Origin of the sequence: Pseudomonas sp. CIP-10 (assembly GCF_020911845.1) — a bacterium.
GTDB lineage: Bacteria > Pseudomonadota > Gammaproteobacteria > Pseudomonadales > Pseudomonadaceae > Aquipseudomonas > Aquipseudomonas alloputida.
Genome location: NZ_CP087161.1, coordinates 284,734 through 340,247 on the forward strand (window position 1 = coordinate 284,734; position 55,514 = coordinate 340,247).

At 58.7% G+C, this 55,514-nt stretch carries 51 protein-coding genes and 12 pseudogenes (2 of these 63 only partly in view); 25 read left to right on the forward strand and 38 right to left on the reverse strand.

The features are described 5' to 3' along the window. Positions 1 to 286: pseudogene (locus LMH93_RS30035) on the reverse strand (PAS domain-containing protein) (its annotated part extends 368 nt beyond the left edge of the window); the annotation flags it as partial. 264 nt (positions 287 to 550) lie between these two features. On the opposite strand from LMH93_RS30035, the gene LMH93_RS28510 reads away from it, so the two are divergent. From LMH93_RS28510 to LMH93_RS28520, 3 genes are all read left to right on the forward strand, one after another. Beyond that, positions 551 to 1,111, forward strand: a complete 561-nt coding sequence (locus LMH93_RS28510; protein ID WP_003124096.1) for a recombinase family protein — start codon at positions 551 to 553, stop codon at positions 1,109 to 1,111. A gap of 2 nt (positions 1,112 to 1,113) precedes the next feature. Next, positions 1,114 to 4,080: a Tn3 family transposase gene (locus tag LMH93_RS28515; RefSeq protein ID WP_001138070.1), complete on the forward strand. Its 2,967-nt coding sequence runs from the start codon at positions 1,114 to 1,116 to the stop codon at positions 4,078 to 4,080. A 187-nt stretch (positions 4,081 to 4,267) separates the two neighbouring features. Then, the gene (locus LMH93_RS28520; protein ID WP_003464991.1) at positions 4,268 to 4,786 is read left to right on the forward strand and encodes a YkgB family protein; all 519 of its coding nucleotides are present in this window, start codon (positions 4,268 to 4,270) and stop codon (positions 4,784 to 4,786) included. 29 nt (positions 4,787 to 4,815) lie between these two features. Here LMH93_RS28520 and LMH93_RS28525 read toward each other — a convergent pair whose 3' ends face one another. After that, positions 4,816 to 5,661: an AraC family transcriptional regulator gene (locus LMH93_RS28525; RefSeq protein WP_003464995.1), complete on the reverse strand. Its 846-nt coding sequence runs from the start codon at positions 5,659 to 5,661 to the stop codon at positions 4,816 to 4,818. A 156-nt stretch (positions 5,662 to 5,817) separates the two neighbouring features. On the opposite strand from LMH93_RS28525, the gene istA (LMH93_RS28530) reads away from it, so the two are divergent. Both istA (LMH93_RS28530) and istB (LMH93_RS28535) read left to right on the forward strand, forming a co-directional pair. Beyond that, the gene (istA, locus tag LMH93_RS28530; RefSeq protein ID WP_024012635.1) at positions 5,818 to 7,317 is read left to right on the forward strand and encodes an IS21-like element ISPst3 family transposase; all 1,500 of its coding nucleotides are present in this window, start codon (positions 5,818 to 5,820) and stop codon (positions 7,315 to 7,317) included. Further along, entirely contained in the window at positions 7,310 to 8,113 is an 804-nt protein-coding gene (gene istB, locus LMH93_RS28535; RefSeq protein ID WP_010454871.1) for an IS21-like element ISPst3 family helper ATPase IstB, read from the forward strand. The genes istA (LMH93_RS28530) and istB (LMH93_RS28535) overlap by 8 nt, the downstream gene beginning before the upstream one ends. A 194-nt stretch (positions 8,114 to 8,307) precedes the next feature. Here istB (LMH93_RS28535) and LMH93_RS28540 read toward each other — a convergent pair. Both LMH93_RS28540 and LMH93_RS28545 read right to left on the reverse strand, forming a co-directional pair. Continuing rightward, a pseudogene (locus LMH93_RS28540) lies at positions 8,308 to 8,844 on the reverse strand (DMT family transporter); the annotation flags it as partial. Positions 8,845 to 9,661: 817 nt separating this feature from the next. Then, the gene (locus LMH93_RS28545) at positions 9,662 to 10,645 is read right to left on the reverse strand and encodes a GlxA family transcriptional regulator (RefSeq protein ID WP_054895170.1); all 984 of its coding nucleotides are present in this window, start codon (positions 10,643 to 10,645) and stop codon (positions 9,662 to 9,664) included. A 253-nt stretch (positions 10,646 to 10,898) separates the two neighbouring features. On the opposite strand from LMH93_RS28545, the gene LMH93_RS28550 reads away from it, so the two are divergent. From LMH93_RS28550 to LMH93_RS28565, 4 genes and pseudogenes are all read left to right on the forward strand, one after another. Then, a complete protein-coding gene (locus tag LMH93_RS28550) occupies positions 10,899 to 11,690 on the forward strand; it encodes a cysteine hydrolase (protein ID WP_082412262.1) in 792 nt (263 codons plus the stop codon). 79 nt (positions 11,691 to 11,769) lie between these two features. Further along, positions 11,770 to 12,219, forward strand: a pseudogene (locus LMH93_RS28555) (alpha/beta fold hydrolase); the annotation flags it as partial. Beyond that, a pseudogene (locus LMH93_RS28560) lies at positions 12,170 to 12,478 on the forward strand (TniQ family protein); the annotation flags it as partial. The pseudogenes LMH93_RS28555 and LMH93_RS28560, both read left to right, overlap by 50 nt. A gap of 61 nt (positions 12,479 to 12,539) precedes the next feature. Further along, positions 12,540 to 13,163 carry a recombinase family protein gene (locus LMH93_RS28565; RefSeq protein ID WP_003155741.1) on the forward strand — a complete coding sequence of 208 codons (624 nt, stop codon included), beginning with the start codon at positions 12,540 to 12,542 and terminating at the stop codon, positions 13,161 to 13,163. 166 nt (positions 13,164 to 13,329) lie between these two features. Here LMH93_RS28565 and LMH93_RS28570 read toward each other — a convergent pair whose 3' ends face one another. Beyond that, positions 13,330 to 13,881, reverse strand: a complete 552-nt coding sequence (locus LMH93_RS28570; protein ID WP_082412261.1) for a chlorite dismutase family protein — start codon at positions 13,879 to 13,881, stop codon at positions 13,330 to 13,332. Positions 13,882 to 14,041: 160 nt separating this feature from the next. On the opposite strand from LMH93_RS28570, the gene intI1 reads away from it, so the two are divergent. The 3 genes from intI1 to sdhC all read left to right on the forward strand — a co-directional run bounded on the left by intI1 (position 14,042) and on the right by sdhC (position 16,767). Continuing rightward, a complete protein-coding gene (gene intI1 / locus LMH93_RS28575; RefSeq protein ID WP_000845048.1) occupies positions 14,042 to 15,055 on the forward strand; it encodes a class 1 integron integrase IntI1 in 1,014 nt (337 codons plus the stop codon). 300 nt (positions 15,056 to 15,355) lie between these two features. Beyond that, complete coding sequence (locus tag LMH93_RS28580) at positions 15,356 to 16,282, forward strand: recombinase family protein (RefSeq protein ID WP_004574516.1); 927 nt, start codon at positions 15,356 to 15,358, stop codon at positions 16,280 to 16,282. A gap of 110 nt (positions 16,283 to 16,392) precedes the next feature. Then, positions 16,393 to 16,767: a succinate dehydrogenase, cytochrome b556 subunit gene (gene sdhC, locus LMH93_RS28585; RefSeq protein WP_005005993.1), complete on the forward strand. Its 375-nt coding sequence runs from the start codon at positions 16,393 to 16,395 to the stop codon at positions 16,765 to 16,767. Positions 16,768 to 17,627: 860 nt separating this feature from the next. Here the strand turns inward: sdhC and LMH93_RS28590 are convergent. The 5 genes from LMH93_RS28590 to LMH93_RS28610 form a co-directional block, all read right to left on the reverse strand. Beyond that, complete coding sequence (locus tag LMH93_RS28590) at positions 17,628 to 17,894, reverse strand: hypothetical protein (RefSeq protein ID WP_003464988.1); 267 nt, start codon at positions 17,892 to 17,894, stop codon at positions 17,628 to 17,630. Between the two features lie 169 nt (positions 17,895 to 18,063). Then, the gene (locus LMH93_RS28595) at positions 18,064 to 18,345 is read right to left on the reverse strand and encodes a DUF427 domain-containing protein (RefSeq protein WP_003464986.1); all 282 of its coding nucleotides are present in this window, start codon (positions 18,343 to 18,345) and stop codon (positions 18,064 to 18,066) included. Between the two features lie 67 nt (positions 18,346 to 18,412). Next, positions 18,413 to 18,685, reverse strand: a complete 273-nt coding sequence (grxC, locus tag LMH93_RS28600) for a glutaredoxin 3 (protein WP_005005995.1) — start codon at positions 18,683 to 18,685, stop codon at positions 18,413 to 18,415. Positions 18,686 to 19,138: 453 nt separating this feature from the next. Beyond that, the gene (locus LMH93_RS28605; RefSeq protein ID WP_002118292.1) at positions 19,139 to 19,885 is read right to left on the reverse strand and encodes a ferredoxin reductase; all 747 of its coding nucleotides are present in this window, start codon (positions 19,883 to 19,885) and stop codon (positions 19,139 to 19,141) included. Continuing rightward, positions 19,878 to 20,480, reverse strand: coding sequence for a sulfite oxidase-like oxidoreductase (locus tag LMH93_RS28610; RefSeq protein WP_003464980.1), 603 nt, complete (start codon positions 20,478 to 20,480; stop codon positions 19,878 to 19,880). The genes LMH93_RS28605 and LMH93_RS28610 overlap by 8 nt, the downstream gene beginning before the upstream one ends. A 467-nt stretch (positions 20,481 to 20,947) precedes the next feature. Between LMH93_RS28610 and LMH93_RS28615 the strand changes: the two genes are divergently transcribed. Next, complete coding sequence (locus tag LMH93_RS28615) at positions 20,948 to 21,418, forward strand: TlpA family protein disulfide reductase (RefSeq protein WP_003464979.1); 471 nt, start codon at positions 20,948 to 20,950, stop codon at positions 21,416 to 21,418. Between the two features lie 325 nt (positions 21,419 to 21,743). Here LMH93_RS28615 and LMH93_RS28620 read toward each other — a convergent pair whose 3' ends face one another. The 3 genes from LMH93_RS28620 to LMH93_RS28630 form a co-directional block, all read right to left on the reverse strand. After that, the gene (locus tag LMH93_RS28620; protein ID WP_010591688.1) at positions 21,744 to 22,037 is read right to left on the reverse strand and encodes a DUF1330 domain-containing protein; all 294 of its coding nucleotides are present in this window, start codon (positions 22,035 to 22,037) and stop codon (positions 21,744 to 21,746) included. Between the two features lie 58 nt (positions 22,038 to 22,095). Further along, positions 22,096 to 22,527 carry a GlcG/HbpS family heme-binding protein gene (locus tag LMH93_RS28625; RefSeq protein WP_005006001.1) on the reverse strand — a complete coding sequence of 144 codons (432 nt, stop codon included), beginning with the start codon at positions 22,525 to 22,527 and terminating at the stop codon, positions 22,096 to 22,098. 72 nt (positions 22,528 to 22,599) lie between these two features. After that, positions 22,600 to 23,613, reverse strand: coding sequence for a zinc-binding alcohol dehydrogenase family protein (locus LMH93_RS28630; RefSeq protein ID WP_060495436.1), 1,014 nt, complete (start codon positions 23,611 to 23,613; stop codon positions 22,600 to 22,602). 263 nt (positions 23,614 to 23,876) lie between these two features. Here LMH93_RS28630 and LMH93_RS28635 point away from each other — a divergent pair. Further along, positions 23,877 to 25,033 (forward strand): IS3 family transposase gene (locus LMH93_RS28635; protein WP_096010363.1). Its coding sequence is split into 2 segments (ribosomal slippage): positions 23,877 to 24,135 and positions 24,135 to 25,033, totalling 1,158 coding nucleotides; the frame shifts between segments, so codons are not numbered across the junction. 276 nt (positions 25,034 to 25,309) lie between these two features. Here the strand turns inward: LMH93_RS28635 and LMH93_RS28640 are convergent. From LMH93_RS28640 to istA (LMH93_RS28670), 7 genes are all read right to left on the reverse strand, one after another. Beyond that, the gene (locus tag LMH93_RS28640) at positions 25,310 to 26,278 is read right to left on the reverse strand and encodes a magnesium and cobalt transport protein CorA (RefSeq protein ID WP_003464971.1); all 969 of its coding nucleotides are present in this window, start codon (positions 26,276 to 26,278) and stop codon (positions 25,310 to 25,312) included. Further along, positions 26,275 to 26,979, reverse strand: coding sequence for a glutathione S-transferase N-terminal domain-containing protein (locus LMH93_RS28645; RefSeq protein ID WP_003464969.1), 705 nt, complete (start codon positions 26,977 to 26,979; stop codon positions 26,275 to 26,277). The genes LMH93_RS28640 and LMH93_RS28645 overlap by 4 nt, the downstream gene beginning before the upstream one ends. Positions 26,980 to 27,119: 140 nt before the next feature. After that, entirely contained in the window at positions 27,120 to 27,659 is a 540-nt protein-coding gene (gene msrA, locus LMH93_RS28650) for a peptide-methionine (S)-S-oxide reductase MsrA (RefSeq protein ID WP_003464967.1), read from the reverse strand. A gap of 1 nt (position 27,660) precedes the next feature. Next, a complete protein-coding gene (gene msrB / locus LMH93_RS28655; protein ID WP_003464965.1) occupies positions 27,661 to 28,104 on the reverse strand; it encodes a peptide-methionine (R)-S-oxide reductase MsrB in 444 nt (147 codons plus the stop codon). Between the two features lie 282 nt (positions 28,105 to 28,386). Next, positions 28,387 to 29,508: an ISAs1-like element ISPa60 family transposase gene (locus LMH93_RS28660; protein ID WP_076611919.1), complete on the reverse strand. Its 1,122-nt coding sequence runs from the start codon at positions 29,506 to 29,508 to the stop codon at positions 28,387 to 28,389. A 330-nt stretch (positions 29,509 to 29,838) separates the two neighbouring features. Next, positions 29,839 to 30,642, reverse strand: a complete 804-nt coding sequence (gene istB / locus LMH93_RS28665) for an IS21-like element ISPst3 family helper ATPase IstB (protein ID WP_071890699.1) — start codon at positions 30,640 to 30,642, stop codon at positions 29,839 to 29,841. Then, positions 30,635 to 32,134, reverse strand: coding sequence for an IS21-like element ISPst3 family transposase (istA, locus tag LMH93_RS28670; protein WP_110992713.1), 1,500 nt, complete (start codon positions 32,132 to 32,134; stop codon positions 30,635 to 30,637). The genes istB (LMH93_RS28665) and istA (LMH93_RS28670) overlap by 8 nt, the downstream gene beginning before the upstream one ends. Positions 32,135 to 32,251: 117 nt before the next feature. On the opposite strand from istA (LMH93_RS28670), the pseudogene LMH93_RS28675 reads away from it, so the two are divergent. Beyond that, positions 32,252 to 33,148, forward strand: a pseudogene (locus tag LMH93_RS28675) (DEAD/DEAH box helicase); the annotation flags it as partial. Positions 33,149 to 33,511: 363 nt separating this feature from the next. On the opposite strand, the gene LMH93_RS28680 reads toward LMH93_RS28675, so the two are convergent. Further along, the gene (locus tag LMH93_RS28680; protein WP_003464945.1) at positions 33,512 to 34,441 is read right to left on the reverse strand and encodes a carbon-nitrogen hydrolase family protein; all 930 of its coding nucleotides are present in this window, start codon (positions 34,439 to 34,441) and stop codon (positions 33,512 to 33,514) included. Between the two features lie 26 nt (positions 34,442 to 34,467). Further along, on the reverse strand, positions 34,468 to 35,790 hold the full coding sequence (locus tag LMH93_RS28685) for an MFS transporter (protein ID WP_049273832.1): 1,323 nt from the start codon (positions 35,788 to 35,790) through the stop codon (positions 34,468 to 34,470). Positions 35,791 to 35,870: 80 nt separating this feature from the next. Between LMH93_RS28685 and LMH93_RS28690 the strand changes: the two genes are divergently transcribed. After that, entirely contained in the window at positions 35,871 to 36,797 is a 927-nt protein-coding gene (locus LMH93_RS28690) for a LysR family transcriptional regulator (protein ID WP_003464940.1), read from the forward strand. Positions 36,798 to 37,087: 290 nt separating this feature from the next. Further along, a complete protein-coding gene (locus tag LMH93_RS28695) occupies positions 37,088 to 38,290 on the forward strand; it encodes an ISL3 family transposase (RefSeq protein WP_003464938.1) in 1,203 nt (400 codons plus the stop codon). A 5-nt stretch (positions 38,291 to 38,295) separates the two neighbouring features. Here the strand turns inward: LMH93_RS28695 and LMH93_RS28700 are convergent. The 8 genes and pseudogenes from LMH93_RS28700 to LMH93_RS28735 all read right to left on the reverse strand — a co-directional run. Beyond that, a pseudogene (locus LMH93_RS28700) lies at positions 38,296 to 38,766 on the reverse strand (extracellular solute-binding protein); the annotation flags it as partial. A 280-nt stretch (positions 38,767 to 39,046) separates the two neighbouring features. Further along, a complete protein-coding gene (locus LMH93_RS28705) occupies positions 39,047 to 39,271 on the reverse strand; it encodes a DUF2798 domain-containing protein (protein WP_003465037.1) in 225 nt (74 codons plus the stop codon). A gap of 54 nt (positions 39,272 to 39,325) precedes the next feature. Further along, the gene (locus tag LMH93_RS28710; protein ID WP_003465039.1) at positions 39,326 to 40,027 is read right to left on the reverse strand and encodes a cysteine hydrolase family protein; all 702 of its coding nucleotides are present in this window, start codon (positions 40,025 to 40,027) and stop codon (positions 39,326 to 39,328) included. A 90-nt stretch (positions 40,028 to 40,117) separates the two neighbouring features. Then, positions 40,118 to 40,708, reverse strand: coding sequence for a TetR/AcrR family transcriptional regulator (locus LMH93_RS28715; protein WP_003465041.1), 591 nt, complete (start codon positions 40,706 to 40,708; stop codon positions 40,118 to 40,120). Positions 40,709 to 40,789: 81 nt separating this feature from the next. Continuing rightward, the gene (locus LMH93_RS28720; RefSeq protein ID WP_016487046.1) at positions 40,790 to 41,467 is read right to left on the reverse strand and encodes a GntR family transcriptional regulator; all 678 of its coding nucleotides are present in this window, start codon (positions 41,465 to 41,467) and stop codon (positions 40,790 to 40,792) included. A gap of 69 nt (positions 41,468 to 41,536) precedes the next feature. Beyond that, positions 41,537 to 41,734, reverse strand: a pseudogene (locus tag LMH93_RS28725) (SDR family oxidoreductase); the annotation flags it as partial. 91 nt (positions 41,735 to 41,825) lie between these two features. Then, a pseudogene (locus tag LMH93_RS28730) lies at positions 41,826 to 41,984 on the reverse strand (MerR family transcriptional regulator); the annotation flags it as partial. A gap of 369 nt (positions 41,985 to 42,353) precedes the next feature. Then, positions 42,354 to 43,556 (reverse strand): ISL3 family transposase, encoded by a 1,203-nt coding sequence (locus tag LMH93_RS28735; RefSeq protein ID WP_003464938.1) that lies wholly within the window; start codon positions 43,554 to 43,556, stop codon positions 42,354 to 42,356. A 99-nt stretch (positions 43,557 to 43,655) separates the two neighbouring features. Here LMH93_RS28735 and LMH93_RS28740 point away from each other — a divergent pair. The 3 genes and pseudogenes from LMH93_RS28740 to LMH93_RS28750 form a co-directional block, all read left to right on the forward strand. Beyond that, positions 43,656 to 43,892: pseudogene (locus LMH93_RS28740) on the forward strand (IS3 family transposase); the annotation flags it as partial. A gap of 154 nt (positions 43,893 to 44,046) precedes the next feature. After that, a complete protein-coding gene (locus LMH93_RS28745; protein WP_011711661.1) occupies positions 44,047 to 44,523 on the forward strand; it encodes a DM13 domain-containing protein in 477 nt (158 codons plus the stop codon). A gap of 813 nt (positions 44,524 to 45,336) precedes the next feature. Next, the gene (locus LMH93_RS28750; protein WP_047296649.1) at positions 45,337 to 45,597 is read left to right on the forward strand and encodes a hypothetical protein; all 261 of its coding nucleotides are present in this window, start codon (positions 45,337 to 45,339) and stop codon (positions 45,595 to 45,597) included. Here the strand turns inward: LMH93_RS28750 and LMH93_RS28755 are convergent. The 5 genes and pseudogenes from LMH93_RS28755 to argC form a co-directional block, all read right to left on the reverse strand. After that, positions 45,586 to 46,614 (reverse strand): IS30 family transposase, encoded by a 1,029-nt coding sequence (locus LMH93_RS28755; RefSeq protein WP_003465026.1) that lies wholly within the window; start codon positions 46,612 to 46,614, stop codon positions 45,586 to 45,588. The two genes, LMH93_RS28750 and LMH93_RS28755, sit on opposite strands and share 12 nt — an antisense overlap. Before the next feature lie 24 nt (positions 46,615 to 46,638). Next, entirely contained in the window at positions 46,639 to 47,265 is a 627-nt protein-coding gene (locus tag LMH93_RS28760) for a DNA methyltransferase (protein ID WP_003465024.1), read from the reverse strand. Positions 47,266 to 47,679: 414 nt separating this feature from the next. Beyond that, positions 47,680 to 47,838, reverse strand: a pseudogene (locus tag LMH93_RS28765) (OmpA family protein); the annotation flags it as partial. A 537-nt stretch (positions 47,839 to 48,375) separates the two neighbouring features. Further along, positions 48,376 to 49,356, reverse strand: a complete 981-nt coding sequence (locus LMH93_RS28770; RefSeq protein ID WP_038410028.1) for an IS5-like element ISPa16 family transposase — start codon at positions 49,354 to 49,356, stop codon at positions 48,376 to 48,378. 88 nt (positions 49,357 to 49,444) lie between these two features. Further along, positions 49,445 to 50,374, reverse strand: coding sequence for an N-acetyl-gamma-glutamyl-phosphate reductase (gene argC / locus LMH93_RS28775; protein WP_049275860.1), 930 nt, complete (start codon positions 50,372 to 50,374; stop codon positions 49,445 to 49,447). Between the two features lie 114 nt (positions 50,375 to 50,488). Between argC and LMH93_RS28780 the strand changes: the two genes are divergently transcribed. Then, positions 50,489 to 51,373: a LysR family transcriptional regulator gene (locus LMH93_RS28780; protein ID WP_003465017.1), complete on the forward strand. Its 885-nt coding sequence runs from the start codon at positions 50,489 to 50,491 to the stop codon at positions 51,371 to 51,373. A gap of 183 nt (positions 51,374 to 51,556) precedes the next feature. On the opposite strand, the pseudogene LMH93_RS28785 reads toward LMH93_RS28780, so the two are convergent. From LMH93_RS28785 to LMH93_RS28795, 3 genes and pseudogenes are all read right to left on the reverse strand, one after another. Continuing rightward, a pseudogene (locus tag LMH93_RS28785) lies at positions 51,557 to 52,157 on the reverse strand (uracil-DNA glycosylase family protein). A 73-nt stretch (positions 52,158 to 52,230) separates the two neighbouring features. Next, positions 52,231 to 52,779: pseudogene (locus LMH93_RS28790) on the reverse strand (cytochrome P460 family protein). A 27-nt stretch (positions 52,780 to 52,806) separates the two neighbouring features. Further along, positions 52,807 to 53,340 (reverse strand): carboxymuconolactone decarboxylase family protein, encoded by a 534-nt coding sequence (locus LMH93_RS28795; protein WP_020309197.1) that lies wholly within the window; start codon positions 53,338 to 53,340, stop codon positions 52,807 to 52,809. Between the two features lie 117 nt (positions 53,341 to 53,457). On the opposite strand from LMH93_RS28795, the gene LMH93_RS28800 reads away from it, so the two are divergent. The 4 genes from LMH93_RS28800 to LMH93_RS28815 all read left to right on the forward strand — a co-directional run. Then, positions 53,458 to 54,300 (forward strand): helix-turn-helix transcriptional regulator, encoded by an 843-nt coding sequence (locus LMH93_RS28800; protein ID WP_049275859.1) that lies wholly within the window; start codon positions 53,458 to 53,460, stop codon positions 54,298 to 54,300. A gap of 398 nt (positions 54,301 to 54,698) precedes the next feature. Beyond that, positions 54,699 to 55,076: a type II toxin-antitoxin system RelE/ParE family toxin gene (locus LMH93_RS28805; RefSeq protein WP_003151133.1), complete on the forward strand. Its 378-nt coding sequence runs from the start codon at positions 54,699 to 54,701 to the stop codon at positions 55,074 to 55,076. Beyond that, the gene (locus tag LMH93_RS28810) at positions 55,057 to 55,392 is read left to right on the forward strand and encodes a helix-turn-helix domain-containing protein (RefSeq protein WP_001172026.1); all 336 of its coding nucleotides are present in this window, start codon (positions 55,057 to 55,059) and stop codon (positions 55,390 to 55,392) included. Before LMH93_RS28805 ends, LMH93_RS28810 begins: the two co-directional genes overlap by 20 nt. A gap of 14 nt (positions 55,393 to 55,406) precedes the next feature. Then, on the forward strand, positions 55,407 to 55,514 hold the start of the coding sequence (locus tag LMH93_RS28815) for a hypothetical protein (protein WP_000741275.1). The gene runs 228 nt beyond the window's last position; the window shows 108 of its 336 coding nt (coding positions 1–108); it begins with the start codon at positions 55,407 to 55,409; its stop codon lies off the right edge, out of view.

The window sequence follows — 55,514 nt, forward strand, 5'->3', positions numbered from 1 at the left end:
TTACCCAATAGTGGTCGCCATTTTTACAGCGATTTTTTATTAGCCCCATCCATGAGCGGCCAGATTTTAATGTACTCCACATATGCTCAAATGCAGCAGGCGGCATATCTGGGTGTCTTACGATGTTGTGAGGCTGGCCTAATAGTTCTTCCTCAGTGAAACCACTGATTTTAATGAAGTCAGGATTAATGTACGTGATATGGCTTTGAGGGGAGGTAGTCGAAAGAATATTGGTATCTTTTGGGAGTTCTAAGTTTCGACCCGTCACTGGTAAATTCTGGCGCATAAGAGCCTCAAGGGTTGGCTGTTTTATTTTATTGTATTCGGCATTAAGCCCAATTTCTTTAGCGTTACGATAAAGCTAGCATGGAAACGATAGGTGCAAGCAAGTTAAGGGTTGCATCGCGCATGTCAATCTAGGCTATACCCTAACTTGGCGTCAGACCATCCGGCGCTAAATCGTCAGAATAGAGTTGCCTTCCGAATTGATTGACATACGCCGTCAAGGGTCATAGATTTCTTCCTGACACATTTCCCTCAGGAGGATACCTTGCACGGTCAGCGCATCGGTTACGTCCGCGTCAGCAGCTTCGACCAGAACCCAGAACGGCAGCTCGAACAGATCCAGGTGGATAAAGTGTTCACCGACAAGGCGTCGGGCAAGGACACACGGCGGCCCGAACTGGAACGGCTGCTCGCCTTCGTGCGCGAAGGCGACACGGTCGTGGTGCACAGCATGGATCGTCTGGCGCGCAACCTCGACGACCTGCGCCGCCTGGTGCAGGGCCTCACCCAGCGCGGCGTACGCATCGAGTTCCTTAAGGAGCATTTGACCTTCACCGGCGAGGACTCGCCGATGGCGAACCTGATGCTGTCGGTAATGGGCGCGTTCGCCGAGTTCGAACGCGCCTTGATCCGCGAGCGGCAGCGCGAGGGCATCGCGCTCGCCAAGCAGCGCGGGGCCTACCGTGGCAGGAAGAAATCCCTGTCGTCTGAGCGTATTGCCGAACTGCGCCAACGTGTCGAGGCTGGCGAGCAAAAGACCAAGCTGGCTCGTGAATTCGGAATCAGTCGCGAAACCCTGTATCAATACTTGAGAACGGATCAGTAAATATGCCACGTCGTTCAATCCTGTCCGCCGCCGAGCGCGAAAGCCTGCTGGCGTTGCCGGACACCAAGGATGAGTTGATCCGTCACTACACGTTCAGCGAAACCGACCTCTCCATCATCCGGCAGCGGCGCGGCCCGGCCAACCGGCTGGGCTTCGCCGTGCAGCTCTGTTACCTGCGCTTTCCTGGTGTCATCCTGGGCGTCGATGAGCCGCCGTTTCCGCCCTTGTTGAAACTGGTCGCCGACCAGCTCAAGGTCAGCGTCGAAAGCTGGGACGAATACGGGCAGCGGGAGCAGACCCGGCGCGAGCACCTGGTCGAACTGCAAACGGTGTTCGGCTTCCAGCCCTTTACCATGGGCCACTACCGGCAGGCCGTCCAGTTGCTGACCGAGATGGCCTTGCAGACCGACAAGGGCATCGTGCTGGCCAGCACCTTGATCGAGCACCTGCGGCAGCAGTCGGTCATTCTGCCTGCCCTCAACGCCGTCGAGCGGGCGAGCGCCGAAGCAATCACCCGCGCCAACCGGCGCATCTACGATGCCTTGGCCGAACCGCTGTCGGACGCGCATCGCCGCCGCCTCGACGATCTGCTCAAGCGTCGGGACAACGGCAAAACGACCTGGCTGGCCTGGCTGCGCCAATCGCCCGTCAAACCGAATTCGCGGCACATGCTGGAACACATCGAACGCCTCAAAGCGTGGCAGGCGCTCGACCTGCCTTCTGGCATCGAGCGGTCGGTGCACCAGAACCGCCTGCTCAAGATCGCCCGTGAGGGTGGCCAGATGACGCCCGCCGACCTGGCCAAGTTCGAGGCGCAGCGACGCTATGCCACCCTGGTGGCGCTTGCCATCGAGGGCATGGCCACCGTCACCGACGAAATCATCGACCTGCACGACCGCATCCTGGGCAAGCTGTTCAACGCCGCCAAGAACAAGCATCAGCAGCAATTCCAGGCGTCCGGCAAGGCGATCAACGCCAAGGTGCGGTTGTTCGGCCGCATCGGCCAGGCGCTGATCGAGGCCAAGCAGGCGGGCCGCGATCCGTTCGCCGCCATCGAGGCCGTCATGTCCTGGGATGCCTTCGCCGAGAGCGTCACCGAAGCGCAGAAGCTTGCGCAGCCCGAGGACTTCGATTTCCTGCACCGCATCGGCGAAAGCTACGCCACGCTGCGCCGCTACGCGCCGGAATTCCTTGCCGTGCTCAAGCTGCGGGCCGCTCCCGCCGCGAAGGACGTGCTCGACGCCATCGAGGTGCTGCGCGGCATGAACAGCGACAACGCCCGCAAGGTGCCCGCCGACGCGCCGACCGAGTTCATCAAGCCGCGCTGGCAGAAGCTGGTCATGACCGACACCGGCATCGACCGGCGCTACTACGAACTATGCGCGCTGTCGGAGATGAAGAACGCGTTGCGTTCCGGCGACATCTGGGTGCAGGGGTCGCGCCAGTTCAAGGACTTCGAGGACTACCTGGTGCCGCCCGCGAAATTCGCCAGCCTCAAGCAGGCCAGCGAATTGCCGCTGGCCGTGGCCACCGACTGCAACCGGTACCTGAACGACCGGCTGACGCTGCTGGAAACACAGCTTGCCACCGTCAACCGTATGGCGACGGCCAACGAGCTGCCGGACGCCATCATCACCGAGTCAGGCTTGAAGATCACGCCGCTCGACGCGGCGGTACCCGACACCGCCCAAGCGCTGATCGACCAGACGGCAATGATCCTGCCGCACGTCAAGATCACCGAACTGCTGCTGGAGGTGGACGAATGGACGGGCTTCACTCGGCATTTCGCGCATCTGAAATCGGGCGACCCGGCCAAAGACAAGAACCTGTTGCTGACCACGATCCTCGCCGACGCGATCAACCTGGGCCTGACCAAGATGGCGGAGTCTTGCCCCGGCACGACCTACGCCAAGCTGGCTTGGCTGCAAGCCTGGCACATCCGCGACGAAACCTACGGGGCGGCGCTGGCCGATCTGGTCAACGCACAGTTCCGCCATCCCTTCGCCGAGCACTGGGGCGACGGCACCACCTCATCGTCGGACGGCCAGAACTTCCGCACCGGCAGCAAGGCCGAGAGCACCGGCCACATCAACCCGAAATACGGGAGCAGCCCAGGGCGGACGTTCTACACCCACATTTCTGACCAGTACGCGCCATTTCACACCAAGGTCGTGAACGTCGGCGTGCGCGATTCGACCTACGTGCTCGACGGCCTGCTGTACCACGAGTCCGACTTGCGGATCGAGGAGCATTACACCGACACGGCGGGCTTCACCGATCACGTCTTCGCCCTGATGCACCTCCTGGGCTTCCGCTTCGCGCCGCGCATCCGCGACCTGGGCGACACCAAGCTCTACATCCCGAAGGGCGACGCCGCCTATGACGCGCTGAAACCCATGATCGGCGGCACGCTCAACATCAAGCACGTCCGCGCCCATTGGGACGAAATCCTGCGGCTGGCCACCTCGATCAAGCAGGGCACGGTGACGGCCTCCCTGATGCTCCGAAAGCTCGGCAGCTACCCACGCCAGAACGGCCTGGCCGTGGCGCTCCGCGAGCTGGGCCGCATCGAGCGCACGCTGTTCATCCTGGACTGGCTGCAAAGCGTGGAACTGCGCCGCCGCGTGCATGCCGGCCTGAACAAGGGCGAGGCGCGCAATGCGCTGGCCAGGGCAGTGTTTTTCAACCGCCTGGGTGAAATCCGCGACCGCAGTTTCGAGCAGCAGCGCTACCGGGCTAGCGGCCTCAATCTGGTAACGGCTGCCGTGGTGTTGTGGAACACGGTCTATCTGGAACGGGCTGCGCACGCGCTGCGTGGCAACGGCCATGCCGTTGATGACGCGCTGTTGCAGTACCTGTCGCCGCTCGGTTGGGAGCACATCAACCTCACCGGCGATTACCTCTGGCGCAGCAGCGCCAAGATCGGCGCGGGCAAGTTCAGGCCGCTACGACCGCTGCAACCGGCTTAGCGTGCTTTATTTTCCGTTTTCTGAGGCGACCCCCTTCATCGCGAATTGCACCGCCCAAGACGATCTGCACTGAAATCAATACTTTCTGATGCCTCTTGATTAGAGATGCCAGCCATAATAATCTCATCGCCAACGCATACGGCGTTCGGCAGCCAACACACTCTCACTCACTACTGGAAGCTCAGACATGAAAACCATAGGCATTGAAAACTCGAAGTCCAGCGTACAGGCCCACTTAACGCTTGGAACCAAAACTATGGGGCTAGGTATCTATGGCGCGTACTTGGCTCTCGCTATTATTTACTTCTGGTTCGGCGGCATGAAATTTACCCACTACGAGGCCGAGGGCCTGGTTCCACTGGTGAGCAACAGCCCGCTTTTGGGATGGGTGTATAGCATTTTTTCGGTCGACATGTTCTCCAGCCTGCTCGGCATACTAGAGATTTCGATCGGCACTCTGATCGCAGGCCGCATGCTGTCGCCCAAACTATCCGTGGTAGGAGGCGCTCTGTCTGCAGGCCTGTTCTTCACAACCCTTAGCTTTATGTTTTCCACTCCGGGCGTCATTGAGCCTAGTTTAGGGTTTCCGGCGATTTCCGTTGCGCCAGGTCAGTTTCTGCTTAAAGACTTAGGGTTGCTTGCTGTTTCGATATTTGTGGCAGGCCATTCGCTGGTTGAACTGGAAAAACGTAAAATTAATGCATAATTTTTTCAATGGCTTAAGGCAGTAATGCCTTAGGCCTTTTTGCCATCATTTTCCCCCGCCAGATCTTTCAACCAGTCACGAGGGCTCAACCCCGTCTTGCGTCTAAATGCGCGAGACAGCGCCGAAGGACTTTCGTAGCCGACTTGAGCTGCAATCAGCGTAATCGAGCGCCCTTCTCGCATCAGCTTCTGAGCCAGGCTAACTCGCCAACTCAACAAATAATCAGCAGGCGTCTGTCCGATGACACTCTTGAAATGCACGGCATACGCAGCGCGTGACATATTTGACTCACTGGCCAGCTCTGCTATTGACCAGGCATGTTCCGGGGAGTTGTGCATCTGTAAAAGCGATCGGGCAAGCCGCATGTCGGCCAGTCCAGCCATCATTCCGGTGCGCAACTGGTGATGATCGAGCAGGTAACGGAGCAACAGAATGATTAGGAGCTCAAATAAGCGCTCAAGCGCGGCTTCCCTTCCACAATGCACATTTGCCGCCTCGGCAAACATCCACTCCAACGTGTCTGCCAGCATGGGCAGATCATCGAGTGCGAGCACCAAACAGTCCGGTAATGAAGCCGACAAAGGATTATCAATTCCGCCCTCAAACTCCATGGAAGCACACAACAACTTTGCGCCATCGGACTCACCCGCAAACAATTGATGCTTGGCGGGGCGTGGCATAAAAATCAAGCTAGGGCGAGTGAGCTGCAAATCCTTGCGATCGGGACCAAGCAACGTCACGCTGCCGGCCTGAAGCAGATGGATATAACCTCGCCGCTCGGCGCCATCGTAAGATGCAGAGCCGCATAGGTCGCCGTCATAGAACAGATTGGCCCGCACGCCGAACCGCGAGAGCAAATTAGACAAACGATCCATTGGCCGATCCTTGACGAGTCAGAACGCACAGACCATACCATTGTTGCCGCTGACCGAAAACTGACCCAGTAGAGGCTGTTCTGCCGACTGAAAACTGACCCAGGTGTTCAACTGCTTCTGCTCAATTTTTGAGCAGGAGAACACAGGGTGATCAGTATGGAAATGATGGGCAAAATTCGCCGGATGTATTTCCGCGACAAGCTGTCGCTGCATGAGATAGCCAAGCGCACCGGGTTGGCGCGCAACACGATTCGCAAGTGGGTCAGAGCACCTGAGGCCAAGCCGCCGGTCTACCAACGCCGCGCGATCTTCAACAAACTCAGCCCTTTTCACGCCACGCTGGAGCAGGCGCTAAAAGCCGATTCGCTGCGGCCCAAGCAACAGCGGCGCAGTGCCAAGGCGCTGTTGGCGCAAATCAAAGCCGAAGGTTATGACGGTGGCTACAGCCAGCTCACCGCGTTTATCCGTGCCTGGCGAGGGGGACAGGGCAAGGCGTCGCAGGCCTTTGTGCCGCTGACCTTTGCTCTTGGCGAGGCGTTTCAGTTTGACTGGAGCGAGGAAGGCTTGCTGGTCGGCGGCATTTACCGGCGTATGCAGGTGGCACATCTGAAGCTGTGTGCCAGCCGTGCGTTCTGGCTTGTGGCGTATCCGAGCCAGGGCCATGAGATGTTATTTGACGCCCATACACGCTCGTTCGGCTCCTTGGGCGGCGTGCCGCGCCGGGGCATCTACGACAACATGAAGACCGCCGTCGACAAGGTCAATAAGGGCAAAGGCCGGGCGGTGAATGCGCGCTTTGCGGTGATGTGCGCGCATTACCTGTTCGATCCGGACTTCTGCAACGTCGCCGCTGGTTGGGAAAAGGGCATCGTTGAAAAGAACGTGCAAGACAGCCGCAGGCGTATCTGGCTAGACGCCCAGGACTGTCAGTTTCACTCCTTCGAGGAACTCAATGCCTGGCTGGGCCAGCGCTGCCGCGCGCTTTGGAACGAGCTGACGCACCCTCAATACAGCGGGCTGAGTGTGGCCGAAGTGCTGGAGTTGGAGCGCGCTGAACTGATGCCTGTGCCAGCGCCATTCGACGGTTACGTCGAGCGGCCTGCGCGGGTCTCCAGCACCTGCCTGGTCAGCGTCGGGCGCAACCGCTACTCGGTGCCGTGTGAGTATGCGGGTAAGTGGGTCAGCAGCCGTTTGTATCCGACGCGAATCGAGGTGGTGGCTGACGACGCGCTGATCGCCAGCCATGTCCGCTTGCTGGATCGCGACCAGGTCAGCTATGACTGGCAGCACTACCTCCCGCTGATCGAACGCAAGCCCGGTGCGCTGCGCAACGGCGCGCCCTTTGCTGATCTGCCGGCGCCGCTGCGTCAGCTTAAGCACGGTCTGGGGCGTCATGCCGGCGGTGACCGGATCATGGCGCAAGTTCTGGCTGCCGTACCGGTCGCCGGGCTCGATGCGGTGCTGGTGGCTGTTGAGCTGGTACTGGAAAGCGGCAGCCTGAGCGCCGAACACATCCTCAATGTCGTGGCGCGCCTGGCCGCGACCGAACCACCACCCAGCGTCGAAACCCACTTGTCGCTCAAGGAAGCCCCCGTCGCTAACACGGCGCGCTACGACCGCCTGCGTGGCCAGACCGAGGAGATCGGTCATGCGTGATTTGATGGCGGAACTCAAGGAGCTGCGCCTGCACGGCATGGCCACGGCCTGGGCGGAGTTGACTGCGCAGGGTGAGTCGAACACAGCCTCGTCCAAGTGGCTGCTCGAACACCTGCTGGAACAAGAGCACACAGATCGCGCCATGCGCTCGGTGAGCCACCAGATGAACATGGCCAAGCTGCCGATGCACCGCGACCTGGCCGGCTTCGACTTCAGCGCCTCCAGCGCAGACGCTCGTTTGATCAGCGAACTGGCCAGTCTGGCCTTTACCGACACCGCGCAGAACGTGGTGCTGATCGGTGGGCCTGGCACCGGTAAAACCCACCTGGCCACTGCGCTGGCCGTGTCCGGCATCACCCGGCACGGCAAGCGCGTGCGCTTCTACTCCACGGTCGATCTGGTCAATCTGCTGGAGCGCGAAAAGCACGACGGCAAAGCCGGGCGGATCGCCCAAGCTCTGCTGCGCATGGATCTGGTCATCCTCGACGAACTGGGTTATCTGCCCTTCAGCCAGGCTGGCGGTGCGTTGCTGTTTCACCTGCTGTCCAAGCTGTACGAACACACCAGCGTGGTGATCACCACCAACCTGAGCTTCGCCGAATGGTCGAGCGTGTTCGGCGACGCCAAGATGACCACCGCCCTGCTGGATCGGCTGACCCACCACTGCCACATCGTCGAAACCGGTAACGAGTCCTATCGACTGCAACACAGTAGCTTGGCGGCCCAGGCCAAGATCAAATCACGGGAGCGAAAGCGTAAGGGCGGCCAAGAACCGGAGGACGATGAGCCGTTCTGATTTCATGGCGACGACGGCCTGCTACATGGCTGCATGTGGCAGGTCTTAAACAACTGAACTGGGCTAACGAAGGAGTGGGGGCAACAGCAGCTGCGCTGGTAGACTTATCCACAGTTGCTGGTAACAAAATCAGCAATCCGCCCTGGGTCAAATTTCAATCGGCAGGGTGGGTCAATTTTCCATCAGCGCCAACACCATACCGGCCGCGGCACCACCAGCAGCTGGGCCATGTCGGTCGAGGCGCCGTAGTGAACCAGCACCATCAGCGCCGACGCACTGCCCGCCAGACCGGCCAGCCGCATCGAACCGAGGCGCTTCAGCATGACGCCGGTGCCCAGATAGTACAGCGCATAGGTAACGGCACTCGCGAAGACCCAGGCCGCCCCCAGGATGACCTGCCCACCCATGCCCGCGGTGCTGATGTCGTGCAGGAGCGCCACCCCAAGCCCCATGTAGCAGACGCCCATGGCCAGCAGCGTGCGTCGGCTCGGCCGCTCGCGAAAAATCACGACCTGGAAGAGCAGGATCAGCGTCGGATAGGTGAACAGGATCAGGCGCTCCAGTCCGGCGCTGATGTATTCCAGCCCGTAGAAATCGAAGAGGCTGGACAGGTAATAGCCGAACATCCCCAGCAGCAGGATGCGCGCCCCATCCGCCAGCGAGAGCCGCCCTTCCCCCGCCCCGCGGCTCAGCCACAGCAACCAGAGGAACAGCGGCAACGCGAAGCCAAGCGTTCTCAACTAAGCATTCAGGCACCCCCGGGCCCTCGTACGAGGAAGCAGAGGAAGCAGCACAGTCGTTCATTGGGTTCAAAAGCCATAGGTTTCCTGGTTGCTTTGTGTGCGGGCCAGAGCGCACGCAAAACGACGGCCTATGTATCTTTCCTGGCCCGCTGAACAACACCTCCACGATTGCTGCGCCGTGGACGCCCGACGCGTCGCTCGCCGACAAATCGGGAAACCTGCGGCCAGAATTCTTGTGGGCGGCGCTCGACTGCACGGGAGCTTTCACTTCTTTCCCGCTACCCGATGGCGTCGCGATTGTTCTCGGCGAACTGGCCGCCTCCATCTTGGGCGTCGTCAAGCCTGGGGATCGTTGTATTGTCCTCGGCTGGCCTTTGGGGGTGGAGGGCCGCAAGCGTCTAGCTGGTACGGCCATCTACGCACCGAACGACCGCCTCGTTGCCTTGGCCCGGGCTGTTTGGATCGAAGTTCCCTCAAGCACCTGGAGCTGAGGACAAGAGGCATCTGCGTGGAGACGCCCACCCCTTCCATCGAGCGGACATCTTCCGGCAAGCCTCCTTTCGCGGAAGGGTCAATCGCGAAGCCAGGCTTCAACGGTGATTCTGCAGAAGGTTGATCCGCGCCTTCACGCAGCCTGGCAATGGTAAAGGGGACAGATTAATTTTAGCTTCTCTAATTTCACCCCACATGCATGCAAGCCAAACGCGCGCATTGTGATGGGGCCTTTAGTCAGTGAGGTTCCCGGGATCGACCACGGCGTGCGTATAGCCGCATCATCAGGCCCTCGAACCTTCGCAAGCGCGGACTATTGGTCTGCCTTGCTCCCGGATCCGCCATCTCCGTTGGCCTGACGAACGCTCCGGCGCAGTTCTTGTGGCGTCCGCCCAATGACTCGCACGAAGCAGCGCAGCATGTGATCGGCATCGCCGAATCCGGCGCTCCTGGCGATCTCCTCGAAAGTCTGATGCCCGCCCTCAACCAGCGGCCTTGCCGCCTCGATGCGAAGGCGCTCGATCGCTTTGGCCGGCGTCACCCCGATGGATGCCGCGAATACACGGCCAAACTGACGCACGCTCATATGCGCGACGTCAGCCAAGCGCTCGACTGACAGATCATCACGCAGATGATCGCGCGCATAGCTCAGCACCGTGCGGATGCGATCTGAGCCAGGGTCGAAATCCAGCAGCGAAGAGAACTGGTACTGACCACCTGGCCGTCGATAGTAGACAACCAGCATGCGTGCGACGGAGCGCGCCACCTCTTTGCCCAGGTCCTGCTCGATCATGGCCAAGGCCATGTCGATGCCAGCCGACATGCCTGCGGACGTCCAGACATTCCCGTCTTCGGTCCAGATTCGATCTCCGTCCACGCGCAGCGACGGATAGCGAGCCTGCAGTTGCGGAGCATAGTTCCAATGCGTGGTAGCGACACGACCGTCGAGCAGGCCGCTCTCGGCCAGCACGAAGGCGCCAGTACAGACGCTGGCCGTGCGGCGAGAGCGCAGGGACATGTGCCGGATCGCGGTCGCCATCGACATCGTCCAGTCACCGATCGGAGCGGCCGGTGCGCCGACGATGATGAGCGTGTCGAGGCGGTCGACGACTTCCAATGCTTCGGTCGCGACCTGCAGTCCGCTCGAGGCGCGGATCAACCCGCCCTCAAGCGAAGCGACCGTGAATCGATAGCCCGAAGGGCGCGCGCTATTGGCGTTGGAGAAGGCTTCGAGCGGGCCACTCAAATCCAGCAATACGAAGCCCGAATAAACCAAGAAACAAACGTGACGTGGCATGACCTGAACGCCAATAGCCCGGCAGAAGAGTCATTAGACGCGCCTCCTGTTTGGCAGGTCAACGGGTGCAACAACGGGGCTCGGCCGTTGCCAGATCCGGCCATTCGCCTGGAAGCGCTCGTCTGGCCATCCAAGTGCACCCGCCTCACTCGAGGTGGCTGCGCTTGTCGGCCGAAATCCAGGGACAAATGTCCTATTCGTACCAGCCTCTCGCCGTACCGTACTCGCACCACCCCACTTCGAGGACATGCAAATGACCTTCAACAAGACTCACCCCAAGACAATGCTCTCCTACGCCGCCGTGTTGGGGGCCATCCTGATGGCGCCTGGCATCAGCTTCGCCGCCGAGAACTCCTATGCCGACCCGGTCAAGCCCGCGCTCCCGGCCTCCACTTTTGAATGGGATCTAAGTCGAACCGCTCTGGTCGTGATCGACCCGCAGATCGACTTCATGAGCCCGGAGGGTGCAGGCTGGCCGGTGTTCGGTGCGAGCGTTACCGAGCAAAACCTGGTCCCGAATCTGCGCCGGCTCTTCGCGGCGTCCAAGAAGGCTGGAACGACCGTCGCCATCTCGCCGCACTACTACTATCCCCACGATCATAAATGGGAGTACGAGGCGCCGACGGAGACCGTTCAGCACAAGCTTGGCCTCTTCGATCGCAAGGGCGCCTTGACGCTGGATGGATTCCGTAACTCGGGTGCCGACTTCATGCAGGAGTTCAAGCCCTTCATTGAAGACGGCAAGACCATCGTCGCATCACCGCACAAGTTGTATGGCCCCCAAAGCAACGACCTGATGCTGCAGCTGCATAAGCAGCGGGTTGACAAGATCATCCTTGCCGGTATGGCCTCCAACCTGTGCGTCGAATCGCATCTTCGCGAGTTTCTGGAGCGCGGTTTCGAGGTGGTCGTCGTACGTGACGCCATCGCCGGACCGAAGCTTCCTGACGGCGACGGCTACGGTAGTGCACTGGTCGACTTCCGCTACATTGCCAACGGTCTGCTGACGACCGACGAGGTAGTGAAAAAGCTGGAAGGACGCTGACCGCGGGTAGAACCAATTTCCCAACCAGGCACGGGAGCCCTTGTTGCTCCCGTGCTAGCCAACTGACAAGGAGTCACCCATGAGCAATACCAAAACCTTCGGGCCTGCCAGCCCGGACCGGCGAGATTTTCTGGTGCTAGGCTTGAGTGCCGCGGCCCTGGCTGCCGTTTCCCCGGCGTCCTTCGCTGCACTCTCGTCCGTCCACTCTCCTTCCATCAACCGCGGAATCATGACCATGAGCACAGTGACTACCCAAGATGGCGTTGAGATCTTCTACAAGGACTGGGGCCCGAAGGACGCCCAGCCAATCGTGTTCCACCATGGCTGGCCGCTCAGCGGTGACGATTGGGATAGCCAGGCCCTGTTCTTCGTTGGCCTGGGCTATCGCGTCATCGCGCACGATCGGCGCGGCCACGGCCGGTCCGCTCAGGTGAGCGACGGCCACGACATGGACCACTACGCTGCGGACGTCGCGGCGTTGGACGGAGCCGCACACTGGTTTCACCAACGGCCTGCCGGCGAAGGTGCCGAAGCCGGAACCCATCAACCACTGGCAACGAGCAGCCCAGGCCATCGATGAGGCCATCATTGAAGCGCGACACAACCCGGAGACGGCCCGCTTGCTGTTCACACTGGCGTCCTACGGGCGACGCGACCCCGAATCCCTGGAACGTTTGCGCGCCACGTTCACCAAGGAGGGCATCCCGCCGGAGTTTTTGTCACATTACGAGCCTGAATGGCCGTTTGCAGGTCTTAGACTAAATGACGGGTTAAGTGACAGTTTTTGACGGCGAGAACTTTCTGGCTCACACTGTCACATAATCGAACGTATACGTGACGGGTGAAAAGGTGCTGATCGGCTACATGCGGGTATCGAAGGCGGACGGATCCCAGTCCACCAATTTGCAACGCGATGCGCTCATCGCCGCTGGTGTGAGCCTTGCGCACCTTTACGAGGATCTGGCCTCGGGCAGGCGCGATGATCGCCCAGGGTTGGCTGCTTGCCTGAAGGCGCTTCGTGAAGGGGACACGCTGATCGTGTGGAAGCTCGATCGGCTTGGCCGTGATCTGCGCCACCTGATCAACACCGTGCACGACCTAACTGCGCGTAGCGTGGGCCTGAAGGTCCTGACCGGTCACGGTGCGGCGGTCGACACGACGACTGCCGCCGGCAAGCTTGTGTTCGGTATTTTTGCCGCGCTGGCCGAGTTCGAGCGTGAGTTGATTTCCGAGCGAACAGTCGCTGGACTTATCTCGGCGCGCGCTCGCGGCAGGAAAGGGGGGCGCCCCTTCAAGATGACCGCCGCCAAGCTACGCCTGGCGATGGCCAGCATGGGGCAACCGGAAACCAAGGTGGGCGATCTCTGCGAAGAACTCGGGATTACCCGGCAGACGCTCTACCGGCACGTGTCGCCCAAGGGCGAACTGCGGCCAGACGGCGTAAAGCTGCTCTCCCTCGGTTCAGCCGCATAAATGGAGGCGACCTGGAACGGGGCGCTGTTCAGTGCGGCAACGATCCGATTACCGGTGTCGACCCAGAGCAGCCGTAGAGCTTTTGGGAAAGCTGTCGTTCAACGTTTGGTTAAGGGGCGGGCTTTAGCCCGTCCCGGCGAGCACAGCGAGCGATTTGAACCAATTGTTAGAAATTTTTCACAAGTCGGATATCTATTTCGCGTTCGACGTACTCCCACTCCTTTGATGAACGTAACTGTGCCAATAGTTTGTTAAATAAGGCAGTATGCTCCGGGGCGAACTCGAACCAAGTTAAGAAATCGAACGGTTCACCGAGATCACGAGAATGATGCAGTTGTCTTGCGATTTCTGGAAGATAAGCCAGCCCAATCTCTGTGTGGTGTGACTGTGCTTCAAAAATATTGCGCCGTTCCTCTTGCGACATGGCCCACCACTCTGGACTTTTCTTTATTGGAATGAGCGCTGCACATGATGACGTAGGACGATTTAAGTCTTCCTGCTTTGCACGAAGTTGATTGATCTCCTGCCGTTCAGCGTACCGTACATTGCTTGTAAAGCCTTGAAGTGTCCAGGTGCCACGTTCGACCAAATTGATTGAGGGCATATTAACGACATTGACCCTTTGCACCATTTCAAGAGGCATGCCAATGACGGTTTCACAGCTTGTGACTCGCCATGAACCTTCGGAACCGCCAATGAATGAATAATGATTGTTCATGTGATGGGTGCCCTAAATGTCTAACTTTGTTTTAGGGCGACTGCCCTGCTGCGTAACATCGTTGCTGCTCCATAACATCAAACATCGACCCACGGCGTAACGCGCTTGCTGCTTGGATGCCCGAGGCATAGACTGTACAAAAAAACAGTCATAACAAGCCATGAAAACCGCCACTGCGCCGTTACCACCGCTGCGTTCGGTCAAGGTTCTGGACCAGTTGCGTGAGCGCATACGCTACTTGCATTATAGCTTACGAACCGAACAGGCTTATGTCCACTGGGTTCGTGCCTTCATCCGTTTCCACGGTGTGCGTCACCCGGCAACCTTGGGCAGCAGCGAAGTCGAGGCATTTCTGTCCTGGCTGGCGAACGAGCGCAAGGTTTCGGTCTCCACGCATCGTCAGGCATTGGCGGCCTTGCTGTTCTTCTACGGCAAGGTGCTGTGCACGGATCTGCCCTGGCTTCAGGAGATCGGAAGACCTCGGCCGTCGCGGCGCTTGCCGGTGGTGCTGACCCCGGATGAAGTGGTTCGCATCCTCGGTTTTCTGGAAGGCGAGCATCGTTTGTTCGCCCAGCTTCTGTATGGAACGGGCATGCGGATCAGTGAGGGTTTGCAACTGCGGGTCAAGGATCTGGATTTCGATCACGGCACGATCATCGTGCGGGAGGGCAAGGGCTCCAAGGATCGGGCCTTGATGTTACCCGAGAGCTTGGCACCCAGCCTGCGCGAGCAGCTGTCGCGTGCACGGGCATGGTGGCTGAAGGACCAGGCCGAGGGCCGCAGCGGCGTTGCGCTTCCCGACGCCCTTGAGCGGAAGTATCCGCGCGCCGGGCATTCCTGGCCGTGGTTCTGGGTTTTTGCGCAGCACACGCATTCGACCGATCCACGGAGCGGTGTCGTGCGTCGCCATCACATGTATGACCAGACCTTTCAGCGCGCCTTCAAACGTGCCGTAGAACAAGCAGGCATCACGAAGCCCGCCACACCGCACACCCTCCGCCACTCGTTCGCGACGGCCTTGCTCCGCAGCGGTTACGACATTCGAACCGTGCAGGATCTGCTCGGCCATTCCGACGTCTCTACGACGATGATTTACACGCATGTGCTGAAAGTTGGCGGTGCCGGAGTGCGCTCACCGCTTGATGCGCTGCCGCCCCTCACTAGTGAGAGGTAGGGCAGCGCAAGTCAATCCTGGCGGATTCACTACCCCTGCGCGAAGGCCATCGGTGCCGCATCGAACGGCCGGTTGCGGAAAGTCCTCCCTGCGTCCGCTGATGGCCGGCAGCAGCCCGTCGTTGCCTGATGGATCCAACCCCTCCGCTGCTATAGTGCAGTCGGCTTCTGACGTTCAGTGCAGCCGTCTTCTGAAAACGACAAATCGGCTGGTTAACCTACCTGCGCTACGGTTCAAATAACTGGTACGCTTAATCAAAGTTCAACTATTACTAACGTAGTCGAGTAAACGGTACTTTTGATGAAGATCGGTTATGCGCGGGTGAGCACTCGGGATCAGAACGCCGACCTCCAGGTCGATGCCCTGAAACAGGCCGGGTGCGAACGCATCTATCAAGACATCGCCAGCGGCGCGAAAAGCGCCCGGCCGGAGTTGGACAAGTTGCTAGCCCATGTTCGAGCGGGCGACACCGTGGTGATCTGGAAGCTGGATCGCCTCGGGCGCTCCCTCAAACACCTGGTCGAGCTGGTCGGCGAGCTGGCAGAGCGCAAGGTCGGCTTGCAGAGCCTGAATGACCCAATCGACACCACCCACGCCCAAGGTCGCTTGGTGTTCAACCTGTTTGCCTCGCTGGCCGAGTTCGAGCGCGAGCTGATCCGCGAGCGGACTCAGGCGGGTTTGTCGGCCGCGCGGGCGCGGGGCCGGATCGGTGGCCGTCCCAAGGGCCTCCCAGCCAAGGCCGAGGCCACCTCCATGGCGGCCGAGACGCTGTACCGCGAGGGCCGCCTGAGCGTCAGCGCCATCGGCGAGAAGTTACACATCTCCAAGAGCACGCTGTACAGCTACCTGCGCCATCGTGGTGTTGAGATCGGCGCACACCAGAAGAGCGCCCAGCCGCGAGGTCAGCAACGCAATGTCGCGTCGCCGGCAGAGCCCGCCGCCGAGCAGGTGGCCACCGTCACGCTGCGCCTGGCGGTGGTGAACAACAGCAAGTTCGTTCGCGGCCGGAAACGGGCCAAGGAAAATATCGAGCGCTACTGCTTGGAGCCCTACAGTATGAAACGGCTGGAGTCGGGCAACTACGAACTGGCCATTCCGTATCGGAGCGACGATGAGCTGGACAAGACCGTGCATGACTTGCTGACCGAGATCAGCCAGGAAGCCGACATGCGCAACTGCTTTATCGAAGCCGATGCCTGGGAAGAAGGCTCTGAACGGCGCTGGTAGGGCTTAAGTGCACTTTCTGTTCCATTGCTCCCCAAACCCCAGTTACAGCTGCTATGATGAATGAGATCGAAAACTGAAATCCCCCACTAGAATTGTTGACTGGAGTCAAAATGAATAAAAAGCGGCCGGTTAATCTTGATATTCGAACCATTCAGCTTCCTCTCACGGCGCTTACATCGATTCTGCACCGGATTTCAGGAATTATGCTCTTTATTTTTCTGGGACTGATACTGTATATGCTGAGCAAATCGTTGGAGTCAGAAAAGGGTTTTAATGAAGTCAAGGAGATTTTTTCTTCACCTTTCGGCAAAGTTAGTTTCTGGTTGGTATACTCTTCATTTATTTATCATCTCGTAGCCGGAATTCGACACCTAGTTATGGATGTGGGTGTTGGTCATACTTTGAAAGGCAGCAATCGCGCCTCTACTATTGTTTTAGTAGTGTCGGGTGTTTTAATGGTTGCTGGCGCCGTATGGATTTGGTAGCTGTGGAGTCGTAATGCGTATTTACAAGGACTAAAAGCGTCCTTTAAAGCTAACTTACGAAAGTATTTATAATCGACGGTTCACGCTTAAACGGTTGAATCCTTTCGGGCTTCCGAATAGCTGTTAGCTGAAAGCTATCATGAGCTAAGTTTTCTGTGCATCATCAAATGTGTTAATGGGAGCGCCATAGTACTAGGTACAAATATGGCTCTAGGACAATGTTAGATGTTTTGGATTTTGAGGCGGATCGCTCTTATCGAAGATCGTCTAATTCGCTCTGAAGCGCAGGTTTTTTGAAACTATCACCTGGTTGGCACACTGTGCGAATCAACATCAGATATGAGAAAGCCAATCAGGTGAACACTACCCTCGAGGGCTCATCTGTCCAGTTAAAGCCTCGAGTCTTTCTGGGTGCGCAAAAGACAAGAAGGTTATATGGGAAAATTATGAGGCCTGGATACCATGCGTCATGGGCGTGCCGATGCTGTGAGTGACAGAGCGAGAAGCAAGTGAAAGTCCCTGAAGTAGGGGCGGGATGCGCCCGAGTGGCATTTTTTGTCTTAAGGTAGATCGCGTAGCTGTTCTTCAGAATAATCTTCAGAGCGTTGACGACAGCCATCGCTGTGCATTCCTCAAGAATAGAATGTGTCGGAAGGGTGGCGTCATTGGTGTTAGTCATCGCTTAGGATTTCTCAATCTGGCTTACACGGGCGCCTGTACCGATATCCCCGCGGATGGCGACGTATCGATGTTGAATTCCTCGCCAGACGAAGTGCAATGAGCTGCGGCTATAGGCTTGCGCAGCCTTAGATAGCCGGCCGTCGCAGGCGCGCCGGTTGGCCGGGATCTTCTTCTGCCCGTCAGGTGTCCGGTCGGAACTCCAGCACGAACGCTACGACCTTTTCGGCGGACATTTCGCACGGCTTCAACAATGTCCTATCTGATGTAACGCGGAAGAGGTTGAAGCTGACAATGTCAGTCCCGTCCAACTCCCTGGCGAACAGACTGTTGCGACGTCCGTCCCCAGATCGCCGGACGATCAAGCTGAAACGCCGGCCTTCATAAGTCCCTTCTCTGTATCCCTCCGCAAGCTTCGCGAAAGCGGCATCGAACTCGGAATGCTCCATGTCATCCATCCTTATTGATAGAACAGAGGCGCGGCGGGTGCGAGACCGCCAGTGCCGGGTCGCGCTAAGGTGCCGGGCAGATTCCTGCAGCCGACGAGGCCCGGGGTGGGCAGGATAATTGAGATGTCGGCGCCCGCATGGCTATCAGCGAAGTCGTCCGTCCAGTCTGCTAGGCAACGTCCACGCCTTTCCAGAAAGCGATGTAATCCCGGATACCCTCGGCATCCGGAGTGGGGGCGGGATAGGTCCAAGCGGCGTTCACGTTGAGCGCGTCACCCGCGCGAACATGAAAGAAGCGCGCGGCGCCTTTGATCGGACAGACAGATGTGTGCGGGCTCATCTCAAGCAGGCTCAGGTCGACTCCTGACGGTGGGAAGTAGTGATTTCCCTCGACGATGACTGTTTCGTCGCTTGTGGCGATAGTAGTGTCTTTCCAGATGGCTGAGACCAACGGACTCTCCTTTTGTATTCATCAACCGGCGAAGGCTCGCGGGCTGGCTGCCCCAAGCCGCACCTCCTCAGGTGGCAGGCGGGTTGCGCCCGAGAAGTTTGTCGAGCTCGCCTCTGACATCGAGCGCGAATAGCTCATCGGAGCCACCGATAAGGGTGCCATTGATGAAGATCTGCGGCACGGAGCTTCGCCCCGACGCTTCCGCCATGGCCTGCCGGTGAGCCGGATCCGCCTCAATATCGAGCTCCTTCCATCGCACGCCCTTTTCCTTGAGGAGCGCCTTCGCTCGGCGGCAGAACGGGCACCAATTCGTGGTGTACAGCAATACATCAGTTGTCATATTGCATCTCCGGCAGTTGCACGCGGATCGCTGTCATGGCGTTGATCTCCAATTCGCGGCGTTCAAAGATGGCGACTGCACCTTGGCCGACATCGGAGCAGATGCTGACGATTGGCCGCTATCCAGGCGACATGGCCCAAAGTGCTTTCACCGCCAGGCAGAGGCCGCACGCGCCTCCTGTAGCGCCGAGCCGATGCTCTAAGGTAACCGAGCCTCGATTGGGACGGAAGCGGTCCCGCTCGAATCGCCCATCATGCTGGTCGAGCATATCAGGACGACGGATAGTGCAGGAACTTTCAAATTGAGCTTGATGTCGAGCCAGGTATCGCGAGCGAAGGCGTTCTAGAGGCCGGGGGGTACGAAGACTGTGTTCGGCAAAACGGTTCACGTTGATCGCCAAAGCTTCCCAGGGCGCACGTCTACGATCGGCGCGACGTGAGATAGCTCGCGCCGCTAGCCCCCGTAGCGCTCCGTCTTGATGATGGAGGCGTCCAAGCCCGCCAGCAGCGCGCTATCGGTTGCGATGTTGACGAATCCGTTAGACCCGCAGACGAACACTTGCGTCGGCTTTCCCTGAAGCCTGGTTAGAATTTCTTGGACCATCATGCCGTCGATCCGTCGCGCAAAGTCCGATGCGCGAACCGGTTTCTCGCGCGTAATCGCGAGCGCCAGGACGAACGCCGGATCGCTGATTTCGATGCAATGAAGTTCTTCTGAGAAGAGAACGTCCTCGGCGGTTCGTGCGGACAGGAGCAACGCTGTCGGAACGGCTTGGGCCAATGCGCGGCGCTGCCGGATCATTGCCATCAACGGCACGAGGCCGGAGCCTCCCCCGATCAACAGAACCGGATCTATGGCAGGCTCAGGCCAAAGGAAATGGCCACCGAGCGGACCGCGAACTTCGATTTCGTCACCAATCGCCGCGATGTCGTGAAAAAACGGCGAAACTTCGGCATCCGGCATGCGCTCGATAGCTATCTCGACGATCGGGGTCGAAACTGCCGATGACGCGATCGAGTAGCTGCGCATTGCACTGTAGCCGTCGGGCGCGGTCAGCCGGATATCGACGTGCTGACCTGCGGTGTGCGCGAACGGCTTGCTCAACCGAAGGAAGAAGCTCTTGATACTCGGTGTTTGCTGGATGATGTCGTCGATCACGCATGATTGCCACGAACGGACTTGCGCTTCGTTTTCAGTCATGGGTGTATCGTTGTTCGCGCCACGGATCGCCGTAGATGTGATAGCCGTGCAGCTCCCAAAAGCCGGCCTCGTCACGCGTCGTGAATTGCAGCGCATTCACCCATTTGGCGGATTTCCAGAAGTAAAGGTGCGGCACTAGAAGACGCGCCGGCCCCCCATGATCGCGGGAAAGTGGCTTGCCCGCATAACTGAGGGCGACCATCGCTTTCCCGGAAAGCAGATCCGTCAGAGGGACGTTTGTCGAATAATTATCGTAGCAGTGCGCCAAGACGAAATCGGTAGGCCGATCAAGCTCTGCATCTGCAAGGATGTCTTCAATGAGTACACCCTCCCAAACGGTATCCAGTTTGGACCAAGAGGTGACGCAGTGAATATCCTTTGTCACCTGGGTCTTTGGTAGAGTGTTGAATTCGCCCCAATTCCACGTTTTGACGGGCTTCGGACCAATTTTGACTGTGAATTTCCAGTCGGAGGGCTCTACCCTCGGCGTAGGGCCGGCCGACAGAACAGGGAAATCCTCCACCAGATGCTGACCTGGCGGAATCCGATCGGACTGGTCGCCTGAACCGCGACCGGTGAAACCTCTGGTGACCATAGTGACCCCTCTTGCTCGATACGGCAGACCGAAGCCGGCCTTCATTTCAGTACTCTGCGTAAAGCATTTGCCCGCACATCCGCCGAATAAGCCAATCGACTAAAAATCAGATACAGATGCTCTATCATCGTAAAAAATCGCGTATCGAACATAGCGTCAGGCCAGCATGATTCCCAATACCCAATGGCTATAGGGTAGATAACCCCAAGGCTGCGTACGCTGATCTGCGGTATGCGGAGCGGAAGTTGCAGGTTCGCTCTCAAACGGATGGGCAGCGTGCAAAGCTCAAGGCTCACCAGCGCATGGTTGCCCAGTTCGCGCTCGCCGGCAGCTTGAGTATATTAAGGACGAAATGTCGATCTGATCTATTCTGGCTTCAGGAAATAGGGAAAATAAGGTCGGACGTTCGCGCACCGTCGCGACGCGCGATCATCCACTAAGCTTCTGTATCGGGGTTGGAGGATCAGATGAACGAGATCGAACGACAAGCGCCTGAGCTGCGGGTGCAAAAATGGATTGGCAAAGATGGGGAAAGTATCGCGCCGTTCAAACTGTCAGATATCGGGCCCGGCCCGAAAATCTTGTTTGCCTTCCAGCATTGGTGCCAAGGTTGCCATTTGCATGGGTTTCCGACGCTACAAAAGTTGCATGCAGCGTTGAGCTCAAAAGACGTGGGGTTCGCAGTGATCCAGACCGTCTTCGAAGGAACGCATGAGAATACCTTCGAGAAGTTGCGCGTGAACCAGCTCAAGTATGAGCTTCCTATCGTTTTCGGTCACGACGAGCAACCGACCGGCTCGCCGTTTCCAACCTTCATGGAAGACTACCGCACACGAGGAACTCCGTGGTTTACGGTTATCGACGCTGGCGGTAGCATTGTTTTCTCGGACTTCCATCTCGACGCGGAGCGACTAGTGAAGCAACTTGAGCAAGGTTAATCGTTGGAAGGTGGGCAATCATCCTGATTGCCACCCATCCCCTGATGCCCACTACAGGCGTTGCGCGCTGTAACTCTGTTGATCAGCGTGCGAAAACCCGGATCCGGATAGGAGGAGCGTCAACGATTGAATCAATCCGTTGGGAGAGGGCGGCTCCGCTCCGTCAGCTCGGCAATAGATAACCCATTCTCGCCGAGCAACTCTCTGATCCGATCGACGATATGAGCCCCTAGCGCCGCTGTCTTGGTCCCCCCCACAGATTCCCAAGATGCGAGTTCACACGCCGATACCTCGTGGTCAGCGCCGAAGTGCTTCTGTCGGTATGTCACCGCCGCCCTTCAATGATAAAGGCGCGGTAACGGGAACCGGCAAAGCGTTGAGCAGCGATGGTTTGGTAGGCGGGACTGTCATACCAGTCGCGAGCGGCCTGCATCGTCGGGAAACGCAAGATTACGGCCCCTTCGATGGGCGGCCCCTCCAAATGCTGGATCGCGCCATAAGCGGCGAGAAAGGTAACGTCGTGACCATCGAACGATGGTCCGACGCCTGCAGAATAGGTTGCGAGTGCATGTGGGTCGCTGGTTTCTTCCCGCGTAAAGACGACGAACGCTTCCATCATTAGGCCTCTCAAAGGTTGGATCTGTTGGCCATTACCACCGGTGATGGCCTCACAGTCGTCAGGCTGGCAACTGGAACCCGATTTTCATGAGTGCCTCGACGCACGCATCCTGATCCTGCTGATAGTTGCCTCCGGAGATGCCTATGCCGCCGATCAACTTCCCATCCTCCAGAATCGGATAACCGCCGCCGACAGCGACCATCCGAGGGCGATAGGCTAGCGGCGCCACTTTTGGATCGTTGGTCACATAGTCGTTCCAGACATGGGTCGGGAACCCAAACGAGGCGGAACTCCAGGCCTTGTCGATGGCAACATCGACGGTAAGGAACGGCGCATCGTCGGTGCGCTCGAACGCGCGCAGGTTACCGGTGGCGTCGACGACGGCGACGGCAGCCGGGATGCCGATGGCACGGGCCGCAGCGAGCGCCGCGTCGATGAGGGCGACTGCGGTTTCGCGGTTGATCGAGGCGGTGGCAATAGATTTGGTCATGGGATTCTCATCGCTGGGGCATAACCCGTTCGGCTTTTTGAGGTTGGACAAGATGTTTGGCGATCGCGGTCGTTAGAAGCCTTCGAGGACGATCTTGCCTTTAGCCGCGCCACTTTCGATCAGTGCATGCACCGTCTTCAGATTGGCGGCATTGATCGGCGACAGTCGCCGGGTCAGCGTCGTGCGGATTTTGCCGTCGTCAACCAGCGCTGCCATCGCATCCAGAATCTCGCCCTGCTCATTCATGTCGGGCGTGCCGTAGATCGACCGCGTGAACATCAGCTCGTGGTGGATCGACACCGCCTTGCGCTTGAAAACCATGATATCGAATGCCTTGGGATCGTCGATCAGTCCGAACCGTCCTTGTGGGGCGATCAGTTCGGCGATGTCGGCGACATGTTGCTCGGTATGTGTGGTCGAAAAGACGAAAGCGGGAGCACCGATGCCGAGTTCGGCGATCTGTGGCGCGAGCGGACGAGAATGGTCGATGACGTGGTGAGCTCCAAGCCCTCTTACCCACTCTTGGGTTTCCGGTCGAGAGGCTGTGGCGATGACGGTGAGGTCCGTGCGCTGTCGCGCGATCTGGACGGCGATCGACCCAACCCCGCCCGCGCCACCGATGATGAGGATCGCCTCCGCCGCACCGGGTACGGGCTTCGCCACGTCCAGGCGGTCGAACATCGCCTCCCAGGCCGTCAACGTCGTCAGCGGCAGCGCCGCCGCTTCCGCCCAGGAGAGCGACGCAGGTTTGTGACCGACAATCCGGGCGTCGACGAGATGGAACTCCGCATTGGTACCGGGCCGTGTGATCGATCCGGCATAATAGACCTCGTCGCCTAACTCGAACTGCGTGACGTCGGGGCCGACCTCGCGCACAATCCCGGCGGCATCCCATCCCAGCACCTTCCAATCGCCATCTGCCGGCGGCGTGCTGTTGCGGACCTTGTAGTCGACCGGGTTGACCGAGACGGCCTTCACCTCAACCAGGATATCGTATCCTGCAGCGACAGACCGAGGCAGATTGATGTCGACCAGCGCGGCATCCGCGGCGATGGGTCCCGGAACCTTGTAACCAATGGCTTTCATAAATGTCTCCAGCTTGCTTGATCGGATGACGCGAATGCTCGTTAGTCAACTTCTTCTACATTGAGGTCCCGACTCTTGAACTGGGTCGCGGTAGCAGATTTCATCGAACACGTCGATCAACAGGCCCTTATGCTCGGTCGCCGGATCGGTGATCGCGTAGAGGGTGGAGGCGTTATCGCCATCATCACCGCTTCCGAGGCGAAATGATCTTGCCCAGTCCCAGTGGACACCCCGTTAAGCGATAAACTGCAACGAGGTGAATCATGGCAAGACAAGCAACCCCAATGAAACAGACCCGCACCCGCCATTCCCAAGCCTACAAGGACGAAGCGCTGGCTTTGGCCGAGCGCATTGGCGTCAGCAAGGCTGCCGAACAGCTCGGCCTGCATGCTTCCCAGCTCTACGGCTGGCGGAGCAAGAAGCACCAGACTCAGGCCGGCAGCGAGCGCGAGCAGTCGCTGGCCGACGAGAATGCCCGACTCAAGCGGCTGTTGGCCGAGCACGCCGAGGAGCTGACCATCGTAAAAAAGGCCGCCGCGTACTTTGCCAAGAGCCTCAAGTGAAGTACGCCTTCATGAGGACTCATACCGCGCATTTCTCGATCCAGGCCATGTGTCGCGTGTTGGGCGTTGCCCGCAGCGGTTACTACGCTTGGTGCTCTCGCAGGCCGTCAATGCGCCAGCGGCGAAGAGCCGAACTGGATCGGCAGGTCGCTCAGGCATACAGCGCATGCAAGGGCCGCAGCGGGGCTCCACGGCTGTGCCACGACCTGCGGGAAGCCGGCCTACCCTGCAATCGCAAGACGGTAGCCGCCTCGATGCAACGGCAAGGACTGCGTGCCAAGGCCGCCAAGAAGTTCAAGGCCACGACCAATTCTCAGCACTCCCTGCCAGTGGCAGAGAACTTGCTCAAGCAGGATTTCAAGGCATCTGCGCCAAATCAGAAATGGGTGGGTGACATCACCTACCTGCATACAGAGGAAGGCTGGCTGTATCTGGCAGTGGTCATCGATCTATATTCACGGATGGTGATCGGCTGGGCCATGAACGAGCGCATGACGGCCGACTTGGTTTGCGATGCCTTGCACATGGCGCTGTGGCGACGCAGGCAGCCTAATGACGTGATCGTGCATAGCGACCGCGGCAGCCAGTACTGCTCAGCGGCTTACCAGGAGCTGATCCGCGCCCATCACTTGCGATGCAGCATGAGCGCCAAAGGCAACTGCTACGACAATGCCTGTGCAGAGAGCTTCTTCCACAGCCTGAAGGTCGAGTGCATCCACGGCGAGCGCTTCACGAGCCGCGCCCAGATGCGTGAAACCGTGTTTGAATACGTCGAAACCGATTACAACCGCCAGCGGCGACACAGCACGCTGGGGCACATCAGCCCAGAGGCCTTCGAGGCCAGGATGTGTGCTTAAACCCGTGTCCACGGCTGCTGGGCAAGATCAAAACGCCGCGTCGACGCAGATGCCGCACGGACCGATGGTTGATCCTGGCTCGAGATCGACGAGATTGCTGTCCTTGACGCGCTATTCGCGGTCTTAGCCCTTGGCGATGAAGGACTGAACTGCTTGTAGAGCGTCGGTCAGCTGCTATGTCATGGACGCACCTTCATCTTGAGTTGGATTGGACAAGCTTCCGTATAAGGCCCGCTGTAACCGTCAGATGACGGCGAAGAAAACGATGGGCAGTATTCACAGCCACTTAGCCTTCTTGAAGCGCACAAATAGGAAAACGCACGATATCGCTATCACTCCGAGCACGACAAAGTATCCGTAGGCCGTGTCCAGCTCCGGCATGTGCTTAAAGTTCATGCCGTATATTCCAGCGATCGCCGTCGGGACTGCCAGTATTGCCGCCCAAGCCGCCAGCTGGCGGGTGATCACCCCCGTCCTTTGCGCTTCAAGAAGGCTGCTGGCCTCAAAGACCGTGGACAGGACAAGCAGGAGGCCGTCGACCATGGACTGCACGCGGTGGACATGGTCCGCGACGTCGTGGAAATATGGTGTCATTTCGGCGCTGATGCAGGGAAAGTGGCCGCGAACGAGCTTTCGCACCAGCTCGGCCATAGCCCCGAGCGTGCGCTGGAACCGCGTGAGTTCGGACCTTAGTTCGAAGATTCGCGCCACCTCTTCTGGCCCGAGGAAATCGTGCAGCGACCGTCGCTCCATCGCCAGGACGTCGTCCTCGATCATTTCGAAGATGGGCAGATACTGGTCGACCACGCGATGCAAGATCGCGTGCAGCACATAGTCGACACCCTTGCCGAACTGCGTCGGCGATGCCTCGAGTTGCTCCCGAAGTTTGCCCAGCGCTCCGGCATTGCCGTGCCGCACGGTGATAAGGTGATTGTGACCGGTGAAGATCGCCATCTTGCCGTAGCTGATCCGGTCGCCGACCAGCTCGGCGGTCTGCGCGACGACGTACAACTCATCGTTGTAGACCTCGAGCTTGGGCGGGCACAGCGGGTGCATCGCGTTGTCGATCGCCAACGGATGAAGATTATATGTCCTTTGGATCGCGAGTAGTTCCTCGGGGGTGGGTTCGCTAAGCGCGATCCAGCAGAAGCCCGAGCGACTCTCGCCCAACTTGACGTGCTCATCGAGCGCGATTTCGCGAACTCGCTTGCCTTCGTTGTAATAATAGGCGGCGATGATGCTCATGCTGGCCTCGCGGGAATGTGGAGGCCACGCTGGACGGCCGGTCGAGCCAGCCCGCGTCCAAGCCATGCGCGGACGTTCGAAAAGCTGCTGAGGCCAAGGATGTCACCCGCAGCGTAGAATTCCACCAGCGCATTCACCCAGCCGAGCGTCGCGATGTCCGCGATCGAATAGTCGTCGACGATCCAGTCGCGGCCTTCCAGCCGGCGATCCAGAATCCCCAGCAGACGCGTGGATTCGTCGATAAAGCGCTGTTGCGGCCGCTTGTCCTCATAGTCCTTGCCGCCAAATCGCAGGAAGAAGCCGAGCTGACCGAACATCGGCCCGATGGCCGACATCTGAAAGAACACCCACGCTAGGGTCTCGTAACGCTGGCCTGGTTCGGTGGAGATGAACTGACCCGTCTTGTCGGCCAGATAGAGGAGGATCGCACCGGATTCCCATAAGGCGATGGGTCTACCGTCAGGGCCAGCCGGATCGATGATCGCCGGTATGCGTCCGTTCGGGTTCAGCGACACGAACGCCGGATCCTTCGACTCGTTGTTCGAGATGTCGATCAGGTGGGGCTCGTACGCCAGGCCAGTCTCCTCAAGCATGATCGAGACCTTGACGCCATTGGGCGTAGGGGCTGCGTAGAGTTGCAGGCGATCGGGATGAGATGCCGGCCAGCGCTGCGTGATCGGAAAGGACGAGAGGTCTGGCATAAATCTGCGATCCTGGTGTTGCGATGGCGACTGACTGGAACGAGCCGTCACTCTGAAGTAGGGTTCGATGACCGCGTCGCTGAACGACGCGGTCACGAAGATTGCGGACCGGATCGGCGCAGTGGCAACGGCAGTGAAGCCTATTCCGCCGCGGTCCCGGCCGCTGGCTGTACGTCGTCAACCTTTTGGCGCTTCGGAAGCACCCAGCCGGGACGGACGAAGTGGCAGGTGTAGCCGCCCGGGCGCTTCTCCAGATAATCCTGGTGATCGGGCTCGGCCTCCCAGAACTCGCCGACCGGCTGGACCTCGGTCACCACTTTGCCATCCCACAGCCCCGAGGCATCCACATCGGCGATCGTATCCTCGGCGACGCGCTTCTGCTCCTCGTCGACATAATAGATGCCCGACCGGTAGGAGAGCCCACGATCATTGCCCTGGCGGTTCAGCGTCGTCGGATCGTGGATCTGGAAGAAGAATTCCAGGATGTTCCGGTAGCTCGTCACTGTCGGGTCGAAGACAATCTCGATCCCCTCGGCATGCGTGCCGTGATTACGATACGTGGCGTTCGGAATATCGCCGCCCGTGTAACCCACACGGGTCGAGATGATGCCGGGCCGCTTGCGGATCAGATCCTGCATGCCCCAGAAACATCCTCCTGCGAGAACAGCGCGCTGATGCATGTTAAGCCTCCTCTACTTGATCGAGATATTCACCGTATCCCTCGGACTCCATCTCGTCGCGCGGGATGAAGCGAAGGGACGCTGAGTTGATGCAGTACCGCAGACCGCCGCGGTCGGAAGGACCATCGGGGAACACATGGCCGAGATGACTGTCTGCGTGTACTGACCTGACCTCCGTCCGGACCATGCCGTGTGCGCTGTCCCGCACCTCGTTCACGTTTGCCGAAACGATCGGCTTGGTGAAGCTGGGCCAGCCAGTACCCGAATCGAACTTGTCCGTCGAAGCGAACAGTGGCTCTCCCGACACTATGTCGACGTAGATGCCAGGCTCCTTGTTGTCGTTGTACTCGCCCGTGAAGGGCCTTTCGGTGCCCGCCTCCTGGGTAATTCGGTGTTGCTCGGGAGTCAGGTGGTCGATTGCTGTCTGTGACTTTTCAAACTTCATTACAGTCTCCAATACTTATCTAGAGGGCCAGGCACGCTACCGCTAATTTTTTATGTCTCCTGATTTGCTCCTACAATGGTAGTGGGATGGCAAACGAGGTTTTACTAAGTGTTGGAAAATTAGAGATTTAAATTTCGCGTCTATTAATTCTAGCGCAACTGAGTGGTTAAGCAAGTACGTAATCAGTAAATATTAAAAAAATAACACAAAAGCACGATTATATAATACAGTGTCAGTGTTTTATGATAATCAACAACGCCTGTCAAGGCAATCGCATGAAGCTCACCTGAGACCTAATAGTTCAGCCCGATAATCATCAGAGGTTGCAGCAATCAGCCTTCGTGCCTTGATGCCACCCTTGCGCTTGACCGGATCCAACCGGATCAAATTCAATGTAAGTTGCTTGAGAACGGCCATGTTGTGGGCAGCATGCCCGGTTCGGATCCGCATCTGATCGTCACCAAAAATGACATCCATGCACCAGTGGACGCGGTTCTCCACGCCCCAGTGCGCCCTGATGGCATGTGCGATGCGCTCTGCATCCGGAGCAAGACTGCTGATGTAGTAACGGCGCTCCAGGCTGGTCTGGTTGCCCACAGTCCGCTCGGACTCCAGCATCACGAAAGTGCGCAGTCCTGGCCAGCGTTCTGGCTGTGGCAGGCACTGGAGTTGGTCGAAAACATGGCTGCGACGAACCTCCAGCCGGCCATGGTCCTTCTCGACATGCTCGAAGTGCGCATGGGGTACCCGGGCAGGATCGCCGTCCAAAAAGGTGTCAGCGAAGTCATCGATCGCTTCGGCCAGCTTCGGCTGGTTTCCCTTGATGGCCAGCAGATAGTGCGCCCCGCGATCGAGAATGGCCTGTGCAATGTCCGGCTGGGTACCCATGGCATCGATCGTCACGGTGCAGCCCTCAAGCGCCAGTGTGGCCAGCAGCTCAGGAATGGCGGTCTTCTCGTTGGACTTCTGGGAGGTCGCCCTCTGCCCGAGAATCAGCCCTGAATCAGCCGCAAAAGCGCTGACCAGGTGCAACGGGGCCGTGTTTTTCTTGCCGGAGCGGCGACTGGTCTTGCCGTCTAGGGCAACCACTTGCGGAGAAAGGGCCGGTAGGATCGCCGCAACCCAACAGCGGAAGGCCTGCTCGAACTCCTCTGGATCGATCAGGCTGAATAGCCGTCCAAAGGTGTCGTGTGAGGGAATGCCGTGGGGTAGTTTCAGAATACGGCGGAACCAGTCCAGCCGCTGCTCAGCCCAGAGTTCGATTTCGATGAAGGTGTCAGCGCCGGCAAGCACGCCGCAGATAGCCACGACCAGTGTTTCGACCAGGTCGTGACGAATCTTGCCCTGCTGACGGGGATCATTGATGGCGACCAGAACATCGGAGATTGGTATGTGATGCGACATTGCAGGGCATCCTGAGTAGAGAGGCGCTCAGGATGCCCGCTGGGAAAGGACTCATTCAAATCGGCAGGCGTTCATGCGATTGCCCTGCAACGCCTGTTTAGATGCTGGTAGATGCGAATTTTTTGGCGTACAGTCAAAATTTTCTGATGGTTGCTTAGTGTGTTGGCGCTGATGGAAAATTGACCCAGGGCGGATTGCTGATTTTGTTACCAGCAACTGTGGATAAGTCTACCAGCGCAGCTGCTGTTGCCCCCACTCCTTCGCTAGCCCAGTTCAGTTGTTTAAGACCTGCCACACGCAGCCATGTAGCAGGCCGTCGTCGCCATGAAATCAGAACGGCTCATCGTCCTCCGGTTCCTGGCCGCCCTTACGCTTTCGCTCCCGTGATTTGATCTTGGCCTGGGCCGCCAAGCTACTGTGTTGCAGGCGATAGGACTCGTTACCGGTTTCGACGATGTGGCAGTGGTGGGTCAGCCGATCCAGCAGGGCGGTGGTCATCTTGGCGTCGCCGAACACGCTCGACCATTCGGCGAAGCTCAGGTTGGTGGTGATCACCACGCTGGTGTGTTCGTACAGCTTGGATAGCAGGTGAAACAGCAACGCACCGCCGGCCTGGCTGAAGGGCAGATAACCCAGTTCGTCGAGGATGACCAGATCCATGCGCAGCAGAGCTTGGGCGATCCGCCCGGCTTTGCCGTCGTGCTTTTCGCGCTCCAGCAGATTGACCAGATCGACCGTGGAGTAGAAGCGCACGCGCTTGCCGTGCCGGGTGATGCCGGACACGGCCAGCGCAGTGGCCAGGTGGGTTTTACCGGTGCCAGGCCCACCGATCAGCACCACGTTCTGCGCGGTGTCGGTAAAGGCCAGACTGGCCAGTTCGCTGATCAAACGAGCGTCTGCGCTGGAGGCGCTGAAGTCGAAGCCGGCCAGATCGCGGTGCATCGGCAGCTTGGCCATGTTCATCTGGTGGCTCACCGAGCGCATGGCGCGATCTGTGTGCTCTTGTTCCAGCAGGTGTTCGAGCAGCCACTTGGACGAGGCTGTGTTCGACTCACCCTGTGCAGTTAACTCCGCCAAGGCCGTGGCCATGCCGTGCAGGCGCAGCTCCTTGAGTTCCGCCATCAAATCACGCATGACCGACCTCCTCGGCCTGGCCACGCAGGCGGTCGTAGCGCGCCGTGTTAGCGACGGGGGCTTCCTTGAGCGACAAGTGGGTTTCGACGCTGGGTGGTGGTTCGGATGCTGTCAGCCGTGCCACGACATTGAGGATGTGTTCGGCGCTCAGGCTGCCGCTCTCCAGTACCAGCTCAACGGCTACCAGCACGGCATCGAGTCCGGCGACCGGTACGGCAGCCAGGACTTGCGCCATGATCCGGTCACCGCCGGCATGACGCCCCAGACCGTGCTTAAGCTGACGCAGCGGCGCCGGCAGATCAGCAAAGGGCGCGCCGTTGCGCAGCGCACCGGGCTTGCGTTCGATCAGCGGGAGGTAGTGCTGCCAGTCATAGCTGACCTGGTCGCGATCCAGCAAGCGGACATGGCTGGCGATCAGCGCGTCGTCAGCCACCACCTCGATTCGCGTCGGATACAAACGGCTGCTGACCCACTTACCCGCGTACTCACACGGCACCGAGTAGCGGTTGCGCCCGACGCTGACCAGGCAGGTGCTGGAGACCCGCGCAGGCCGCTCGACGTAACCGTCGAATGGCGCTGGCACAGGCATCAGTTCAGCGCGCTCCAACTCCAGCACTTCGGCCACACTCAGCCCGCTGTATTGAGGGTGCGTCAGCTCGTTCCAAAGCGCGCGGCAGCGCTGGCCCAGCCAGGCATTGAGTTCCTCGAAGGAGTGAAACTGGCAGTCCTGGGCGTCTAGCCAGATACGCCTGCGGCTGTCTTGCACGTTCTTTTCAACGATGCCCTTTTCCCAACCAGCGGCGACGTTGCAGAAGTCCGGATCGAACAGGTAATGCGCGCACATCACCGCAAAGCGTGCATTCACCGCCCGGCCTTTGCCCTTATTGACCTTGTCGACGGCCGTCTTCATGTTGTCGTAGATGCCCCGGCGCGGCACGCCGCCCAAGGCGCCGAACGAGCGTGTATGGGCGTCAAATAACATCTCATGGCCCTGGCTCGGATACGCCACAAGCCAGAACGCACGGCTGGCACACAGCTTCAGATGTGCCACCTGCATACGCCGGTAAATGCCGCCGACCAGCAAGCCTTCCTCGCTCCAGTCAAACTGAAACGCCTCGCCAAGAGCAAAGGTCAGCGGCACAAAGGCCTGCGACGCCTTGCCCTGTCCCCCTCGCCAGGCACGGATAAACGCGGTGAGCTGGCTGTAGCCACCGTCATAACCTTCGGCTTTGATTTGCGCCAACAGCGCCTTGGCACTGCGCCGCTGTTGCTTGGGGCGCAGCGAATCGGCTTTTAGCGCCTGCTCTAGCGTGGCGTGAAAAGGGCTGAGTTTGTTAAAGATCGCGCGGCGTTGGTACACCGGCTGCTTGGCCTCAGGTGCTCTGACCCACTTGCGAATCGTGTTGCGCGCCAGCCCGGTGCGCTTGGCTATCTCATGCAGCGACAGCTTGTCGCGGAAATACATCCGCCGAATTTTGCCCATCATTTCCATACTGATCACCCTGTGTTCTCCTGCTCAAAAATTGAGCAGAAGCAGTTGAACACCTGGGTCAGTTTTCAGTCGGCAGAACAGCCTCTACTGGGTCAGTTTTCGGTCAGCGGCAACACCCTGGCCCGCTACTCGTCCCCCGAGGGACACCTGATCTGCGACTACCGCTATGGCCTGAGGGAGGCCATTGCCGACGGGGTGTGCCGCGCGCCCCGCATCGTCCTTCTCGATAACCAGAAGGTGAAGCTAACTGAAGAACTGGAGACCGAGAGCACCGTCAGGCTGTTCCCCAGCATCGCCAAGCTGCTTGGTGAATCCCCCGTCACCTTCGAAGAGCTGTTGCGCCATGACGAGGTGATCGACCAACTGCTCGGCCTGGGATGCGCCAAGCTGGATGAGCTTCGCCAGATCAAGCCGGATGCAGCCGGCCTGGTGGTCGCCACCGATATTGAGCACGCCCAGCAGATTGTCCAGGCTCTGGAAGCCAGCGGGGAAGGTTGCCGCGTAGTGACCAACCGGACTCCGAATGCCCAACAGGTGATCAATGCGTTCAGGCACAGTGATTGCCGCTGGATCGTCGCTGTTGGGATGATCAGCGAGGGTACGGATATCCCCCGCCTGCAGGTGTGCTGCTACCTCAGCCGCATCCGTACTGAGCTGCACTACCGGCAAGTCCTGGGGCGCGTGCTGCGGCGGATGGGCGAGTCCGATGATCAGGCTTGGCTGTTCATGCTGGCGGAGCCAACATTGCGGCGCTTTGCGGAGCGCATTGCGGATGATCTGCCGGATGACCTGGCAGTGCTGAGCCGGGTGAAGATGCCCGCTGCCTCTTCTGGTTCGATGGCTGGTGGGATGGGGGCTACCTGCGATATCGATGGCTGCGGTGGAGGCGAGGCCGGGCAAAGCCTTGGTGCAGGTTTGGCGGGTGCCTACTCGCTGGGGGATTTTGCTGCTGAGCCGAGCTATCAGGTCAGTTTTTCTCAGCACTATCGGCAGTTGTTGTTGGCTTGCCTCTGATGGTCGGTAAGCAGTTAGCCCCAACTAGGGTGAGGCTGCCCGAAGTCTGACCGAGCCAACACAGGCCAGTCACCAGCCTTTCACCAATTCCGCGCCGAGCGGCCCAATGCGCTCTCGGGGCGTTCAGCTATTCGCGAAAGGCATCTCTTGGCCGATAGCTGGTCCGCTTTGTGCCACAAGCGGACGTTAAGTCGGTGAGTTATCTGTCTTGGCAAATCGGTTTGGGCCTAAGCCCTCGCTACACAGGAAATGGCGGCAACAACCTGGCCAGCAATAAAAAGCCGCCTTGCGGCGGCTCTATCCCTAAAGCAGTCATGCCCAAACTGGACGGTCAAAGGGAGGATTTCACTAAACAGGCTCTACTTATCGCTCCAGGGTTACCGGGGCCTGCGGGGCAATGTTCACCTTGAGTTCAAAGATGTCCGGCCGGGCATAATGGCCGACGACATCAAAGTCCAAGTTGGCTTGGCTAAGCAGATCCATATTGAGGTCTGCATAGATTTCTGTCTCGCAGTCGAACACCGGCCCTGCCAGTACTTCTCCGAGCGGACTTACAACCATGCTGCCCCCTCGCATCACGTAATCGTCCTCGTTGAACTCCAGGCCGAATGCATCGCGGTGCTGTTGTGGGTATTCACCAAGACGGATTGCCTGGCAGGCTGACAACACATAAACACGCCCTTCAAGAGCAATGTGCACCATGGAGCTGGCCCAGGACGGACGGTCATCTGCTGTCGGGGCGCAGTAGATCTGAACACCCTGGGCATACATGGCCTGGCGTAGTGCTGGCATGTAGTTCTCCCAGCAAATCACGCTCCCCAGGACGCCAAAATCAGTTTCTACAGGCTCGATTGTCGAGCCATCACCGAAGCCCCAAATTAGTCGTTCCTGGCCGGTGGGCATCAGCTTGCGGTGGTAACCGGCAATACCCCGGCCTGGGGCGATGGTGACCGCGGTGCAGTAAAGGGTGCGACCGAAGCGCTCGATTACACCAATCACAGTGGTAACCCCTGTGTGCTCGACACTTTCAGCAAGCAATGCCAGTTCCGGCCCATCCAGCGTCACAGCCCCATCGACATAGCGTTGGTACAGCTCACGCCCGCTGATGCTGCGATTACCCACTACGCTACCGAAAGCTATCCCCTTGGGATATCCGCCAATGAACGCTTCAGGGAATACGGCCAGCCTTGCACCTTGATCTGCTACGCGCCGCAGAATTGTGGAAGCCTTTTCAACGCTGGCTGCAGGATCATAAGGAACAGAGGCGGCCTGGATGACTGCAATTTTGGTCATGAAAAACTCCTGAGGGCAGTAAGAACCTAGAAACGTGTGATGTCGTTGTCGCGGGTTTCCGGCAAGGTCTTCCACAGCACGATGAGGCATGCCAGCGAGACGGCTGCTAGATAGGCGGCAGGGATGTTCGCGTCGCCAGCCTGGCTAATCAGGGCGGCGGCAATGAAGGGGCCTGGGCCTGCGAGTGTCGCCAGGGCCAGGTTGTGACCGAGCGCTGCTCCCGTGGAGCGGATGGACGCTGGAAAGACTTCAACCAGCAGCACCACATCCATCACCGCAGTTACAGCCACAAGTAGTCCCAGAACGATCAATCCTGCGAGGATTGCCACTGGGTTGCCGGTGTTGAGCAGCAGGAAGATTGGATAGGCCAGTACAGAGAGTGCGGCAGCAGCACTGAGCAGCAGCTTGCGTCGCCCGATGCTGTCGCTGAGCCGGCCGATCAGTGGATTGGCAATGACATAGACAACCAGCGCGATGCTGCACAGCCATAGTGCATTGCTTCGTGGTAGCCCAACGGTAGTGACCAGGTGGTTATTGGCGTAGGTGATGAAGTAGTAGAGCGAGACGCCGAACAGCGCTGAGAAGGCGAAAGTAGTGATGAAGGCGCGACGGTGTACAGACTTGCTCGGTGCTTCGAACTGTTGTGAATCGCGTTGACGTACCAGCTCTTCATACACGGGGGTATCACCCAGCTTCCGGCGGATGAAGATGGCGATACCGGTCATCACGATGGAGGCAACGAATGGGATCCGCCAGCCCCAGGACGCCAGTTGCTGGTCATCGAGTGTTGAGGTGAGGCTCGCGGCGGTGAACGTACCAAACAAGAAGGCCAAGCCAGCCGTTCCAGTGATAACGCTGGCTGCCGTCGCGCGGCGGTTGGACGGAGCACTCTCTACGATGTAGATACCTGCGCTAGACCATTCGCCCCCTACCATCATGCCTTGCACGAAACGCATGACGATCAGCAAGACAGGTGCAGCGATACCGATTGCCTCATAGGTGGGCAAAAGTCCGATGATCGTGGTGCACACACCCATACCGAAGACAGTGATGATAAGCACCGCGCGGCGACCGAGGCGGTCACCGATGGGCCCCAGAATCAATGCTCCAAATGGTCGCGATACGAAGCCTACGGCGAACACTGCCAGCGACGACAGCAGCGATACACCTGGGGCGCTAGAGGGGAAGAACAACATACCGATCACGGCAGCGAAGTAGCCGTAGATGGCGAAGTCGAACCACTCCATGAAGTTGCCGATACCCACCGCGATTGCACGCTTGCGAATGTCTGACTGCTCACCCTTGGTATGGATACTGCTTGGATTTACTTTTTTATTAATTGCGTCCACGGTGCTCCCCAGCTTTTCTTAGGTGTGTATGGGCAGCAGACTATGAATCCTCTCGGCCGCAGAGCAAACGATTAGAAAATATGAGCCGGATTAGTGTACGTAATATCTCGAGAATTGATCTGAACCTGCTGCTGACGTTCCACTGCCTGATGACCGAGCGCAGTGCCACCCGAGCCTCGGCCATGCTGCATGTGACCCAGGGGGCAGTTAGCTCGGCGTTGCGTCGTTTGCGTGAGCATTTCGGAGATGAGCTCTTTATCCGCACCGCTTCCGGAATGCAGCCAACCCGTAGGGCGATGGAGCTGGCGCCGAAGATCGCCGAGGCCCTTACGTCTATCTCAGGCGTGCTTGGGGCAGAGCCGGATTTCTCCGCACACGACTCGAGCTACATTTTCAACATCGGTCTGTCCGATGATATTGAGGCCTATCTCGCTCCGCGGATCGTTAACGCCGCAGCGGATCAGGGGCTGGGAGTGAGCTTTTCGTTCCATCAGAGCAACAGCTCACTGTGGAAACAGTCGCTACAAGATCCGGACATGGATCTAGTGATTTGCAGCGAGCCGAAAGACTTCAGCAGCGGGTATTCATCCAAGGTGCTGTTTTCCTCGTCATACTCCTGCTTGTACCTGCCTGGCGCAGACAACGCAGGCACACCTATCGGCCTGGAGGAGTACTTCGAGGCAAGCCATGTGCGAGTTTCCTATGACGGCCGCCGCGGCTTTATCGACGACATGTTCGAAGCGGCGGGCTATTCGAGGCGTGTTATAGCCTCATTCACCCACTTCAGTGGCGCGCTCACCACGTTGATCAGCAGCGGCGCGATAGCCACAATTCCCACGTTCGCCGCCGAGAGCTATTCGGCCATGACTCGGCTAAGTATTTGTCCGGCGCCGATTCCGGTTCCATCATTTCGATGCTTCATGGTTTGGGACATTGCCAAGAACAGTAAGCCTCAGCACGAATGGCTGCGGCTATTCATCGGGCAGCTGACACAGAAGCTTGCTTAGACTTGGTCGCAGGTAGCCAGGAGTTACGGGAAAAAGGGGGCGGATTTATTGGAATCATCGACCGCTTCTGACCGATTTGTGCCGGTCGTCAAGGACCGCTTCGGATCACTCTCAACCGGATCGCGGGCCAGCTGATTTGCTAAAAACCCGCGCCAAACTCAACGAAGGATTTCGCATGATCCGTTTTTTTTGGTTCTTCGCGGAGTCTGGGGGAAGAGCGAGTTGACAGTCAGGGAAGCAGGTAAATTGGCAGTCGCCAAACACACCCTTCACCTGTCCCTGCTGTCGCCGTGCATCCTATTGATCTTGCCGCTTTCTGGCCAGGCTACGACGCCGTTACCTGTCGCCCATCTACCGATAACACCCTCCTCATTGAGCTTGAACCTCAAGCCGGCTCTCTTCCTAAGTGCGGGCGTTGTGGCCAGTTCAGCCCGTTGATTCACGATCGCCGGATTCGTCTGGTGCGTGATCGTGATCTGTTCGATCAGCGCGTCCTGCTTCAACTACCAGTGCGCCGAGTCGATTGCCTGAGTTGTGGGCGGGTGACCGAGCGGATCGACTGGTTGGAGCCAGCATCTCGGCTGACCCAGCGGTTACGGATATGGCTCGAAAGCTTGCTGCGGCTGCTGCCGATCAGCCACGTCAGCCAGCTCACCGGCCTGCATTGGCACACCCTCAAAACGCTCGATAAACGACGCCTTCAAGCCGAGGTAGGCAACTTCGATTCAACCGGTGTCCGCCGCCTGGTGATGGACGAGTTCGCCCTGCACAAAGGGCATCGCTATGCCACGGTCATCATGGATGCCGAGCGAACGCGGGTATTGTGGGTCGGCCACGGCAACAGCCGCGAGGCGGTCCGCCCGTTCTTTGAATTGCTCGGCAAGCACTGCCAGCAGATAGAGGCGGTGGCCATGGACATGAACACGGCTTTTGATTTGGAGGTGAAGAAGCATTGCCCGCAAGCCGAAGTGGTGTACGACCTGTTTCACGTCGTCGCGCGCTACGGTCGGGATGTGATCGACCGTATCCGGGTTGACCAGGCCAACCTCCTGCGCGAAGACAAGCCGGCACGAAAGGCGGTCAAGCAAAGCCGCTGGCTGCTGCTGCGCAATCGCAACAACCTGAAGGACGGACAAGCCGTGCAGCTTCAAGAACTACTCGCGGCCAACCAGCCGCTGGCTACGGTCTATGTCCTCAAGGATGCGCTGAAGGATGTCTGGTTCGCCCCCAGCGTACGAGAGGGCTGGCGCCGCTGGCGAACCTGGTTGCGGCACGCCCGGGACAGCGGCCTCGCGCCGCTACAGCGCTTCGCTCGCAACCTGCGCAAATACGCCCGAGGCATCCTCGCCAGTGCCAACTTCCATATGCATACCAGCGTCCTTGAGGGCGTCAACAACCGCATCAAGGTGATCAAGCGTATGGCCTATGGTTTTCGGGACTCGGAATACTTTTTCCTGAAAATCAAGGCTGCCTTCCCCGGGAAAGCGCGATGAACCTATTTTTTGGTGTCCCAGAAGTCGGCCCAGGTCTTGGGTACGTCCGCGCCTTTGAACGCGTCCGTGCGATACGCCAGCACCGTGGAGTAGCTGATGTAGCCGACGCTGTATTCGTCCTTGAGGCTGTCGGGTATTTGCGCGGCATTGGGAATCAGCGCAAGGTCGAGCTTCTCGAACAGCCCTTCGGCTTCGCCACGGATGCAGTCGCCAGTGGGCAGGTCCACCACGTCCCAGGTGACCTTGCCGCTCTCGACCTGGGTCTTGATGATCGGGTAGGCCTTGGGCGAGCTGTCCTGTTTGAGCGTCAGACCGAGCTTTTTCGCCGCAGGCTCCAGGATCGCCTTGCTCTGGGCTTCCTGATAAGCACCGCCCTGGGATACGAACGTGATGTCCTCGGCCATGGCCTGGGTGGCGCTACCGATGAACAGGGCCAGACTCGCGAGTTGGAAAGCTGTAGTGCGCAATGTGCTCATGGAAAGACTCCGAATGGTTGGCAGATTTTCTTGGGCGAGCTGTAGGTTTTGTTGTCGGTCGCTCTGCGGGACCATGGAGGTCTAATGTACCGGCTTGTCCGTGAACGAAGCGGCTACAAATGCGCGGATGAAAAGTGGTTTATTGCGAAAATGCGAACGGGCACAGTATTTCGTGCGTCGGGTGCGGGCTTGCGCGCCTGTCGCGAGCAGCCCCGAAGCCCCCGGTAGGAGCGAGCATGCTCGCGATGGCGGTGTGTTGGGTGAGTCATAGCCAAGTCATTCAGCCCACCGTCATCCGCCTCACCACGCGCCGAATCATCGGCGCCGCCAGCACCACCACCGGCAACATCGATACCCACGACAGCGCCCACGCGTTCAACCAGCGGCCGGCAAAGGCCAGGTCGAGCGCATGGGGTGTGGTGGCGATGGCGGCCGCGACCGCGCAGGTCAGGCCGGATTGAACGACGCCGAAAACGAAATGCTCATAACGGGCGGGGATTTTCATCGGGGGTTCTCGAGAAAGAGCGGGGGGGCGCGATGCCCGGCCGCTCGGGCACGATCAAGCCGGTTGCAGTTGCGCGATAGTCTCTTCGGTGGTCCACAGCCCGTGGGCGAGGAAGCGGTAATTGATGATGGCCGCCAGGTAGCCGTCGCCATCCGGCAGGCGCGGGCCGGCGGTGGCGTCGCGTACCACGACTATTTCAAAGCCCTGTTCGAGCAGTTCGCGCAGGTGTGATTCCACGCAAAGGTTGGCCGCCATGCCGGCGAGGATGATCTGCGACACGCCTTTCTTGCGCAATTGCAGCGCCAGGTCGTTGGTTTCCGGGCCGTAGACCTTGTGCGGCGAGGCGATGATGGTCTCGCCGTCGAGAATGTACGGCTTGTAGATCTCGAGGAAATCGGCGCCGGAGCCTTCGAAGTTTTCCAGGGTGTTCGGTCCCTTGCGATCGAACATGCAGATGCTGTGCATGACCTTTTCCAGCGGACCGCCAAAATGCCAGTCGTGGTCGTGCGGGTAGTAATAGTGTGGCGACACGGCCACGGGCAGGTCGTGAGCCTTGAAGGCCTTGAACAGTTTTTCCAGGTTTTCGACGGTGTTGTTCTCGACGATGCTCTCACCGAACACCGCCCAACTGGCGCCGGCAGGGCTGAGGAAGTCGTTCTGTGGGTCGATGACCACCAGGGCGGCTTTGCTCAGGTCGAGCTTGAAACCAGTGGCAGGCAGTGCGGGTTCGGCGGGGTCGGCGTACAGATGGCTCATGACGATTTACCTCTTGGGTGCTTGCGTGGATGAGACGTGAATGTTGCTTTATATAAATGACCAGTCGTCTTATTAATGAGGAAAAAAAACTCACTCCAATAGCCGAGGCAAGACCATCGATACGAAACGCTGCAGAGGTGCACCGTCGCGCAGGACCTTGCCGCGCATGACCGCACCTTCCCAGCCTTCGACGATGACACTGGCCAGCGCTTCGGCGTCGTGAGTTTCAGAGAGTTCGCGGCGCTGCTGCGCTTCACGCAGGCAGCTCGCGAGCAAACCTTCCCAGCGCGCCAGCACATCGGCCAGACGCTTGCGGGTTTGTTCGCTGCCATTGGACATTTCCAGGGACAGGTTGCCAATCAGGCAACCCAGGCTGTATTCATGCTCGCCGTGCTCGAGCACCAGGGCCTGGAAGAACTGGCCGATGCGCTCCAGCGGCTTGACCCGGGCGTCGTAGAAGATCGGCCCGTGGCGGGTTTCGATCGAGGTCCAGTATTCCTCGAGGATCTCTGCCGCGAAGTCTTCCTTGCTGGCGAAGTAGTTGTAGAAAGAGCCCTTGGGAATCTCGGCAGCGGCGGTGATGTCCTGGACGCCGCAGCCGTTGAAGCCACGGTTGTGAACCACCTGGCGGCCAATCGACAGCAAACGGGATCTGACTTCGAGGTTGACCGGGCGAGCCATGACAGAGACATCCAGTGATGAGAAAGTTTTAATAAACTAACTGGTCATCTATGTTTCGTCAACAGTCGAATTGACTGCCAATCAGTCCGCCTGCGCCATCTCGATGTACTCGAGCATCTTCTCGTTGCCATCGAGAATGTCACGGCAGATGGCCGCCCGTGCCGCCGCGCCATCGCGGCGCTTGAGTGCGTCGAGCACTTCCCAGTGATGGTCGATGGCCATGCGCTCGTTGAAGTTGCCATAGGCACGGGCGATCAGTGGGCCGGTGCGCATCCACAGGCTATCGAGCAAACCCGCCAGCACCGGCATGCGCGCGATGGTGGTCAGCGCGTAGTGAAATTGCTGATTGCACTTGAGAGCGGCTTGCAAGTCCTGGGCGTTGATCGCGGCGATGTTGTTTTCGATGCAGGCTTGCAGGTCTGCGAGTTCGCTGTCGGTCACCAGCGCGGCGGCCGTCTCCGCAGCCAGGCCTTCAAGCGCCAGGCGGATGCTGCGGATCTCGCCGTATTGCGCGGCGGTGAGGATGGGTACGCGGATGTCACGCGGGGTCTTGAGGATCAGCGCCTGTTCCTTGGCCAGTTGCAGGATCGCGTCGCGCACCGGTGTGACGCTGGTGCCCAGTTGTTCGGCCAGGTCGCGGATGCGCAGGCGGTCATCGGGCTGGAAACGCCCGGTGATCAGTGCCTCGCGCAGCAACTCGTAGATGCCACTGCCCAGGTAAGAGTGATTGAGGGTTTGAATAGGGTAGGGGTTGCTCATTGATCGCTCATCTGCGGCGGATGCCCGGCCCGAATGATGGAAGTTTCCGGCCGGGATTTCCAGATTATTTCAGACGTGCTGACCACCGTTGACATGAATCTCCGAACCGTTGATGTACGACGCGCCTCGGGTGCAGAGGAAATGCACCAGGGATGCGACTTCTTCCGGCTTGCCCAAGCGGTGCATGGGGATCTGCTGATCGACGATCAGTTCGGTCCCGGCAGACAGGATCGACGTCTCGATCTCACCCGGTGCAATCGCATTGACGGGGTTTGGGGAGCAATGGAACCAAAAACCAACGTAAGCTCTGAATCCCACCGTAAAGGGGCTTTCCGATCTCCAGCTCACCCGCCAGGCATTACTCTCTGATCAGTGCCTCGATGATCGGGCAGATCGTTCCGCCGTCTCCCGCATCACATTGCTGCACCAGTTCGCCTAACAGTTGCTGCATGACGACCAAGTCGGCCATCTTCTGCTCGATCAACGCGAGCTTGCGTGCAGCCCGTGCTCGCGTTTCTGTGGGAGGAAAATAAAGTGTCATCCTAACTACAGGACCCTGCAACGTAGCAATTCCTGCAAAAATCCATTTAAAACAATGACTTATTTCAATTCTGCCATCTGCAAGCGTTTTGTGGGGATGGAGGCCGGAATCATTAAAGTATCATCCTAATTTTCGCTCAACCTTGGAAAATGCTGAGAATCGTAAAAATAAAGTTTCATCCTTTCCGCTACTAGTTCAAGGCTTTCCCGCCGCTTTCTTCCGGCCGCCGGCAACAACGCTGCTTGGCTGAGGCGATCCACTTGCGCTACCGCTCACTGATCAGATCGCACTTGAACTCGACGAGCAGCCAACCATCAGGCCGAGCGTGATCGCCAAAAAAAAGGTTCATCGCGCTTTCCCGGGGAAGGCAGCCTTGATTTTCAGGAAAAAGTATTCCGAGTCCCGAAAACCATAGGCCATACGCTTGATCACCTTGATGCGGTTGTTGACGCCCTCAAGGACGCTGGTATGCATATGGAAGTTGGCACTGGCGAGGATGCCTCGGGCGTATTTGCGCAGGTTGCGAGCGAAGCGCTGTAGCGGCGCGAGGCCGCTGTCCCGGGCGTGCCGCAACCAGGTTCGCCAGCGGCGCCAGCCCTCTCGTACGCTGGGGGCGAACCAGACATCCTTCAGCGCATCCTTGAGGACATAGACCGTAGCCAGCGGCTGGTTGGCCGCGAGTAGTTCTTGAAGCTGCACGGCTTGTCCGTCCTTCAGGTTGTTGCGATTGCGCAGCAGCAGCCAGCGGCTTTGCTTGACCGCCTTTCGTGCCGGCTTGTCTTCGCGCAGGAGGTTGGCCTGGTCAACCCGGATACGGTCGATCACATCCCGACCGTAGCGCGCGACGACGTGAAACAGGTCGTACACCACTTCGGCTTGCGGGCAATGCTTCTTCACCTCCAAATCAAAAGCCGTGTTCATGTCCATGGCCACCGCCTCTATCTGCTGGCAGTGCTTGCCGAGCAATTCAAAGAACGGGCGGACCGCCTCGCGGCTGTTGCCGTGGCCGACCCACAATACCCGCGTTCGCTCGGCATCCATGATGACCGTGGCATAGCGATGCCCTTTGTGCAGGGCGAACTCGTCCATCACCAGGCGGCGGACACCGGTTGAATCGAAGTTGCCTACCTCGGCTTGAAGGCGTCGTTTATCGAGCGTTTTGAGGGTGTGCCAATGCAGGCCGGTGAGCTGGCTGACGTGGCTGATCGGCAGCAGCCGCAGCAAGCTTTCGAGCCATATCCGTAACCGCTGGGTCAGCCGAGATGCTGGCTCCAACCAGTCGATCCGCTCGGTCACCCGCCCACAACTCAGGCAATCGACTCGGCGCACTGGTAGTTGAAGCAGGACGCGCTGATCGAACAGATCACGATCACGCACCAGACGAATCCGGCGATCGTGAATCAACGGGCTGAACTGGCCACAACGCCCGCACTTAGGAAGAGAGCCGGCTTGAGGTTCAAGCTCAATGAGGAGGGTGTTATCGGTAGATGGGCGACAGGTAACGGCGTCGTAGCCTGGCCAGAAAGCGGCAAGATCAATAGGATGCACGGCGACAGCAGGGACAGGTGAAGGGTGTGTTTGGCGACTGCCAATTTACCTGCTTCCCTGACTGTCAACTCGCTCTTCCCCCAGACTCCGCGAAGAACCAATTTTATGCGGTGGTACAACAACGAGCACCGACATAGCCGCATCCGGTTCGTCACACCGGCTGAGCGGCATCGAGGGCTGGACCATCAGGTCTTGGCCCGGCGACATGAGTTGTACGAACGAGCCAAGGAAAACAAACCGGAGCGGTGGTCAGGCCGGACGCGTAACTGGGAACCGATCGGCACCGTGTTGTTGAACCAGGATCGAGAGCAACAGAACGAGAAAATGGCGGCATAGTTAGACGGTTGACGCGACAACTACCTTGAAAAATGCCGTCATGGTAGCTAAGCTAGCACCCCACTAACAATATCGCTATCAGCACATACCGCACCCTGTTCGAACTAATGGATTGTGATGGACACACCAAATAACTCACTGTATGAGGCAACCCATGAAAAAGCAATTAAAAATAATTCTGCTCGCGTCCCACCTGGCTCTGTTTGGCGCGGGAGTTGGGCTAGGGATCTATATACTTCCGATTTTGACAGCACAAGAAAACGCCACCATCGCCGAAATTGAAGAAGTGCAAAAGGTGGCAAAGTATAGCGGAGAGTTCAAGAAAGATCAGAAAGGCAGCGACGCCCTTCACTGGGCGAATGGACAACTTTTTGTTACGGATAACGAAATTGTATTTAAAGGTGATGTAGCACCTGGTCCAGACTACAAAATTTACCTGACAAAGAAACAAGCCACCGACAAAGAATCGTTTTTGGACATAAAGAAAGAAGCAATTCTGATTGGCGAATTGAAAAACTTCGGGAATTTCAAGAAAACCATTCCTGCAAGCGTCAACGTCAACGAGTTTACAACGGTCCAAATATGGTGCGAGCATTTCTCTAAGTTCATCGGCTCCGCAAAATATCAGTAAACAAGCTTAAACTTGGATCTTGCCTGTTCACGAATAACATGCGCCTCATGCCAATGGAAATTAAAGTCTTGCCGGGCATGAGGCCTCCCCTCCACGTCTAGATTCTTGAAGTCAAAATTGACCTCAACCGACCCTCAGACACTGACTACGATGCCTGCATACCCTGAAGCGGTTCACCAGATGGGCTTGCGACAGAGATAAGTACGCGCCAACCTCAGATGCCGCTAAGGCTCTATACGCCGCCTTATCGGAATGGGTGGAATTTTGCGCGCGAGCGTCTAATGTTATCCAAGAGCGAGGGCTCTGATTAGTCCCGTCTCCCATGAAGATTCGCAGACTAAGACCCCTATTAAATCTGTAACATTTCGCTAGTTAAACGTTCATAGTGGAGATAAATAAAATGATTTCTTTACTGTAGGGTGAAATTAACCATATCGACAATGTTAGACCCATAGACGATGAGGACCTGCCATGTCTAAATGAAATATTTGAAATATTGAAAAAGCACAACTGCATAGACAGATTTGGCGTGGCACTACTGCACAAACACTTTGATCTACAAGAAGATGAGGTGCTTCTGGAAACAACCGATGTGGATGGGCGCGAACAGTGGATCAGGCCGATTAAAGAAAGTTACTTAAAAGAAAACCGCATTGAAGCGCAAACAACCCTCGTATGTTACTCCGATGCAGGCCTGTCTCGGATGTGTGTTTGCGCGCGAGGGCCTGATGGTCATATAGGAAGACATGCCAGTACTCCAAGCATGGACTAAGTGTCAAAAATAGCTGGCGTGATAAGCGCAATGGAGGGAGCGTGGAGTGGATAAATATTGCCTCGGATGCCGTGAAAATTGGTATGGGAGCGTTGATCGCTGGAATGTTTGGCTATCTCGTCGCGCTGACCAATACTTCGGCAGAGACCAAAAAACTTCATATCACTAAAAAACAACTGCAGCTGGATAAGGTTATAGAAATACTCAATTCATTCCATAAAAATTATGCACACTATAGAGCCAATGTAAGAAATTACACAGGGCGGTTACAGGAGCTGAGTGCAACACGGTTATTGAATTGAAGCTGGAGCATCATGCCGCATAGCCATAGCTTCCTGCATCACCTCGTCCATAACCTCGATCGGACACTTGAAGTCGAAGCGCTTACGGGGGCGCATGTTCAGTTGCAGTGCGATGGCATCCAGTTCCTCCTGGCTATGCACCGACAAGTCCGTGCCCTTGGGCAGGTACTGGCGGATCAGGCCATTGATGTTTTCGTTACTGCCGCGCTGCCAAGGGCTGTGCGGGTCGCAGAAGTAAATCGCCACCCCGGTCTGCTGGGTGATTTCAGCATGCCGCGCCATTTCTCGGCCCTGGTCGTAGGTCATGCTCTTGCGCATCGCCAGCGGCATGCCATTGAGCGCTGCACTGAAGCCTTCCATCGCCGAGGTCGCCGTCGCGTCGTTCATCTTCACCAGCATCAGGTAGCCACTGGTGCGCTCCACCAGCGTACCTACAGACGAGGCGTTGGCCTTGCCCTTGATCAGGTCGCCTTCCCAATGCCCTGGCATCAGTCGGTCTTCGATCTCCGGCGGACGTACATGAATACTGACCCTCTCAGGGATCTGACCGCGCCGATCCACGCCGCCAGAGCGCGGCCTGCGCATCGTCTTGCTTTGGCGCAGGCAGATGATCAGCTCTTTACGCAGCTCGCCGACTGGCAAGGCATAGATCGCGTTATAGATCGTCTCGCGACAGACGTAGGCATCTCTGAGGCTGGGAATATTCATGCTGCGCAGCTTGCCGGCAATCTGCTCGGGAGACAAACGCTCACGCAGCATATGCGCCACCAATTCGAAGCGCTCGCTACCCGGCAACAGCTTTTGCTTCGGTCGACACACCTGACGGCGGGCCTGCATCTGCTGCTGGGCCACGCGGGCCGAGTAGCCGCCACAGGCATCTCGATTGCGGCGCAGCTCCCGGCTGATGGTCGAAGGGGATCGGTTGATCAAGCAGGCAATCCCGCGCAGGCTGAAACCTTGGGCATGACCGATTTGAATGGTGGCGCGCTCTTCAACGCTGAGTTCGGAATAAGACATAGGGACAGCACCGTACCGGAAAGGTCAGGTGTTGCACTCAGTTTTCGCCGCCGCCCCCTTATTATCACTGCGAGGTGAATAGCTTTTCTGCCAATTGATTATGCCAATGCGATTCTCTTCGCCGAAGATTTCGTCCATGAGCATGCCAAGTCTAAATAGTTCCCTATGATCAATACAGATAGCCATAACCCCGCCTGGGGTTAGCATCTCACGCATCATCCAGATTCTGGGTGTCATGAAGCGCAACCATTTGCTGTGCTTGGACCCATCATCTTTAGGAACTACATCGCCGAGATCTGGATCGTTTGGATCCTTGTCCCACTTGTCGTTATAGCGGAAGTCCTCGCCGGTGTTGTACGGCGGGTCTGTTACTACAAGATCAACTTGACCACGATATTTATAGAGCGTGACCATCGCAGAAAGGTTTTCACCGTCCCAGATCTCATTCTCTGACTGGGCGGTTTCCTCTCCAAAGGATACTTTCTTGATAATACGATGCAGCTTCGGCTTGACCTGGCGGATGATCTGCCAGGGAGCAGCCCGCCCGGTGTAACTCATAACGATGCCATTCTTGCCAGCATCGGCAAGCGCCGCATCATGCTCCTGCAGCATACGGACCAAGGCGGCCCTCGGCAGTTGTTCGTAATCCATGCTTGCCCCTTGAATTCGTGCGGCGGCACCGAAAAGCTGAAAATTCTAGTACCGCTCGTGGATGCTTCACCATCCCTAGGGTGGCGAGTGTACTTGTGAACGTATTGATTTGGCTGTTAAACCGTTGAAAAAGACGGATCAACTGAGTTCCAAACGGGCTGCGTACTGGCTGGCAGATGCGAATCCGGCGCACGCCGCTCCCTTCTGGGCTCAAGCCCGCGAAGCGGGCATAAAGAACCCGGCCGAGGCCGGGATCCTTATGGGCTTATGGGCCGGCGTATTGGTCTGCCCAGTCCAAAGCCGGTGCCACGGGAGCTTGCACCTCCTGAGGCCAGGTTTTGGAGCCCACTGCAAATCGCCCGTAACCCATTAAAAGATAGCTGGGCATCCGACGAAAAGAGCACCAAGGCACCATTACCCTTGAGCTACAGCGCCGCTACGGGGCACCAGTTTGATTTCAACGCGGCGATTTTGGGCGCGACCCTCGGCGGTGTCGTTGGGGGCAATGGGCGAGCTGGAGCCTGCACCAAAGGTTTGCAGGCGCGAAGGATCGACGCCATTGCTGCGCAAAGAGAAAAAGGGGACTGATTTATGTGCGCCAGGCAAAGCTTGGTCGCCTGGGAATGACGGCGCAAGCCGTCACGAAATGGCGTAAGAAACCCAGCGGGTATGACCCCCGCCCGGTAAAGGTTAGCCACCGACCGGAAGCGAGTCTTGCGTGGTGACCGGGTAACCGGCGCTGCGAAGCGTAGACAGCAGAAAAGGGGATTTATTTTCCCTACTCTAAAACGGCCGCTGTTGGCCGATTGCTGCCTGTCGTGGACGACCGTTTAACTTCAAAGCCTGACTGGATTGCAAACTGCTGACACGCGTAGATTCTGTTTTCGACTCGTTTAATGCCGTCGATGCCAGGCCATAAACAGAGAGGAAACAACCGCTCGAAAATTCGAGCCATAGACTCTAGGGAAGGTCTGAAGTAACCCTGTATTTCCGGTCGACTTCAGCCCTTGCTGCTTTTGAAAGCGGGCCGTCGATCAAAATCGACCAGGTAACCCGCTCAGTTCTCCGTTTTTGGCCGCCGCGAGCACCTCGCAGCAGCCATTTTCCGCATTACAGGTGCACCTGTCCTGCGGTAGTCAGCAAATGTCGGCGCGCCATCCATAGGTTCGACAGCGCGAACAGCGTCACCAGCTGAGCGGTGTTCTTGGCCAGGCCACGGAAGCGCACCTTCACGTAACCGAACTGGCGCTTGATCACTCGAAACGGGTGCTCGACCTTCGCTCGCACTTGTGCCTTGGCCTTCTCGATCTTGCGCTTGGCTTTGTACAGGGCGCTGCGTTTATCGAGCTTCTTGTAGGTGCTGCGGCGTGCTGCGACCTGCCAGATCACTTCGCGGCCCGCATGTTCGGGGCGCTTTTCGACGCCGGTGTAGCCGGCATCGGCGCAGACGACGTTCTCGTTACCGTGCAGCAGTTTGTCGACCTGGGTGATATCCGCCACGTTGGCTGCCGTGCCTACCACGCTGTGTACCAGCCCCGACTCATCATCCACGCCGATGTGCGCCTTCATGCCAAAGTAATACTGGTTCCCTTTCTTGCTCTGGTGCATTTCCGGGTCGCGCTTGCCGTCCTGGTTCTTGGTCGAGCTGGGTGCGTGGATCAGTGTGGCATCGACGATAGTGCCCTGGCGCAGCGACAGGCCGCGATCCCCCAGGTAGCCATTGATTACGCCGAGGATGCCGGCTGCCAGCTCATGTTTCTCCAGCAAACGACGGAAGTTGAGGATGGTGGTTTCGTCGGGAATGCGCTCCAGGCTCAGCCCGGCGAACTGACGCAGGATGGTCGTCTCGTAGAGCGCTTCTTCCATGGCCGGGTCGCTGTAGCCGAACCAGTTCTGCATCAGATGGATACGTAACATGGCCATCAGCGGATAGGCTGGACGACCACCTTCACCCTTTGGGTAGTGTGGCTCGATCAGGGCAATCAATCCCTTCCACGGCACCACCTGATCCATCTCGATCAGGAACAATTCCTTACGGGTCTGCTTGCGCTTGCCGGCGTACTCGGCGTCGGCGAAGGTCATCTGCTTCATGGAAAAACTCGGCTGGCGGGATCGGCGTATTTCACCAGATTCGGGAAGTCTTTTTCAGACCTTCCCTAGAGCCAGTGGGTAGTCGGAGTCATGTTCCTGCAACCATCAAATCCAGATTCTGCACCGCCGCTCCAGCGGCTCCCTTCCCAAGATTGTCAAACACCGCAGCCAACAAAACCTGCCCCGTCTCATCATTTTCACACACCACCAATCGCAAACTATCAGTCCCGTTAAGCGCCTGAGGATCAAGGCACGTCAACCCTTTGGCCTCCTGCATCGACATCACCTGTACATGGTCCGCATCGACGTAGTGCTGCATAAGACACGCATGCAACCGCACCGCATCCACGCCCGGCGCCAACAAGCGAAGTTGCAACGGTATGGTCAGCACGATCCCCTGCCGAAAAGCCCCATAAGCCGGCACAAACATCGGCCGCTCCATCAGACCGCTTTGCTGCTGAATCTCCGGAATATGTTTGTGTGCCAGCCCCAGACCATAAACCTGAAACGCGGGCGCCTGTGATGCGCCCTCTCCCTCATGCTCTTGCACGCCAACGCGCCCTTTTCCGGAATAGCCCGACACAGCATGAATGTTCGTCGGATAGTCCCTGGGCAGCAACCCGGCCTCCAGCAATGGGCGCAGCAGCCCTATCGCCCCCGTGGGATAGCAACCGGGATTGCTGACCCGCCGTGCCGTGGCGATGCGTTGGGCCTGCTGCGAGTTCATCTCCGCGAAACCATAGGTCCAGTCTAGATGGGTGCGGTGCGCCGAACTCGCATCGATCACCCGAACGGCGGGGTTTTCGATGCTCGCTACAGCGTCGCGTGCGGCTTGGTCGGGCAAGCAGAGAATCGCGATGTCGCAGGCGTTGATGATTTCGGCGCGACGTTGCGGATCCTTGCGATGTTCGGGGCTGAGCGTGATAAGCCGCAGATCGGTCCGGTCGCGTAGACGTTGATGGATTTGCAACCCGGTGGTGCCTTGGTCGCCGTCGATGAATATAAGAGGACTTGCCATGGAATGCTCTCGGACATAGGAAATCAGGAGTTCCAATCTTCAGTGAGGGGCTAAGATAGGAAAAGTTGAATTTCTAAACGATGAAATTCAGCTTTTCTGAACAAGGAGTGACTCATGCGCGAAATCAGCCTGGACCGTCTGCGCACGTTGGTGGCCATTGCCGACCTGGGTTCGTTTGCCGAGGCGGCCCGTGTGCTGCACCTCGCGCCACCCACGGTCAGTTTGCATATTGCCGACCTGGAGTCGCGGGTTGGCGGAAAGCTGTTGTCGCGCACACGTGGGCGCATTCAGCCTTCGGCGATTGGAGAAACGCTGGTGGAGCGCGCGCGGCGCCTGTTGGCGGATGCGGAGCAGGCGCTTGAGGACGTGGAGCGTCAGGTGCAGGGCTTGGCCGGGCGTGTGCGGCTGGGTGCCTCCACAGGGGCCATCGCACAGTTGATGCCGCAAGCTTTGGAGACGTTGGGCCAACGCCACCCCGCTATCGATGTGCAGGTCGCGGTGCTCACGTCGCAGGAAACTTTGAAGAAGCTTGCCGAGGGCTCTTTGGAGATCGGTCTGGTCGCGCTGCCACAGACCCCGGTGAAGGAATTGCGGATCGAGCCATGGCGGCGGGACCCGGTCATGGCCTTCTTGCCGGCTCGCTGGGAATGCCCGGATGTTGTGACCCCCGGTTGGCTGGCCGCCCAGCCATTAATTCTGAATGACAAAACTACTCGGCTTTCGCGCTTGACCTCGGAGTGGTTCGCCAGTGATGGACGGCAGCCCACGCCGCGTATTCAACTGAACTACAACGATGCGATCAAAAGCCTAGTGGCGGCCGGTTATGGTGCGACGTTGTTGCCGCATGAAGCCTCCACGCCATTGCCCGATACCAGGATCGTCATGCGGCCATTACAGCCCTTATTGTGGCGTCAACTTGGTATTGCCCACCGTGGTGGGGACGTCGAGCGGCCTACGCAACATGTGCTGGATGTGTTGTGGGGGTTGAGTGCGGGCTAGGGCGATGTTGTCAGAGAAAGGACCGCTTTCGACCCGGTCATACGGTGATTGAGGTCCCAGGCGTCAGCTACCGCACCTGAAGCCGTCGTTCATCGCTCCAAAGCCGGTGCCTGTCTCCGTTCGCCCAGGCCAGGGTGTCGTAGTACTTGTGCAGCAGCTCGGTAATGGCGGCGGTGTCGTCGGTCATGGGGTTTCCTTGGGGTTGGCGGTGAGGACTGCCTGGACGCGTGCTTGCAGCGCGGGCAGCACGTCTTGTTGGAACCAGGGGTTGCGCACCAGCCAGCGATTGTTGCGCGGGCTAGGGTGAGGCAGGGGGAACGCTTGCGGCCAGTGCTCGCGCCAGGCTTCGACCACCCGGGTGAGCGGCGTCTTGCCAGTACCGAGGTGGTAGTCCATGGCGTAGCTGCCCAGCACGATGACCAGCGACAGGCGCTCGAAACGCTGCATGAAGGCTTCGCGCCAGGCGGGGGGCGCACTCCGGGCGTAGCGGCAGGTCACCGCTTTTGCCGGTGCCCGGATAACAGAAGCCCATGGGCAGAATGGCGATGCGGGTAGGGTCGTAGAAGGTGTCGCGGTCCACGCCCAGCCAGGCGCGCAGACGCGCGCCGCTGGCGTCGTCGAAGGGCACGCCTGAGGCATGGACCCGGGCCCCCGGTGCTTGGCCGGCGATGAGGATGGGCGCACTCGGGTGAAACTGGAAGACCGGCTGCACGCCGTGTGGCAGATGCGGTGCGCAGCGCGTGCAGGCGCGGACGTCGGTCAGAAAGGCGTCGAGTGTCGGCATGGCGCGCTTCCGGAAAGGGTGGCTCGCGCAGGACGGAGGTGCCATCCTGCGCGAAGCGTAACCCGGCAGCAAGTCAGTGCTGGGTCAGTGTCGGATAGCCCTGGATGAATACGCGGTCGGTCTTGGCCGCCGGCACATGGCAGCCCATGCAGTCGGCTTCGTAGCTGACGGCGACATTCTTGGCGGGGGCGTCGGCCTTGAACAGCGCCCAGCCCCAGCCGTCGCCCCACAAGGGGTTGCTGGCGAAACGGCCTTTGGCGTCCTAGACCATCACGAACCACACGGCCGCATCGGAACCCCAGACCACAGGGTTGCCAGTGGTCATGGCGCTGGTTTCGAGCTTGCGGATCTCTTTCACCAGCGTGGCGCCGTCCAAGAACTTGCCGGTCTTGCGGTAGTGCTCGGCCGAGGCCTTTTCGGTGTACACATCGTGCAAGCCGCGAGAGGCGGATTTTTCGTCCAACACCGCATGTGAGCCCAGGTGGACGAAGTTTGTGCGGAAGTCTGTGGGGCGGCTGATGCCGCCCTGGCTGTCCACATAGGGCGAAAAGTCGCCGGCCGTGACGGCCAGTGGCAGGACGAGGGCGCTGGCGAGCAGAGCGCCGGTGAGTGCGATTTTCATCGTGTTCTCCTTATATGCCTATGGAGATCAGACGGCGACCACGGGGAAATCCACCGTGGTGTCGGCGATGTGGTTGGTGTAGTTGGTGAGCGTGTTCAGCGCGACGTTGGCGATCACTTCCAGTATCAGGCCGTCGTCGAGCCCCGCGCGGCGGTAGTTGGCCATGGCGTCGGCCGACACCACGCCGCGTTGCTCGACCAGCGCGCGGGCAAAGCCGGCGATTGCATCGTCAAGTGCGTTGGCCGCCTGGCCGGTGCGGGCCGCGGCGATGGCCTCTGCCGACAGTCCGGCACCTTTGCCGATCAGGGTGTGTGCGCTCAGGCAATACTGGCAGCGATTGGCTTGACCGGCAGCGAGCGCAACGATCTCGCGCTGGGAGGCATTCAGGCGGCCGGTGCCCAGCGTTTCGGACAAGCCGAGGTAGCCATTGAGCGCCGCCGGCGCGTGGGCCAGCGTGGCGAACAGGTTCGGCACCATGCCAAGCTTGGCTTTGACGGCCTTGAGTGTGGCAGCGGTAGCGGCGTCAGCGGTGTCGATGGTCAGGGGGGCGATTTGGGTCATGTCTATCTCCGTAGTGGGTGAGGTGCAAGAGCACGTGGGCATGATCGCCCTTTGTTTGGTACGATATGGCACGTAAAGTATCAAATACGTAACCTATCGTCTTATATGGAGAGTGGAATGGCGGATCGACTGGCCGGCTTGCTCCGGCACTACTCGCTTTCGGCGCGCGTTTTTCACAGCGGCGCCTTCTGTGGGCAGCATCATTACGCGGCGCCGCATGGCTATATCCATCTGGTGCGGCGCGGCCCGATTACGGTGCGTTCGCCCGTGCATGAAGATCTGCTGGTTACCGAGCCGAGCCTGCTGTTTTATCCGCGCGTGGCGTCGCATCGTTTTGTCGCCGCCCCCGGCGATACCGCTGAGCGGTTGTGTGCGGAGGTCGACCTGGGCGCTTCGACGGGCAATCCGTTGGCCATGGCCTTGCCGTCGATGCTGCTGATTCCGTTGGCGGACTTGCCCGGCCTCGGGCCGACGCTAGAGTTGCTGTTTGCCGAAGCCGAGCGCGACCAGTGCGGTCGGCAGGCCGCCATCGACCGCTTGTGCGAGTTGCTACTGATCCAGTTGCTGCGTTATCTGATGGATGGGCGGCTTGGCGCCACCGGACTGCTGGCGGGCCTGGCCGACCCGAAACTCGCGCGCGCCATAACCGCCATGCACGATGCGCCGCAGACCGCGTGGTCGCTCGAGGCGCTGGCGGCGAAGGCGGGCATGTCACGCGCGCGCTTCGCCGCCGCGTTCAAGGACGCGGTGGGCGTCACGCCGGGCGACTATCTGGCCGACTGGCGGATGAACGTCAGTTGCACCCTGCTCAAGCAGGGGCGGCCGGTGGCGGTGGTGGCCGACCGCGTCGGCTACGGCAGCCCGAACGCTCTGGCGCGCGCCTTCCGCGTGCGCATGGGCTGCGCCCCGCGCGACTGGCTGGCGCAGCAGCGCGGTGACGCGGCGCTCAGCGGTTCGTGAGTTTGAGTTCGATTCGCCGGTTCTTGGCGTAGGCGGCGCCGGTGTTGCGCTCGTCGAGCGGGTGAAATTCGCATCACGCCGGAACAACTGGCGGAACTCCAGGTGGCGATCCGTCAACGGCTGGTCAGTCTGTTCGTGCGGCGCGGCCGGCTGGACAAGGCTGAGTCAGTGGCGCAGGTAGCTGGATGACGCTGTCCCGCCCTGAGCCGACGCTCACAGGCGGGGATTTCCAGTGTCGTCATTGTCGGCTATTGGCCGGCAGCAGCCCGTCGTTGCCTGATGGATCCAACCCCTCCGCTGCTATAGTGCAGTCGGCTTCTGACGTTCAGTGCAGCCGTCTTCTGAAAACGACAGTTGCCGCGTTTACATCATTACCTGAACAGGTATAAAATTCCGTCATGACAAACAAAGAAAAACCGCTCGAATGGATCGCGAGCAGCCACAAGGATTTGATGGCGTTGCCGTCCGACGTGCGTCGCCGTTTCGGTTACGCGCTCTCGTTGGCGCAGATAGGCGATCAGGATGACGCAGCAAAGGTGCTCAAGGGGTTCGGTGGTGCCGGCGTGCTGGAGGTCGTCGAAGACGATGCCGGCGGCACCTATCGAGCGGTATACACGGTCAAGTTTGCGGAAGCGGTGTTCGTCCTGCACTGCTTCCAGAAGAAGAGCAAGAGCGGAATCGCCACGCCAAAGGCCGACATGGACATCATCCGCGCTCGGCTGAAGGTGGCCGAGGTATTGGCACAGGAGCTACGAAATGCAAAAACGAATCATTGAAGGCGTCGAGGTTCAGCGCAGCTCGGGCAACGTCTTTGCCGACCTTGGACTGCCTGACGCTGAAAAGCTCAAGATCAAGACCGGCCTGGTGGTCGAGATCAGGAGGGCCATGCGCGCCCTTGGGCTGACTCAACAAGCGGCGGCCAAACGCATGGGCATCCCGCAACCGAAGGTGTCGGGCATGATGCGCGGCGACTTCACCAATCTATCCGAACGCAAGCTGATGGATTGTCTGAATCGCCTCGGCTACGACATCGAAATCAAGGTACGGCCAGCAGCCGAGCCGATCGGGCATCTAACGCTCGCAACCGCTTAATCGGAGCTCTCCTGATGGCAGCCCGCATCACCGACGACGAATGGGACGAACTGACTCCCGAGAATTTCGATACCACGGCACTGCTGCGTGCAGTCGATGCCGTGGACGTGCTGCGCGGCGAT

Coding starts and splice junctions, on each gene's coding strand:
- LMH93_RS28810 (WP_001172026.1), top strand. CDS start 55,057: ATGCAAAAACGAATCATTGAAGGCGTCGAGGTTCAGCGCAGCTCGGGC.
- istA (WP_110992713.1), bottom strand. CDS start 32,134: ATGGAAATGATGGGCAAAATTCGGCGGATGTATTTCCGCGACAAGCTG.
- istB (WP_071890699.1), bottom strand. CDS start 30,642: ATGCGTGATTTGATGGCGGAACTCAAGGAGCTGCGCCTGCACGGCATG.
- argC (WP_049275860.1), bottom strand. CDS start 50,374: ATGGCAAGTCCTCTTATATTCATCGACGGCGACCAAGGCACCACCGGG.
- grxC (WP_005005995.1), bottom strand. CDS start 18,685: ATGACAACTGATGTATTGCTGTACACCACGAATTGGTGCCCGTTCTGC.
- LMH93_RS28795 (WP_020309197.1), bottom strand. CDS start 53,340: ATGACCCAAATCGCCCCCCTGACCATCGACACCGCTGACGCCGCTACC.
- LMH93_RS28550 (WP_082412262.1), top strand. CDS start 10,899: ATGACCTTCAACAAGACTCACCCCAAGACAATGCTCTCCTACGCCGCC.
- LMH93_RS28590 (WP_003464988.1), bottom strand. CDS start 17,894: ATGGAGCATTCCGAGTTCGATGCCGCTTTCGCGAAGCTTGCGGAGGGA.
- LMH93_RS28645 (WP_003464969.1), bottom strand. CDS start 26,979: ATGCCAGACCTCTCGTCCTTTCCGATCACGCAGCGCTGGCCGGCATCT.
- LMH93_RS28520 (WP_003464991.1), top strand. CDS start 4,268: ATGAAAACCATAGGCATTGAAAACTCGAAGTCCAGCGTACAGGCCCAC.
- LMH93_RS28640 (WP_003464971.1), bottom strand. CDS start 26,278: ATGAGCATCATCGCCGCCTATTATTACAACGAAGGCAAGCGAGTTCGC.
- msrB (WP_003464965.1), bottom strand. CDS start 28,104: ATGAAGTTTGAAAAGTCACAGACAGCAATCGACCACCTGACTCCCGAG.
- LMH93_RS28710 (WP_003465039.1), bottom strand. CDS start 40,027: ATGAGCCATCTGTACGCCGACCCCGCCGAACCCGCACTGCCTGCCACT.
- sdhC (WP_005005993.1), top strand. CDS start 16,393: ATGAATAAAAAGCGGCCGGTTAATCTTGATATTCGAACCATTCAGCTT.
- LMH93_RS28615 (WP_003464979.1), top strand. CDS start 20,948: ATGAACGAGATCGAACGACAAGCGCCTGAGCTGCGGGTGCAAAAATGG.
- LMH93_RS28690 (WP_003464940.1), top strand. CDS start 35,871: ATGAGCCGGATTAGTGTACGTAATATCTCGAGAATTGATCTGAACCTG.
- intI1 (WP_000845048.1), top strand. CDS start 14,042: ATGAAAACCGCCACTGCGCCGTTACCACCGCTGCGTTCGGTCAAGGTT.
- LMH93_RS28705 (WP_003465037.1), bottom strand. CDS start 39,271: ATGAAAATCCCCGCCCGTTATGAGCATTTCGTTTTCGGCGTCGTTCAA.
- LMH93_RS28545 (WP_054895170.1), bottom strand. CDS start 10,645: ATGCCACGTCACGTTTGTTTCTTGGTTTATTCGGGCTTCGTATTGCTG.
- LMH93_RS28805 (WP_003151133.1), top strand. CDS start 54,699: ATGACAAACAAAGAAAAACCGCTCGAATGGATCGCGAGCAGCCACAAG.
- LMH93_RS28680 (WP_003464945.1), bottom strand. CDS start 34,441: ATGACCAAAATTGCAGTCATCCAGGCCGCCTCTGTTCCTTATGATCCT.
- LMH93_RS28720 (WP_016487046.1), bottom strand. CDS start 41,467: ATGAGCAACCCCTACCCTATTCAAACCCTCAATCACTCTTACCTGGGC.
- msrA (WP_003464967.1), bottom strand. CDS start 27,659: ATGCATCAGCGCGCTGTTCTCGCAGGAGGATGTTTCTGGGGCATGCAG.
- LMH93_RS28620 (WP_010591688.1), bottom strand. CDS start 22,037: ATGATGGAAGCGTTCGTCGTCTTTACGCGGGAAGAAACCAGCGACCCA.
- LMH93_RS28745 (WP_011711661.1), top strand. CDS start 44,047: ATGAAAAAGCAATTAAAAATAATTCTGCTCGCGTCCCACCTGGCTCTG.
- LMH93_RS28660 (WP_076611919.1), bottom strand. CDS start 29,508: ATGTCGCATCACATACCAATCTCCGATGTTCTGGTCGCCATCAATGAT.
- istB (WP_010454871.1), top strand. CDS start 7,310: ATGCGTGATTTGATGGCGGAACTCAAGGAGCTGCGCCTGCACGGCATG.
- LMH93_RS28605 (WP_002118292.1), bottom strand. CDS start 19,885: ATGACTGAAAACGAAGCGCAAGTCCGTTCGTGGCAATCATGCGTGATC.
- LMH93_RS28515 (WP_001138070.1), top strand. CDS start 1,114: ATGCCACGTCGTTCAATCCTGTCCGCCGCCGAGCGCGAAAGCCTGCTG.
- LMH93_RS28630 (WP_060495436.1), bottom strand. CDS start 23,613: ATGAAAGCCATTGGTTACAAGGTTCCGGGACCCATCGCCGCGGATGCC.
- LMH93_RS28715 (WP_003465041.1), bottom strand. CDS start 40,708: ATGGCTCGCCCGGTCAACCTCGAAGTCAGATCCCGTTTGCTGTCGATT.
- LMH93_RS28755 (WP_003465026.1), bottom strand. CDS start 46,614: ATGTCTTATTCCGAACTCAGCGTTGAAGAGCGCGCCACCATTCAAATC.
- LMH93_RS28760 (WP_003465024.1), bottom strand. CDS start 47,265: ATGGATTACGAACAACTGCCGAGGGCCGCCTTGGTCCGTATGCTGCAG.
- LMH93_RS28525 (WP_003464995.1), bottom strand. CDS start 5,661: ATGGATCGTTTGTCTAATTTGCTCTCGCGGTTCGGCGTGCGGGCCAAT.
- istA (WP_024012635.1), top strand. CDS start 5,818: ATGGAAATGATGGGCAAAATTCGCCGGATGTATTTCCGCGACAAGCTG.
- LMH93_RS28570 (WP_082412261.1), bottom strand. CDS start 13,881: ATGAACAATCATTATTCATTCATTGGCGGTTCCGAAGGTTCATGGCGA.
- LMH93_RS28770 (WP_038410028.1), bottom strand. CDS start 49,356: ATGAAGCAGATGACCTTCGCCGACGCCGAGTACGCCGGCAAGCGCAAG.
- LMH93_RS28610 (WP_003464980.1), bottom strand. CDS start 20,480: ATGGTCACCAGAGGTTTCACCGGTCGCGGTTCAGGCGACCAGTCCGAT.
- LMH93_RS28780 (WP_003465017.1), top strand. CDS start 50,489: ATGCGCGAAATCAGCCTGGACCGTCTGCGCACGTTGGTGGCCATTGCC.
- LMH93_RS28800 (WP_049275859.1), top strand. CDS start 53,458: ATGGCGGATCGACTGGCCGGCTTGCTCCGGCACTACTCGCTTTCGGCG.
- LMH93_RS28625 (WP_005006001.1), bottom strand. CDS start 22,527: ATGACCAAATCTATTGCCACCGCCTCGATCAACCGCGAAACCGCAGTC.
- LMH93_RS28580 (WP_004574516.1), top strand. CDS start 15,356: ATGAAGATCGGTTATGCGCGGGTGAGCACTCGGGATCAGAACGCCGAC.